Origin of the sequence: Klebsiella sp. SWET4 (genome assembly GCF_024296565.1) — a bacterium.
GTDB classification, from domain to species: Bacteria; Pseudomonadota; Gammaproteobacteria; order Enterobacterales; family Enterobacteriaceae; genus Klebsiella; species Klebsiella variicola.
Window position 1 is genome coordinate 1 of record NZ_JANCOB010000011.1, and the last position, 46720, is coordinate 46720.

The following is a 46720-nucleotide window of genomic DNA, read 5'->3' on the forward strand; positions in this document are numbered from 1 at the left end:
ATGCGGGCTGCCCCGGCCTTCCGGGAACGTCTCAGCGATGTTGAGGCCGCCAGCATCGGCAGTTTCAGCAACAATGGTGAATAAATTAACGACAGGTCGCACGAATCCCAGGTCGGGTAAGCGGAGCGCCACCCGACAAAACAACGGCGCATCGGGCTAAGGCGCCGGGCTGTGGGGACAGGGTGCGCTCTGTTGCCCTCACCCCGGCCCTCTCCCACAGGGAGAGGGGGAAAACCGAGCCTCACTCCGGCTCTTCATACACAGGGAGAGGGGGGAAACCGGCAGTTTCAGTCGCCGCAAGTGGGTAAATTAACGACAGGTCGCACGGACCCCAGGTCGGGTAAGCGAAGCGCCACCCGACAAAACAGCGGCGCATCCGCTGACCTCACCTCATCCGGTGTTCTCCGTTGACCAGCGCTTCGCGATCGAAAAAGCGCTGGATCACACCCTCCGCCATAAACGCCGCTCGATCGGACATATGGGCGATGACGTCGGCATCGTGGCTGACCAGCAGATAGGTCATGCCGTGCTCCTGTTTCAGGCGATTAAGCAAATTGAGAATTTCCGCCTGCACTGACATATCCAGCGCCGAGGTCGGCTCATCCAGCAGCAGGATCTGCGGGCGCAGCAGCAGGGCGCGGGCAATGGCCACGCGCTGCCGTTGCCCGCCGGAGAGCTGGTGTGGATAGCGGCGGACGGCGTCGGCGGCCAGACCCACCTGCTCAAGGGCGGTGGTCACCCGCGGGGAAACGTCGCGGATGCCGTGGATCTGCAGCGGCTCCGCCAGGGTGCGCCACAGAGTATGGTTGGGATGCAGCGAGGCGTACGGATCCTGAAACACCATCTGCACGTTGCGCCGCAGCTCGCCCTGAAAGCGGGCGCCCGGCGCGATGCCCTGGCCCAGCAGTTCCACGCTGCCGCGCCATTCGCGCTGTAATCCGGCGAGCACGCGCAAAATCGTCGATTTACCGCAGCCCGAGGCGCCGATCAGACTGAAGGTTTCCCCGGCGTCGACACAGAAACTGGCGGCAGAGACCGCCGTCTTCGCGCCGAATGTTACCTGCAAATCCTGAAGATTAACGATCGCCATCGGCCGTCTCCGTAAAGTCCTGGGTTCTGTCGAGGGTCGGCAGCATCTGGCCGTAGGTGTGCGCATTTGGCCGGCAGGTCCACAGGGTGCGGGTATAAGGGTGCGTCGCGCTCGGTAGCGCCCGCGCCGGCATCTCATCGACCTGTCTCCCCTGGTACATCACCAGTACGCGATCGCAATGCGCGGCCACCAGCGGCAGATCGTGGCTGATCAGTAACATGGCCATCTGCCGCTGCGTGCACTGCTCCACCAGCAGCTCGAGGATCTGGTTGCGCAGGCGGGCGTCGAGGGCCGAAGTTGGCTCGTCGGCTATCAGCACCTTCGGGTTATTAAGCAGCGCGAGGGCGATCATCACCCGCTGCCCCATCCCGCCGGAGAGCTCCCCGGGATAGCGGCTGAGGACCGGCAGATCCAGACCGACGGCGGCGATGGCGTCTTTAACCGCCTCGGCGCGCCCACGGCGGCTGAGACGCTGATGCAGGGTTAACGCCTCTTCCAGCTGCGTCTGAATGGACTGCACCGGATTCAGCGCATAGCGCGGATCCTGCAGCACCATAGCGATATCGTTGCCGCGCAGCGCGCGCCAGCCGCGGGCGCTGAGGGTTAGCACATCGCGCCCCAGCACCTCCAGCCGTTCGGCGCTCACCACCCCGGGCTTGCGCACCAGGCCCATCAACGCCCGGGCGGTCATCGATTTGCCGGAGCCAGATTCGCCCACCAGCGCCAGCCGCTCGTTGCCGAGGGTGAAGCAGACGTTGTCCACCACCCGGGCGGTGGGGTAGTCGACGGCGAGTCCCTGGACGGTCAGTCGGATGTCAGTCATGTTGCGGCTCCAGAATATCGCGCAGGCCATCGCCCAGCAGGTTAAACGCCAGGCTGGCGAGCAGGATCGCCGCGCCGGGGATGGCAGCGATCCACCACTGGTCGAAAATCACCTGCATCCCGTCGGCAATCATCGCTCCCCACTCCGCCATCGGCGGGCGGGCGCCCAGGCCGAGAAAGCCGAGACCGGCGGCGGCGAGGATAATGCCCGCCAGATCGAGCGCCAGCCGGACAATCGCCGACGGCAGACACAGCGGCAGAATATGCCCAATCAGTAGCCGCCAGCCGCGGATGCCCAGCATCTCCGCCGCGGCGAGGTAGTCGCTATGGCGCAGGCGCTGAATTTCGCTGCGCGCCTGACGGGCGTAGGCCGGCCAGGTGGTCAGGGCTAACGCCAGCGCGCCGTTGACCAGCCCCGGGCCGAGCATCGCCACGAAAGCGAAGGCGAGGATCAGGCGCGGCATCGACATCACCACGTCGGTAAACCGCATCAGTATCCGCTCCAGCCACCCGCCATAGTAGCCGGAGAGGATACCTACCAGCAGCCCGACGGGCAGGGTAATGGCGGTCACCAGCGCCACCAGACCCAGCGCCGGGCGGGCGCCGTAGAGCAGGCGCGACAGCAGGTCGCGGCCGTAGCTGTCGGTGCCGAGCCAGTGCCCCGCACCCGGCCCCTGCAGGCGGGCGGCGGCATCCTGCCAGTTGGGATCGTGCGGCGCCAGCCACGGGGCGAACAGTGCGGTCAGCACCAGCAGGATCACCAGGGTCAGGCCGCTGAAGGCGGCGGGGGAGCGGCGCAGACGGCGTAAAAACAGATAAGTCGGCATCAGCGCACCCTCGGATCGGTTAACCGCACCAGCAGGTCGGTCAGGTTATTGATCAGCACAAAACTCACGCCAATCAGCAGCGTGCCGCCCATGATCGCCGTGGTATCTCCGGCGAACAGCGCGGTGGTGAGGTAGCGGCCGATCCCCGGCCACGAGAAGACGGTTTCGGTGAGCACCGCCCCTTCGAGCATGGAGGTCCAGGCGAGAGCGGTCACCGTCAGCAGAGTGCCGCGGATATTGGGCAGGACGTGGCGCAGCAGAATCGTCATCTCTCCGGCCCCTTTGGCCCGCGCCAGCAGAATGTACTCTTTGTTCATCTCGCTCAGGCAGGCGGAGCGGGTCAGACGGGTGATGCTCGCCAGTGAGTAATAGGCCAGCACCAGCACCGGCAGCGCCAGATGGCCGATCGCATTTTTAAACGCCGCGGTATCGCCGGAGAGCCAGGTGTCGATTAGCGCAAAACCGCTGCGTGGCTCGACGGTATACTGATAAATATCGTCGAGTCGACCCGGGCCCGGCGCCCACTGCAGCCGGGCGTAAAACAGGGCCAGCATCAGCAGGCCGAGCCAGAAAATGGGCACCGAGTTGCCCAACAGGGTAAAGGTGCGCACCGCCAGATCCCACGGCGAACCGGCGTAACGGGCGCACAGCACCCCGGCGACGATGCCCAGTACCGCGCCGACGATCAGCGCCAGGGTCGCCAGCTCAAGGGTCGCCGGGAAGACCGCCAGCAGATCGTGGAGCACCGGCTGGCCGGTGGCGCTGGCGATGCCAAGATCGCCATGAGCCAGGTTGACCAGGTAGTGCCAGAACTGCACCGGCAGCGGCTGGTCGAGACCCAGCTGATGGCGAACCTGGTCATAGGTCGACTGGCTGGCATGGTCGCCGACGATCTGCAGTACGCGGTCGACGGGCGACAGCGCGGAGAGCGAGAAGGTGACCAGCAACAGCCCGAACAGCGTGAGCAGCAGCGTCAACAGCCCCTGCAGCAGGCGGGTAAGGTGAGTGGAAAACGATGGCATGGAAAATGGAAATTCCTGGTATATCAACATGATTCCCGGCGGCGCGACGCCCGCCGGGCCCGGGTGGCGAAACGGTCATCCGGGCCCGGCGAGGCCGCCGGACCCGGTGACCAAAACCCGCTTACTTGGTGACGTTATCGTACCAGACCATATCGGCGTTCAGCCCCTGCTGATAGCCCTTCACGTTATCGCGCACCACGATCTGGGTTTTCCCCTGGTCAATAAAGACGTATGGCGAATGCTGCAGCAGGGATTCCTGCATCGTTTTGTACAGGTCGAGGCGCTTCGCCGGGTCCGGCTCCGCCACCGCGGCGAGGGTGGCTTTATTCAGCTCAGGGATCTGCCAGCCGTTGAGCCCGGCCACGGTGCTGGACTTACCATCGTTCCAGGCAAAGGCGCTGGCGTTGGAATGCGCATCAAAGTAGTCCGGGATCCACAGGCGGATCGCCGCCTGATGCTGCTTCGCGCGTACCCGGGCATAAACCTGGCTGCCGGCGGCCGGCAGCAGATCCACTTTCACCCCGCCCTGGGCAAAGCTGGCCTGCAGCGACTGGGCGATGGTGATAAACGGCGGTTTGTTCTCCACGTCGAGGGTGAAGTGGGCATCCTTAATACCCGCTTTATCGAGGATAGCCTTAGCTTTTTGCGGGTCGAAGGTGAACGGATTGGTTTCCAGCGCCCCCGGCAGGCCGGCCGGCAGGAAGCTTTGGTGAATAAAGTACTGGCCTTTCAGCAGATTTTTGGTGATGCCCTCATAATCGACCAGCCAGCGCGCCGCCTCCCAGAAGGCCGGATTATTCAGCAGCGGGTTGGCGCTGTTGGCGGTATTAAACACCAGGTAGTTCTGCTCGGCGGACGGGATGCTCAGCACCTTCACGCCGGGTTTATCCTGCAGGGCGGCAATCTGGTCAGCGCCGAGATCGCGCGCCACGTCGGCATCGCCCTGCTGGATCAGCAGGCGGCGGGAAGCCGGGTCGGGGACGTTTTTAATAATGATGCTCTTGATCTTCGGCGCGCCGGTGGGGGAGCTGGCGTTGGCTTCCAGCACGATGGCCTGATGTGGCTGGTAGACGCGCATTTTATAGGCCCCGCTGCCCGCCGAGTGCATCTTCAGCCAGTCGTTGCCGAAGTCATTATTTTTCGCGTTCGGCGCTACCTGTTTTTCATCAACGATGGAGGCGATAGGGGTGGAGAGAATATTCAGCGCCACCGCCGGGCTGACGTCGGCGGTCCAGTGCAGCGTCAGGGTATGGTCATCAATCTTTTTCAGCTGGCTGGCGATGTTGTCCGGCTGCCAGCCGAGCACGTTGAGAATAAACGCCGGCGATTTATTCAGCGTCACCGCACGGGTGTAAGAGAAAATCACATCTTCCGGGCGCAGCGGATTACCGGAGGCGAATTTAGCATCCGGCTTCAGTTTGATGGTCAGGGTTTTCGCCGCCGGATCGGCCTGCCAGCTTTCGGCGAGGATCGGTACGATTTTTTCAGGGTTGTTGCGGTCCGGCTGCACCAGACGCTGATAGAGGCTGGGGACCGTCTGAATGCTGGAGAGTTCGTTCGCTTCCGCCGGGTCGAGGCTGACGATATCGTCGAGACCCTGGGCGACCACCAGCGTGTTGGGCGGTGTAGCGGCATGCGCGGCGGCGGTGAGCGCCGTCAGTACCAGTAAAGGCAACAGTTTTTTGGTCATGTGCAATCCCTGAAAAATGGTTGTTTTAATTTTTTATGCCTCGCTACGTTAGGCCGCTTGCCAAAAGGCGTAAAGTCAAAATAAGGATATCCTTATGCTAAAAACGCATATTCAAGAACGACAGGTTATTGCCGGCCGCGCAGAAGCGTCTTTCTCCGCTTCTGGCTTCTTGCTATAACAAATCGTCTATTGCAAGGAGGTGGGTGTGCCGGAAATCAATGAGTTTGGCCAGCAGGTGAACGACCTTGTTCCTGGCTGGCAGGGGGCGCAAGTCCTGCGGCGGACGGCGTTAAATGGCCGTTTTTGTCGACTGGAGCCGCTGGACGTTGACCGTCATGCGGCGGATCTGTTTGCCGCCTATGCGCTCGGCGACAACAGCGACTGGACGTGGCTGGCGTCTACGCGGCCGGAGAGCGTGGCGGCGACCGCCCACTGGATCGCGGGCAAGGTGAATGATGATGCTCTGGTGCCGTATGCGGTGGTTGACCTGCGTAGCGAGCAGGCGGTGGGCATCGTCAGCTATATGGCGATCGAGCGGGAAATGGGCACGGTTGAGATCGGCCATGTCACTTGGTCGCGACGGATGAAAAACACCCCGCTGGGTACCGAAGCGGTCTGGCTGTTACTGAAGAACGGCTTTGACCATGGCTACCGTCGGCTGGAGTGGAAATGCGATTCGATGAATGTCGCCTCGCGCCGGGCCGCCGAGCGGCTGGGCTTTAGCTGGGAAGGACGTCTGCGGCATAGGCTGGTGCGTAAAGGGCGGACGCGCGACAGCGATATGCTGTCCATCATCGACGGCGAGTGGCCTGCGCGCGATGCGGCGCTGCGGGCATGGCTGGCGGCGGAGAACTTTACTGCCGACGGGCAGCAGATCAAACGCCTTGAGGCATTTCGCTAACATCAACCTATGTGGTCAAACCCCGGAACGGCACCCCGGTCGCGCTGCGCTTACCGGGGCTACGTTACATTGCCTCAGGGTAGGCCGGGCAAGGCGTAGCCGCCGCCCGGCATTGACCCGTTAACGGCGAACCGGCGCGTCGCCAGCGACATAATACGCCGCGGTGCTGCGCGGCAGCGGCTGGCGGCCGCGAATGGCGTCGGCCATCTTCTCGCCGATCATAATGGTGGTGGCGTTGAGGTTGCCGGTGATGATCTGCGGCATAATCGAGGCATCGACCACCCGCACGCCTTCCAGACCGTGGACGCGGCCCTCGCCATCGACCACCGCCATCTCGTCGTAACCCATCTTACAGGTCCCGCACGGGTGGAACGCGGTCTCGGCGTGGTTGCGCACAAACTCATCCAGCTCGGCATCGCTCTGGCATTCTGTTCCCGGACTGATTTCGCGGCCGCGATACTTATCCAGCGCCGGCTGGTTCATGATTTCGCGGGTAATGCGGATGGCGTCGCGGAACTCCTGCCAGTCCTGCTCATGGGACATATAGTTAAACAGGATCGCCGGATGGGCGTGCGGGTCGCGCGACTTCAGGCGCACGTGGCCGCGGCTGGGCGAACGCATTGAACCGACGTGGCACTGGAAGCCGTGCTCTTTCACCGCGTTGGAGCCATTGTAGTTAATCGCCACCGGCAGGAAGTGGTACTGAATGTTCGGCCAGGCGAACTCTGCGCGGCTGCGGATAAAACCGCCCGCTTCGAACTGGTTGCTGGCGCCGATGCCGGTGCCGCCGAACAGCCACTCGGCGCCGATCTTCGGCTGGTTCCACCACTGTAGCGCCGGGTAGAGCGACACCGGCTCTTTGCATTCATATTGCAGATACATCTCCAGATGGTCCTGCAGGTTCTCACCCACGCCGGGGAGATCGTGCACCACCGGGATATCGAACTGCCTGAGCAGCTCCGGGTTACCCACGCCGGAGCGCTGCAGGATCTGCGGCGAGGCAATCGCCCCGGCGCACAGCAGCACCTCTTTGTTGGCCGTCGCTTTTGACGGGATCGTGCTTTCTCCCTCCAGCCACTCGACGCCCACCGCGCGCTTGCCGGCAAAAATAATGTGATCGGTCAGCGCATGGGTGCGGATGGTCAGGTTCGGGCGACCGCGCGCCTGGTCGAGATAGCCGCGGGCGGTGCTGGCGCGACGGCCCTGCGGCGTCACGGTGCGGTCCATCGGGCCAAAGCCTTCCTGCTGGTAGCCGTTGAGATCGTCGGTACGCGGATAACCCGCCTGCACCCCGGCGGTGACCATCGCCTCGAAGAGGGGATTATTACCCGGCTTCGGCGTCGTCACACTCACCGGGCCATCGCCGCCGTGATAGTCGTTAGGCCCGATATCGCGGGTTTCCGCTTTCCGGTAGTAGGGCAGGCAGTTGAGATAGCTCCAGTGCTCCAGACCCGGCTCTTTGGCCCAGTTGTCCAGATCCATCGCGTTGCCGCGGATGTAGCACATGCCGTTGATCAGCGACGAGCCGCCGAGTCCTTTGCCGCGTCCGCACTCCATGCGGCGATGGTTCATGTACGGCTCAGGTTCGGTTTCGTAGGCCCAGTTGTAGCGTTTGCCCTGCAGCGGGTAAGCCAGCGCGGCGGGCATCTGGGTGCGGAAGTCGAACCGGTAGTCCGGGCCGCCGGCTTCCAGCAGCAGGACGGAGGTGTTTGGATCTTCAGTCAGTCGTGTTGCCAGAACGTTGCCGGCGGAGCCGGCGCCAATAATGATGTAGTCAAATTGCAAAAAAACCTCCCGGTTAAAATATGGACTGGAATTTACCCATCTCAACCTGGATGGACTTCACCTGGGTGTAACTCTGCAGCGTCATGACGCCATTCTCGCGGCCAATGCCGGAGTGCTTATAGCCGCCAACCGGCATCTCCGCCGGGGATTCACCCCAGCTGTTGATCCAGCAGATGCCGGCTTCCAGCTGGTGGATAAGACGGTGGGCACGGTTGAGGTTGGGCGTCACCACGCCGGCGGCGAGGCCGTATTCGGTGGCGTTGGCGCGGCGAATGACCTCCGCTTCGTCGGCATAGCTGAGGATCGACATCACCGGGCCGAAGATCTCTTCGCGCACGATAGTCATCTCGTCGCTACAGTCGGTAAACACCGTCGGGGCGACCCACGCGCCGTTATCGAAACCGTCGCCTTTCAGCGCCTCGCCGCCGCACAGCAGGCGCGCGCCTTCGCGTTTGCCGCTCTCGATATAGCGCAGAACGTTGTCGCGATGGGGGAAGCTGACCAGCGGGCCGAAGTTGGTGTCATCGGCAAACAGATCGCCGGGGCGGATGCGGCCCACGCGTTCGAGGATCTTGTGCTCGAATTCCGCCTTCTGTTTCGCCGGGACAAACACCCGGGTGCCGTTGGTGCACACCTGACCGGAGCTGTAGAAGTTGGCCATCATGGCGATATCGGCGGCGAGGTCGAGGTCGGCATCGTCCGCGATAATCAGCGGCGATTTACCGCCCAGCTCCATGGTGACCTCTTTCAGCGACGATGCCGCGGAGTTGGCCATCACTTTTTTGCCGCTGGCGACGCCGCCGGTGAAGGAGATTTTGGCGATACCCGGATGTTCAGTCAGATACTGGCCGGTCTCCGCACCGATCCCTGGCAGGACGTTAAACACCCCGTCCGGCAGGCCCGCTTCGCTGTAAATTTCCGCCAGCTTGAGGGCGGTGAGCGGGGTGACCTCGCTCGGTTTGAAAATCATCGCATTGCCAGCGGCCAGCGCTGGCGCCGATTTCCACAGGGCGATCTGGATCGGGTAGTTCCACGCGCCGATCCCGGCTACCACCCCCAGCGGTTCGCGACGGGTATAGACGAAGGAACTGTCGCGCAGCGGGATCTGGCTACCTTCCAGCGCCGGGATCAAGCCAGCGTAATACTCCAGCACGTCGGCGCCGGTGACGATATCGACGGCGGCGGTTTCGCTGAGGGGTTTCCCGGTATCCAGCGTCTCCAGCCGCGCCAGCTCATCGTTGCGCTGGCGCAGAAGGTCGACGGCGCGACGCAGGATGCGCGAGCGTTCCATGGCGGTCATCGCCGCCCAGATTTTTTGCCCACGCTGCGCGCTTTCAACGGCGCGGTCGACATCCTCGCGTCCGGCAGCCTGAACGGTCGCCAGCACCTCGCCAGTGGCAGGGTTGATGGTCTCGAAGGTGCGACCGCTGGTGGCCGATGTATAACCACCATTAATATAAAGCTGCTGTTCTGCCATTCGGGACATAACGCCTCCTCGGTTATGGGTTCGGTAAATGCTGACGAATAAAGTGGCTGGTCAGCGACTGCGCCAGTGTCTTATCCAGCGGTTTGCCGCTGAGCGCCGCCCGCAGCCACAGGCCGTCTATCAGCGCCGCCAGCCCGTAGCCGGCCTCCTGCGCCTGCTCACGCGGCAGCTCGCGGCGGAATTCGTACACCAGGTTCGACAGCAGGCGACGGCTGCTGACCTGCTGTAACCGATAAAGCATCGGCTGGTGCATGCTGCTGGCCCAGAAGGCCAGCCAGGCCTTCATCGCCGCGCTGCTGATCTGCGTCTCATCAAAATTGCCGCCGACAATCGCCTGCAGGCGCTGGCTGGCGCTGCCGTCCGGCAGGGGGTGCAGACGGTTGAGCACCGCGTCGCGCAGCTGGCTGGTGATGTCGCGCATGGTCGCCTCCAGCAGACCATTTTTATCTTTGAAATAGTGACTGATGATCCCCGTCGATACGCCCGCCCGTCGGGCGATCTGCGCGATGGTCGCGTCATGCATTCCGACTTCATTTATTGCGTCCAGCGTGGCGTCGATCAGTTGCCTGCGCCGGATTGGCTGCATCCCCAGTTTGGGCATTTTTGCCACTCCATTCATCAGCGTTGGTTAACTATTAAAGCGGTTTTTGATTGGACGTTCAATATAAAATGTGTCTTAATTGTTACGTTATTGAATTTTAATAGTTACAAAAACAGTGGGGATACTGGATGACAGATCTTTCGCAAAACAGAGAAAAGGACAAAATCAATCCGGTGGTTTTTTATACCTCGGCCGGACTGATTTTGTTGTTTTCCCTGATGACGATCTTTTTTCGCGATTTTTCTGCCGAGTGGATTGGGCGCACCCTCAACTGGGTGTCGAAAACCTTCGGCTGGTACTATCTGCTGGCGGCGACGCTGTATATCGTCTTCGTCGTCTGCATTGCCTGCTCGCGCTTCGGCTCGGTGAAGCTCGGCCCGGAGCAGTCCAAGCCCGAGTTCAGCCTGCTGAGCTGGGCGGCGATGCTGTTTGCCGCCGGGATCGGTATCGACCTGATGTTCTTCTCGGTCGCCGAGCCGGTGACGCAATATATGCAGCCGCCGGAAGGGGCGGGGCAGACCATCGAGGCGGCGCGCCAGGCGATGGTATGGACGCTGTTTCACTATGGCTTAACCGGTTGGTCAATGTATGCCCTGATGGGCATGGCGCTGGGATACTTTAGCTATCGTTATAATTTGCCGCTCACCATCCGCTCGGCGCTGTACCCGATTTTTGGCAAACGGATCAATGGGCCCATCGGCCACAGCGTCGATATTGCGGCGGTGATCGGCACCATCTTCGGCATCGCCACCACCCTCGGTATCGGCGTCGTGCAGCTCAACTACGGTCTGAGCGTGCTGTTCGATATTCCGGACTCGCTGGCGGCAAAAGCGGCGCTGATTGCGCTGTCGGTGATCATCGCCACCATCTCCGTCACCTCCGGGGTGGACAAGGGCATCCGCGTGCTCTCCGAGCTGAACGTCGCCCTCGCGCTGGGGTTGATCCTGTTCGTGCTGTTCATGGGCGATACCTCCTTCCTGCTCAATGCGTTAGTGTTGAACGTCGGCGACTACGTCAACCGCTTTATGGGCATGACGCTGAACAGCTTCGCCTTCGACCGGCCGGTGGAATGGATGAATAACTGGACGCTCTTTTTCTGGGCGTGGTGGGTGGCCTGGTCGCCGTTTGTGGGCCTGTTCCTGGCGCGCATTTCGCGCGGACGCACCATCCGCCAGTTTGTGATGGGCACCCTGATTATTCCGTTCACCTTTACCCTGCTGTGGCTATCGGTGTTCGGCAACAGCGCGCTGTATGAGATTATTCACGGCGACGCGGCCTTTGCCGAGGAGGCGATGGTCCACCCGGAACGCGGATTCTACAGCCTGCTGGCGCAGTACCCGGCGTTTACCTTTAGCGCGTCGGTGGCGACCATTACCGGTCTGCTGTTCTACGTCACCTCCGCCGACTCCGGCGCGCTGGTGCTGGGGAACTTCACCTCGAAGCTGAAGGACATCAACAGCGACGCCCCGAACTGGCTGCGCATCTTCTGGTCGGTGGCCATCGGTCTGTTGACCCTCGGGATGCTGATGACCAACGGCATCTCGGCGCTGCAGAACACCACGGTGATCATGGGTCTGCCGTTCAGCTTTGTGATTTTCTTCGTGATGGCCGGACTGTATAAATCCCTGAAAGTGGAAGATTACCGCCGGGTCAGCGCCAGTCGCGACACCGCCCCGCGTCCGATGGGCCTCCAGGATCGTCTGAGCTGGAAGAAGCGCCTGTCGCGGCTGATGAATTACCCGGGCACGCGCTATACCAAACAGATGATGGAGACGGTGTGCTACCCGGCGATGGAAGAGGTAGCCCAGGAGCTGCGGCTGCGCGGCGCCGCAGTGGAACTGAAGAGCCTGCCGCCGGAAGAGGGCGAGAACCTGGGCCACCTCGATCTGCTGGTGCACATGGGCGACGAGCAGAACTTTATCTACAAGATCTGGCCGCAGCAGTACTCGGTGCCGGGCTTTACCTATCGGGCGCGCAGCGGGAAATCCACCTATTACCGGCTGGAGACCTTCCTGCTGGAGGGCAGTCAGGGTAACGACCTGATGGACTACAGCAAAGAGCAGGTGATCACCGATATTCTCGACCAGTACGAACGGCACCTGAACTTTATCCATCTGCATCGGGAAGCGCCGGGGAACAGCGTGATGTTCCCGGATGGCTAATCAGGGAAGCCCCCGTCGGGAAAAGGCTGACGGGGGCGACGGGCGGTTACGGGTAGTTAAAGGCGTCCGGATGGTTGTCGAGGCTACCGCTGAGGGCGGCAAACAGCACGGTTTTGCCATCGATGGACAGGGCATCGCTGACGTTAAGCCAGGTCAGCTTCTCCTGGTCGGTTTTTTCATCGACCACCGAGTACACGCCGGACATCTGTTGGCTTTTCTCGGACCAGATCACCGCGATACGCTCGTGGCCGCAGTCGTGGGGTTTGCAGGCGCTTAACACCTGCCAGGATTCGCTACCCAGTTTCACCGTCTGCGCGGGCGAACCGGTGCCGCCGGTGGTCACCCAGGCGGGCAGCTGATGGCCTTTGACCATCTGGTTAAACGACGCCCGGGTGGCGGCATCGTGGGCCAGACTGTTCAGCGTGACATCGCCTTGCGCCATGACGCTGGCGGAGGTGGCTAAGGTGATGATAGCGGTAAGCGCTTTAAACATGTTTCCTCCTGGACTTATTCCGTCCTCATAACAAGCCTCTTTATAGTGAGCGTAGGGAATGATTAATGCAAACTCTGACATATTTTCTGTGAATGATTAGAAGCGGTGCGCGCATGGACGTTACGCTAAGCGATATGCCATGATGCGGATTGATTTATTTTCCAAATATATGCCCTTGTGATAAAGCAGTCAGCGAAATGGCATAGTTATTCAGGCGATATAGCATGGCGTATGTGAATCATCTACTGACGTTTATTGAGAGTAATCCGGCGCTGGCGGTGGGGTTTAATCTTATTCTGCTGCTGGTCTCCGGCATATTTGCCCATCTTTTATGCAAGTTCTTGCTGATTAAAGTGGTGCGTAAGGTCTTCTTTAGTAGCCACAAACAGGATGTGCCGCTGGAGAAGGATCGACGCATCGCCGAAAAACTGTCCAATTTCATTCCGGTTATTATCGTCTATTACGTCCTGCAGTTTATGCCGGCGATGCCGGCATCGCTGGTGACGGCGATTAATACCATCTGCGGGATCTTGTTTTTTATTTTTATGTCGGTGTTTTTCAACGAGATGCTGGATATTGTCAACAGCTCTTATCTGCGAAAGACCAAACGTAAAAATCATTCCATTAAGGGCTATATCCAGATAGGCAAAATCTTAGTTCACATCCTGGCGGCGATTATGATCCTCGCCGTGATGTCGAACAAATCGCCGATCATTATTATCTCCAGTCTGGGGGCCGTGGCGGCGGTGCTGATGATCGTGTTCCAGCATACCCTGCTGTCGCTGGTGGCGAACGTTCAGTTGTCGTCCAACGACGTGCTCCAGCTGGGGGACTGGATTGAAATGCCTGACAAGAACCTCAGCGGTGAAGTGACGGACATCGCGCTGCACACCATTACCATCCGCAACTGGGACAATACGATCTCCCGCATCCCGACGAAGAATTTCCTCACCGAGACCTATACCAACTGGCAGGCGATGTTCTCCTCCGGGGCGCGGCGGATCATGCGCAGTATCGCCATCGATCAGCACTCGGTGCGTTTTCTCGACCAGGAGATGCTCTCCTCGATGCTGACCATCCGCGGGGTGAGTGAGCCTTTGAGCACGCTGCTTGATGGCCGGGATCCCGGCGGCGTGGCCGACCGCTGGTTTGTCGATAACGGGCTGACCAACCTGACCCTGTTTCGCCACTATCTGATGCACTATCTCGCCGAGCGACCGGATATTATTAAGGAGATGTACATTGTGGCGAGAACGCTGAAACCGTCGCCGTCGGGCATCCCGCTGGAGATTTACTGCTTCACCTCCTCGACGCTGTGGAAAGACTACGAAAACACCCAGTCGGCGATATTTGAGTACATTACCGCCGTGGCCGGGCAGTTCTCCCTGCGACTTTATCAGTATCCCGCCGGGCACGATTTCTGGCGTCTCTCCCAGGAGCACGCCGCCCGGACGGGCCTGCCGCCTTCGGCCGAAGGCTAAGCGCTGATTTGCTGGCGCCAGAGGGCGATCTCCTCCCCCAGCCAGGCGATGAACCGGGCGACTTCCGGCCGGTTCTCCGCCTGCGGGGAGACGGTTAGCCAGTAGTGCCAGGGGTAGGGGACGGTGACGGCGGTGAGCTGCACAAGCTCGCCGCGGGCTATCGCCCCCGCCACCAGCGAGCGCCGCTCCAGCGCTACGCCGGCCCCCAGGCGGACCGCCTCCAGCACCAGATTGGAGTCGTTCAGACGCAGGCCCGCGGGGACGATCGGCTTTTCCAGTCCCGCCTGGCTGCACCAGGCATGCCAGGACTCCATGGAAAAAATAATATCGCTGGCGGCGATCGCCTGCGGGGTGGTCGGCAGGTCGCCGCTGCGATAGTGCGGCGCGGCCACCACCAGTTGTTCATCGGCAAACAGATGCCGGCTTTCCATCCCCTCCCAGTCGCCTTGCCCCATGCGAATGGCCAGATCGATACCCTCCTGTTGCAGGTTAACCACCGCCAGGCTGGTCAGCAGGCGCACCGCGATCTGCGGATGCCGCGCCTGAAAGCGCGCCAGCCGCGGCAGCAGCCAGTGGCAGCCAAAGGAGGGGAGCGTCGCCAGGGTCACTTCCAGGGTGCGGGGTTTGATCTGCACCATGCGCGTGGCGTCGGCGATGTGCTGTAACGCCTCGCGGATTTGCAGGGCATAGAGCCGTCCTTCTTCCGTGATGCGCACCCCGCGGCCGTGGCGGATAAAGAGCGTGACGCCGACCAGGGCTTCCAGCTGTTTGATGTGCTGGCTGACCGCCGAATGGGTCACGCTCAACTCGTGGGCGGCCTGCGTCACGCTGCCGAGGCGCGCCACCGCCTCAAAGCTGCGCAGGCTGGCGACAGGGGGAAAATCTGCCATGGTGGTTTCTCTGTCAGTGAGTCGATACGTTAACGTTACTACCGGGTTAGCGGCTTTTAAAGCCGCTGCAAACAGGCTGAAAAGGAGCCAAATGCTGCCTCAGTCGTTATAGCACAAGGGGAACTGGAGGGCTACCGCGAATCGCCAATCTGTTAGTTTGACTAACCATTGCGGTAAGTATCCCGTGATATTCGCGGCCTCGGTTTTCCAGTAAGGTAAAGCCGCAACCCCTTTATCGCAGGCAGGAGTGACGATGAAACTCATTGGTATGATGGATTCACCTTATGTAAGACGCGTGGCGGTTTCTCTGGCGCTCTATGGCGTGGAATTCGAGAGTCTGCCGCTCTCGGTCTTTAGCGGCTTTGACGAATTTTCCCGTATTAATCCGGTGGTCAAGGCGCCGACGGTGGTGCTCGATAACGGGACGCAACTGATGGACTCCACCCTGATCCTCCACTATTTCGAAACGACCAATCCCACCGGGCGCCGGCTGTTTCCCGCGCAGCCTGACGCGCTGGCCCGCGATCTGCACCTGCTGGGGGTGATCCTCGCCGCCAGTGAAAAAGCGGTCCAGCATGTTTATGAGCACCGTCTGCGGCCGGAAGAGAAGCAGCATCAGCCGTGGATAGTCCGGGTGACCGGCCAACTGCTCGCCGCCTGTCGGGAATGGGACGCCCGGCTGGCAGACCGCGCCGCCGCCGCGCAGCCGGATCAGGTGCTGGTCACCAGCACGGTGGTTTGGTCCTTTATCCAGTTGATGATCCCGGCGGTGGTGTCGGCAGCGGCGTTTCCTCATATCCGCTCGCTGGCGGAGAAGGGAGAGGCGCTGCCGGTATTTCAACAGTATCCGCTGGTTTAACGGCAGGGATGGAGAGGGGCGCCGCAGCGTGGCGCCCTGAAGCAGGAGAGGATTACCAGCAGACAAACCCGCCGTCGACCACCAGGTCTACGCCGGTGCAGAACGAGGCGGCGTCGCTGGCGAGGAACAGCGCCGGGCCGGCGATCTCTTCCACCTTCGCCATTCGCTGCATCGGCGTCTGGCTTTCAAACTCGTGGGTCTGGTGCACCATCTCCGGACGGGTATTCATCGGCGTGGCGGTATATCCCGGGCTGATGGAATTGACGCGGATCCCTTTGCCCACCCACTCCATCGCCAGGCTTTTCGACAGATGGATCACGCCGGCTTTGGAGCAGTTGTAATGTGCCTGGTCGAGGCCGCGGTTAACGATAATCCCCGACATCGAGGCGATATTGATAATCGACCCGCCGCCGGACTCCAGCATCAGTTCCGCTTCCGCTTTGCAGGAGTTCCATACGCCGGTGAGATTGATATCGATCACCCGCTGCCATTGCTCGCTCTTCATCTCCAGCGCCGGATTGGCGTTGGCGATCCCGGCGGCGTTGACGGCGATGTCGAGGCGGCCAAAGCGGTTTTTGGCCAGCGCGACGGCGGCGCGCAGGTCGGCAATCTGGCGGACATCGCCGGTATAAGAACAAGCCTGACCGCCGATGGATTCAATATGGCTGACCGTTTCCGCCAGCCCGCCGTCGTCGCGAAGATCAAAACAGACTACCCGCGCACCCGCGCTGGCGAGGCTGCAGGCGATGGTCTGGCCGATACCGCTGCCGGCGCCGGTGACGAAGGCGACGCGCCCCTGCAGGTTAAACAGCTGCTGTGCAAAATCTTTACCGATCATAATGTTTACTCTCTTCAATATAGTGTCGAACGTCGGGAGCCCTGTTTCCCGAATGGCGGCGCGCCGCGCCTTATCCGGGCAACCTTTCGGCGGTGTTACGTAGCCCCGGTAAGCGAAGCGCCACCGGGGGGCCGTCCCGGCGTGGTGGCGCCAATGCGGGACGCCTTATTCGGGCGATGGGGCCCGCTAACCCGCGGGGGATTACGACATAATCAAACCGCCATCGATATTGATGGTCTGCCCGGTGAGATAGCGCGCGTCGTCGGAGGCGAGGAAGGCCACCAGCCCGGCCACGTCTTCCGGTTTACCGGCGCGTTTCATCGGAATGCCCTCGACCCACTCGGCCATCAGTTCGCCCTTGCCGTAGCGCTTCTGCTCGGTGCTGAGAATTTCGCCCCACACGCGATCGTTGTAATCCCACATTTCGCTTTCAATAATGCCCGGGCAGAAGGCGTTGACGGTGATATTCCACGGCGCCAGCTCGTGAGCCAGGCTTTGGGTAATGCCGATCACGCCCATTTTGCTGGCGGCATAATGCGGCGTGTAGATAAAGCCCTGTCGCCCCTGGCCGGAAGAGGTATTGATCAGGCTGCCGTGATTCTGTTTCACCATATATTTGGCCGCCTCGCGGCAGCACAGCCACACGCCGGTGGTGTTGACCGCCAGCACTTTTTCGAAATCGGCTTTTGGCATCCGGTCGTAGTAATCGATGGTGATCACCCCGGCGTTCTGAATGGAGACGTCAATGGTGCCGAAGCGCGCGGCGGCCTGCTCATACAGCGACTGCACCTGGGCTTCATCGGTGACATCGACCTGCAGCGATAAAATATCCGCCTGATAGCGCTGACGCAGGGTTTCGGCGGTCTCGTGAACGCGCTCGGCGTTGGAGACCATCACCAGATTCGCGCCGTCGCGGGCAAAGCGCTCCGCAATACCTGCGCCGATGCCGCGGCAGGCGCCGGTGATCACCACCGTTTTGTTCTGGAAATCTCGTTGCATATTTTTTCCCTTTCGCTGAGCCGGGCACCAGGCCCGGCGGAAGATGTGAATCGTTGCCGGTTAGCTGGAGGTGGCGCCGTTGGGGGGGATGGCGGCCAGTTTCTCCTCGTGGCGGCGCATCAGGATGACCTTGCTCTGCAACTTCTGCTGGAACTGGTCGACGACCACAGCGGTGACGATCACCACGCCTTTAATCACCATCTGCCAGAAGTCGCTAACGCCCATCATCACCATGCCGTCGGCAAGGAAGACGATGACGAAGGCGCCGATAATGGACCCGGTCACCCGACCACGGCCGCCGGCCAGCGCAGTGCCGCCGAGCACGGTGGCGCCGATGGCGTCCATCTCAAACATGTTGCCGGTCATCGGGTGCGCGGTTTGCAGCTGTGATGCGACGATCAGGCCGACAAACGCCGCGCACAGGCCGGAGAAGGCATAGACGAATATTTTCGCTTTCACGATCGGCACGCCGGCGAGGCGGGCGGCAGACTCATTGCCGCCGATGGCGTAGATGTAGCGGCCAAGCGGCGTTTTGGTGGTCAGCCAGTAGCCCAGCACGAGGAAGCCGATCATCAGCCAGATCGGCAGATAGACGCCGAGCAGGGTTCCGGAGCCGAGGGTGGCGAAACCGGTGTTGCCCAGCGCTTCCATGCCATTGAGATTCGGGTAGGTGCTCCCGTCGTTAAACAGCAGCGCGGAGCCGCGGGCGACGTACATCATGCCTAAGGTGCAGATAAACGGCGCCACGCCGAAGCGGGTGATCACCGCGCCGTTGACCAGACCGACCAGCACGCCGAAGATCGCCACGCAGAGGATCACCTCCGGGACATTAAAGAAGAGGATATCGCCGTTACACAACGGCAGGCCGTTGGTCAGCAGCGCGCCCGCCACCATGCCGCAGATCCCCGCCACCGCGCCGACGGACAGGTCAATGCCGCCGGTGAGAATGACCAGCGTCATGCCGATGGCCAGCAGGCCGGTGATCGCCACGTGCTGGGTCATGATCAGCAGGTTAGAGGCGGTCAGGAAGTTGGGTACCATCACGCTGAAGAACGCGATCACCAGCAGGAGGGCGATAAAGGTGCGGGCCTTCAGCAGGTACATATAAATCATATATTTCTGGTTCATGATGGATTCCAGCCTGATTAATCTTGAGGTGTTGAAGCCGCGATTAACTGTTCGCGGGTCACCGCGTGACGCGGTAGATCGGCGGTAATGCGGCCATCGGCCATCACCAGGATGCGGTCGGCAAGGGCCATCACCTCATCCAGTTCCGAAGATGAGAACATCACCGCCAGCCCCTGCTGGGCCATTTTGCCGATCAGGTGATAGACGTCGGTTTTCGCGCCGACGTCGATGCCGCGCGTCGGTTCGTCGAGGAACACCACCTGCGGCTGGGTCATCAGCGCTTTACCCAGCACCACTTTTTGTTGATTGCCGCCGCTCAGCGAGGTGATGGGCAATGTGGCGTCGCTGACCTTGATCGCCAGCTGCTGGATCATCTCTTTCACGCAGGACTCTTCTTTCTGCGGATTCAACCAGCGCCAGGCGCGGCGGAACCCCTGCAGGCTGAAATCAGAGAGCGTCATGTTGGCCTGAATCGACATCATCTGCACCACGCCTTCGCCCTGACGGTCCTCCGGCACCAGCGCCAGCCCCTTTTTCAGGCGCTGTTGAAAGCGAGATTTGCCGATGCTTTCGCCGTTAAGATGCACCTCGCCGCGCTGGCAGGGCATCAAGCCGACCAGACCTTTAAACAGCTCGGTGCGCCCGGCGCCCAGCAGGCCGTAAATACCGATCACTTCGCCTTTGCTGAGGGTGAAGGTGACGTCATTAAGTTTGTAGCCGCCGCTCGGATGCAGCGCGGTCAGCCCTTTGACGTCAAGCACTGCGTCGCCTTTCGGCGCCGGTTGATAATCAAAGTGTTTTTTCTTATCACCGACCATCTGCTCGATGATCCACGGAACGCTGGCGTCGCTGACGTGACGCTCGCTGATAAAACGACCGTCGCGGAAAATGGTGATGTTGTCGCCAATCTCCATCAGCTCTTCGAGGCGATGCGAGATATAGATGATGGTCACGCCGCGGCGTTTAAGCTGCGCGATCACCTTGAACAGCACTTTGACCTCAGACTGGCTCAGCGCCGAGGTGGGTTCGTCCATGATCAGCACCCGGGTGTCTTTCGACAGGGCGCGGGCAATCTCGACTAACTGCTGGTGGCCGATACCGAGTTCACCCAGCGGAGCATAAGGATCGACATCCAGCTCCAGCCGTTCCAGCAGCGATTTGGCCAGCGCGTACTGGTATTTTTCGTTAATGCGTCCTTTCTGAAAGAATTCATTCGCCATGAAGATGTTGTCCATCACATTCATATTGGGGAATAAATTCAGTTCCTGAAAAATAATACTGATGCCCAGTTTTTCTGCCTGATGCGTCGACTGTAATGAAACCGCTTCGCCATCAAGAATAATTTGCCCGGAAGAGGGCGTTTCCACACCGGCAAGCATTTTCATCATGGTGGATTTACCCGCACCATTTTCTCCGATCAGCACGTTGACCTTATTTCGATAGACCCGGTAATTGACATTATCCAGGGCGGTCACGCCGGGATAGACGCGCGACAGGCCGCGGGTTTCGATAATCACTTCGGACTCAACGGGCTGGGGAGCGACGAGATCGTGCGGCGCCATATTATTGTCCCCCCGCATGAATGATTTTCGCCGGGGTAATTTCCGGGAGAGTTTGCGGAATATCCCAGGCCGAGAAGACGCCGTACACCTCCACGCTGTCGCCGGTTTTGACGTTGGCTGTCTGAATCATTTTGACCGCCTGACTGTTGATATTCTTGCTGTACTCGCCGAACAGCACCTGGTCATTAAAGTCCTGATAGCTGGCGCCGCTGTAGCCGTCGCGCAGCTGGGTGCCGCGCAGGGTAGGGCCAATCTGCACCGTCACCTTGCCGACGCTGGCGTCGGACAGGGTCATTTTGCCGCTGCGCGAGGCGGTATCGAGTTTGCTGACGGTGCCTGAAACCTTGACGTAGAAGATGCAGGGGTTTTCATCCTGCGCACGGTAGCCGAGGGTTTTACAGGCGCTATCAATGTCTTTTGCCGCCTTGAGCGCGCTCATCAGTTCCGCCGCCGGACGCGCTTTCGTCACCACCTGCGGTACGATGCTCTGCTGCCAGGTTTTATCCATATTCGCCATATGCGGGTTGGGCGGGGATTTCAGGTCTGCCAGCTCCTGCTGCGAGACGATGCGACAGCCCCCTAGCGCCAGTACGGCCAGCGTCAGACAGGTTTTCTTAAACATAATGCTCTCCTCTGCGCCCCCGCAGGGGCGCAACCACCCGAACTCAGGACTTAATGTTGAAATCCTGGACTTTATCGGCGTTATCCTGGGTAATCAGAATGCCGCGGAACATCACGCGCTGCTTCGCCGGCTTCTCGCCTTTTTGCAGGTAGTTATCCAGATCGGTGACGCCCTGAGCGGCGATGGCCTGCGCCTGCAGCATCACGGTTGCCTGCAGGGTGCCGGCTTTCACGGCGTCGCGCTCATCGTTGCTGCCGTCGATGCCGACGACGATCACATCGCTACGGTTGGCTGCTTTCAGCGCCGCAATCGCGCCGAGGGCTACCGGCCCGTTGCCACAGATGACGCCTTTCACGTCGGGGTGAGCCTGCAGGATGCTGTCCATGATGCGTTTGCCGTCGATCAGGGTGCCTTTGGCATCCTGTTTCGCCACGCTGACCATATCCGGATACTGGTCAATGACCTGATGGAAAGATTTAGAACGGGTGACGCAGTTATTATCGGCGAGGTTGCAGGTCAGCTCGGCGTATTTGCCTTTCTCCGCCATTTTTTCCACGAAGACGTTGGCGACCTCAGAGCCGGCCTGGAAGTTATTGTGGGTAATTTGTTCCAGCGCCACATCATCAACCGGAATTTCGCGGTTAATTAAGACCACCGGAATGCCGGCTTTTTTGGCTTTTTCAATGGCGGCGACGCTGGCGGTGGAATCAGCGTTATCGAGAATAATGCCCTGCACTTTTTTACCAATCGCGGTGTCGATAAGCTCATTCTGCTTTTTGACATCTTCGCCATGGGACAGCACGGTAGTTTTATAGCCGAGCGCCTGGGCTTTTTCGCTGGCGCCTTTGGCTTCCGAGGCGTAATACGGGTTATCCAGCGAGTTGACCATGATCATAATGGTGCCTTTCTCCGCGGCGTGCGCGGCAAAGGAGAAGGCGGTCAGGGTAGCAGCGGTTAAAAGGGTTATACGTAATTTCATGACTCTGTTCCTGTATTTTTATATTCGAACAAATGAGCCCCTGAGCGGGCAGGCTTTTACGGTCTGAAATTTCCCCTGATGTATTCGGGGATAGCGATATCGTTATGGGCCGGGTTTCTCCTGTGATAAGTGAATGCGTGTCGTCGCGCAGTCTGGCGGTCAGGCTGGCGAGTCCGGTTTCCATAATGTTCGGTCGACCGCATGGCGCCACTCCTGCCAGCGCGTTTGTAAACGCTGGTGGCGGGCCATGTTGGGCTGAAAGGTGCTGTGTTCGGTTAAGAAGGCCTGCAGATCGGCGGTCGACCCCGGATGGATCGCTTTGCGCGCCAGCAACGCCGCGCCGATGGCGGACAGCTCCGGCACGTCGCTGCGCATCACCGGGCAGCCGAGCAGATCGGCCTGGTATTGCATCAGCCAGTCATTGTTGGTCGGCCCGCCGTCCACCATCAACGCCGTCAGGGTGAACTCCTCATGCTGACGCATCGCCACCACCACGTCGGCTATCTGATAGGTGATGGACTCCAGCGCCGCACGGATCAGATGCGCGCGTTTCACCCCGCGACTCAGGCCGCAAATCACGCCGCGGGCGCTGTCGTCCCACCAGGGGGCGCCAAGACCGGTCAGCGCCGGCACGAAGTAGACCCCGAGGGTTGAGTCGACGGAGGCGGGGAGGGTATTCAGCTCATGGGCCAGCTCGGCGGCAGAGAGTTCGCTCAGGCCGGTGCTGTCCGCCATCCAGGCGACGGCATCGCCGGTGTGAGGAATATTCCCTTCCAGGCCCCACACCAGCTGGTCGCCATCGTGCCAGGCGACTGTGGTCGCCAGCGCGTCGATATCGCACTTCGCCGATTTGACCGGGGCCATGACCGAAGAGCCGGTGCCGTAGGTGGCTTTGACGCAGCCTGCCTCGCCGAGCGCGTGGCCGAACAGTGCCGCGTGGGAGTCGCCGATCATCGCCATGATCGGAATACCGTCCGGAATGGCGGCCAGTCCTCTGGTATGGCCGAAGAGGCCGCTCGACGGTTTAATGTCCGGCAACGCCGCGCGCGGAATGCCGAACAGCGCCAGCATCTCGTCGTCCCACTCGCCGCGGTGCAGGTTCAGCAGCTGGGTGCGGGCGGCATTGGAGTAGTCGCAGCAGAAGGCTTCTCCAGCGGTCAGATTCCACAGCAGCCAGCTGTCGATGGTGCCGAGGCAAATCTCACCGCGTTCGGCGCGCAGGTGGCCATCGACAGTCGCATCCAGCAGCCAGCGCATTTTGGAGGCCGAGAACAGCGGGGCGATTGGCAGGCCGGTGGCACGCTTAATGTGCTGTTCCTGGCGATCGTGACGCAGTGTGTCGCAGAACGCGGCGCTGCGGGTGCATTGCCAGGTGATCGCCGCGTTAATCGGTTCACCGCTGTCGCGATACCAGCCGATGGCGGTTTCCCGCTGGTTGCTGATGGCCAGCGCGGCGACGTTTTCCGCGCCAACGTGGGCCACCGCGCTGGCGATCACCGCCAGCGAGGCGGTAACCAGCACTTCGCCCGATTGCTCCACCCAGCCGTCGCGCGGCGTTTGGATCGCCAGCGGCTGCGAGAATTTGACGATAACTTTGCCCCGGCTATCCAGCACCACCGCTTTGGCGTTGGTGGTGCCTTCATCCAGGGCAATGATGAACTCTTTTGCTGTCGCCTGCATCGTGCTCTCCTCGGTCACTCGGTGTCCTGGAACCGCGAAGACGAGGAATATCTCCCACCGTCTCCTGCGTCTGTGTAGGCCATGTTGTGACATTTCGTTATCATCTTTTTAATCACTGAATATATATTCGATAGTGATTATTTATTTGATACCTTAAGCCACAAACCCGGTGACGGGCTACCGGAAAAATCATCAATTGTGCTGGCAATCACATTTCGCCGATCGGCGAAAGCGGCAGTTGGCGGCTGGAGTGGTTGATTAACTGATTGAATTTAAATGCATTAACAGAGCCAGCCCTGAAGCTAAAAAAGCACGTCAGGGCGGCAGTGAGGAAAAGCAGCGCGGCAGGTTAGTCGCTAACCAGCATGCGAGCGGTAGGATAATCGGTGATTAAAACATCAATGTAGCCGCCGGTGAGGGCGCCTTTGATGGCCGCGACTTTATCGGTACCGCCGGCCAGCGCGACCACGTTCGGGCATTTTTTGACCTTCTCCAGCGCCATACCGATCACCGGATCTTCATCATCGCGTAACACCGGATGGCCGTTTTTGTCGTAGTAGTGCAGGCAGATATCACCCACCGCGCCGCGCGCCGCCAGCACCTGCAGCATATCTTCGTGATAGTAGTTACCGGAGGTTTTCAGCAGTTGGGAGGGTTCGAGAATGCCGATGCCGACGATGGCGATATCCACTTCATCAAAGCGCGACACCACGTCAGCGACATCTTTGCTGGCCAGCAGCCGGTTGCGCTCCTCCATGGATCCCTCGATGCTCTGTGAAGGCAGCAGCCAGGCGTCGCAATTCAGGCGCTGGGCGAGGGTCTGGGTAAGAATCGTCGCCTGCACGTTACCGTTTGGCCCGACGCCGCCCAGCAGCTGGATCACGCCGCTGGCTTTCAGGTTTTGCGCATGAACTTCATCGACCATCGCGCGAATGGTTGAGCTCCACGAGGAGACGCCAATCAGATCTTTTGGCCGCAGCCGGGTTTCCAGATAGTGGGCGGCAGCGGAGCCAATCGCCCGCTTGATGGTATGATCGCTGGCCTCTTCCTCGGTATCCACCACCACCGCCTGCTTAAGGCCGTAGCGATCCTCAAGCCCTTTTTCGAGCTTCAGAAAGATGTTGGACGGCTGAACGACGCTGATCTTGACGACGCCTTCTTTCTGGCAGCGGGTAATGGCGCGGGAGACAAATGACTGAGACAGCGAGAGAAGTTGGGCGATATCAGACTGCTTTCGTCCTTCCAGATAGTAAAGCGTGGCAATCTTAACCAATAGCCGTTGTTCATCCTGCTTAGCCATATTAATCCTCGAAAATCATTTATCGCCTTTCTTCAGGCGGTTAGCTGCAGCCATTATCGTAGTGACTTTTATCATACGCGAAAAAAAATCAGACTTAAGTGTGACAGGCGTCTAACTTTTGCCAATCCTCAAAATCGACTATGGACAAAAACAAAACAGCCAGGCCATAATCGAATAAAGAATCATTATTGAATATATATTCAAGGCGATTTCGAGTCAATGTGTTTATCCGGGCTTCGCCTGGAGCGGGAGGCAGAATGTTCCTGAGTAGGGCGCTGTGGCAGAAGGCTTACCACCCGGCATGGGGATATCTGGTTTTTTTAGTCCTTGCTGGAATAAATATTCCATGCTGAAAATAAATTCAGAGGTGTGAAATGAATCCCTACAGATATGATATTCAGACGCTGGAGCGTAAAGCCCGCGCGGTGCGGCGCCATATTGTGCGCTTAAACGCCAATAGTCCGGCCGGCGGCCACACCGGGGCTGACCTTTCGCAGGTCGAACTGTTAACCGCGCTCTATTTCCGCGTCCTTAACGTCGCGCCGGACCGGCTCGACGACCCGCAGCGCGATATCTACATCCAGTCGAAAGGCCATGCGGTGGGCTGCTACTACTGCGTCCTGGCGGAAGCGGGATTCTTCCCGGTCGAGTGGCTGGAGACCTACCAGCATGCCAACTCCCATCTCCCCGGCCACCCGGTGCGGCAGAAAACGCCGGGCATCGAGCTGAACACCGGCGCGCTGGGTCACGGTTTGCCTGTTGCGGTGGGGCTGGCGCTGGCCGCGAAGAAAAGCAACAGCACCCGCCGCATTTTTTTGATCACCGGCGACGGCGAACTGGCGGAAGGCAGTAACTGGGAAGCCGCCCTGGCGGCGGCGCACTACGGTCTGGATAACCTGGTCATTATTAATGATAAGAACAACCTCCAGCTGGCCGGGCCGACGCGCGAAATCATGAATACCGATCCGCTGGCCGATAAATGGCGCGCCTTCGGTATGGAAGTCAGCGAGTGCCAGGGTAACGACATGGCCTCGGTGGTCGCGGCCATCGAGGGGCTACAGCAGAACGGTAAACCGAACGTTATTATTGCCAACACCACGAAAGGCGCGGGGATCTCCTTTATTCAGGGGCGCCCGGAGTGGCACCACCGGGTGCCGAAAGGCGAAGAGATCGCTCTGGCGCTGGAGGAACTGAAAGATGAGTAATACAGAACACCTGGCTAACGTCATGGTCGAGGCCTTTATCGCCGCCGTGGAAAGTGGTGTCGATCTGGTGCCGGTGGTGGCCGACTCCACGTCGACGGCTAAAATCGCCCCCTTTATTAAGCAGTTTCCCGGCCGGCTGGTGAACGTCGGCATCGCTGAGCAGAGCATGGTCGGCACCGCCGCCGGTCTGGCGCTGGGCGGCAAAGTGGCGGTGACCTGTAACGCCGCGCCGTTTCTTATCTCGCGGGCCAATGAGCAAATCAAAGTGGATGTCTGCTACAACAACACCAACGTCAAGCTGTTCGGCCTTAACGCCGGAGCCAGCTACGGCCCGCTGGCCAGCACCCACCATGCCATTGACGATCTGGCGGTGATGCGCGGCTTTGGCAATATCCAGATCTTCGCCCCCTCCACGCCGCGCGAATGTCGGCAGATCATCGACTATGCTCTTGCTTATCAGGGCCCGGTCTATATTCGTCTCGATGGCAAGGCGCTGCCGGAGCTGCTTGACGAGTCGTATCGCTTTGTTCCCGGCGCCGTGTTGACCCTGCGCGAAGGCGAGGACGTCGCGCTGGTGGCCACCGGTTCGACGGTGCATGAAGTGGTGGAGGCGGCGCAGCAGCTTGCCGACCTCGGTATCCAGGCGAAAGTGGTCAGCGTGCCGTCGATCCGCCCCTGCGATACCGCGGCGCTGCTGGCGGCGCTCCGGCCGTGTGGCTCAGTGATCACCGTCGAAGAGCATAACGTCAACGGTGGGTTGGGTAGCCTGGTGGCGGAGGTGCTGGCGGAAGCGGGGGTGGGCATTGCCCTGCAGCGGTTGGGGATCCGGGACGGGGAGTACGCCGCCGCCGCCGATCGCGGCTGGATGCGCCAGTACCACGGGTTTGATGCCGCCGCCATCGTTGCCCTGGTGCAAAAACGGGGCTGATGGACTGAACGCCCGTCGCGTGAAGCGCGGGCGTTTACTGCTGCAATGCGCAAAGCGTGATGACCTGCTCCTCCGACGCTATCCAGTGCAAGGGATAGCGTTGCTCCGCAAACTCAAGCGCTAAGGTGCTTGCCGTTATGTCCACGATCTGAAAATCGGCGAACCCCAGCGCGCGCTGATTTGCCGCAGGCGTCGCCTTAAACCCACTCTCTTTTGCCGAAAACGCCAGCGTCAGCGCCAGCGGGAAGGGCATGCCGCTGCGCAGCAGCGCTGTTTTTTCCGTCGGACTGATAATGCTGTCCTCCAGCTCCGCCGCCATCTGGGGGGTAAACCGGCGCTCAATATCGACGCCCACCGGCCGATCGGCGATCACCGCCAGCGCGCGCTGGGCGCAGTGGCTGATGCTACCGAACCAGGGCGTGGGCCACAGCGGCTGGCGCTGGTCGCTGATGGCGGGAGGCTGTTTCTCCCCCACCTCGCGCAGGGCGTATACCGCGGCGATGCGTCCTGCCAGGTGCTCCGCCTGCCGCTTGCGGCCCCAGCCGGTCAGGCTGGCGTGATAGGGCAGCCAGAACAGATCTTCAGGCTGGAAAGTCGCCGGGTCGAATTCGACCTGCTGGATGGTATAGCCGGCCAGCGGCAAAGCGGTGTGATGGTGGCGCATAGGGTAAGGTTACCGCGGTTGGCCCCGCCCTTTGTCCAGCAAGGGCGGGGGAGGGAGAAGCCGCTATCAGAAGTGGGTGTTGACGCTCATATACCAGGTGCGGCCCGATTCGTTATAGGTCTCGGCGCCGGCACCGTACATCGTACCGGTGGCGCCCCCGGTGGTCTGGGCGTTGCCCGCGCGCCAGTGGCGCTTGTCGAAGACGTTATCCACGCCGCCGGTCAGACTGACATATTTGGTGACGTCCCAGGTCGCGCTCAGGCCGAGGATGCTGTAAGGGCTGACCTCGTTCTTCTCGCTGCCGGTAACCGGTTGACCCTTGTAGTTGTACTTCTTCGGCTCCTGCTTGCCGTACCAGGTGAAGGTCGACTGCAGCGAAACGTCATCGCGAACCTGCCAGCTCAGGGTGGAGTTCAGCGTGTATTCCGGGATAATCGACAGACGATCGCCGGTCTCTTTGTTCTTACTCTGCAGCATATAGGTGATGTTGTTGGTCCAGTTCACGGTCTCGCTCACCGGCACGTTCAATGTCCCCTCCAGGCCTTCCACCACCGCTTTCGGCACGTTTTCCCACTGGTAGAGATCGGTACCTTTATTGTTTTGATAGACCGGGGCATAGCCCGCTTCAATTTTGTTGCGGTAGTCGTTGCGGAACCAGGTGACGCCCGCCAGCCAGCCGTCGCGTTTAAACTCGAGGCCAATCTCTTTGTTGATGCTGGTCTCGGCTTTTAAATCTTCATTCCCCTGCAGATAGCAGCCGTCTTTACTGGCGTAGCAGCCCTGGCCTTTACTGTAGAGAATGTAGTTCGGGTTGGTCTGATACAGGCTCGGCGCTTTATAGGCGCGGGCGATGCCCATCTTCAGTGTGAAGTCGTCCCACAGGCCCTGCGACAGGTTGAGGGACGGGCTCCAGTTATTGCCGACGATGCTGTGGTGATCGAAACGCAGCGCCGGGGTCAGCATGGTGGTGTCGGTCAGCTCCATGTTGTTCTCAGCGAACAGCGAGAAGATTTCCGCCTGCGAGTACGGGCTGCGGCCAGTGCTGTCGTAGCCCGGGATGGTGCCGCCCGACAGCGCCTGGGTGTTGGAGGCGTTATCCTTCATCCGCTGCTGGTTCCACTCGCTGCCCAGCGTCAGGTTCTGATTAACCAGATAGTCGAACGGGATGCTGACTTCGCTGTGCAGCATCACATCCGCCAGATCGATATCCGTGAACTGGTTGCTGTTAAAGATCCCCTCGGTGCCCCCGGCCAGGCCTTCGCCTTTGCGCGAGTTGCGGGTGCGCTCGTACTGCGCCCAGTTGCTGGTGGTCACCCCGTTGTCCCAGGCGCCGTTCCAGGTGACCGAGTAGGTGTTACGGTACAGACGGTTGGTCTCTTTACCGTAGTTCTCTTTCACCAGGTCGTTGGAGTTGGTGTTCTGGGTGTCGCCGGCGTAGAGGTTGCCCTGGCGGCTGTAGCCCGCCTCAAACTCCAGCGACTGCATCGGGGCGAATTCCCAGCGCACCAGACCATCGATGTTTTTATTTTGTACCCCTTCGCGCCCGGCAGGCAGGGTGTCGGCATAGATCCCGGTACGTTCGGACTGATGGCCCTGGTTGATATCCCAGGCGTCGGCCTGCGTTTTGTCGAGGTTACCGAACAGACGGAAGCTGAAATCGCCGCCCAGCGGGCCGCTGAGGCTGAAGTTAGTGCGTTTGGTGGAGCCTTCATCCTTGTGCTCCGGGGCGTTCATATAGGTGTTCCATGAGCCGTGCCACTCATCGCCGGTTTTTTTGGTGATGATATTCACCACCCCGCCGGCGGCGCCGTTGCCGTAGCGGGCGGCGGCCGGGCCGCGGATCACTTCGATGCGTTCGATCATCTCCGGCGGCACCCAGCTGGTGTCGCCGCGGGTGTCGCGCTCGCCGCGCCAGCCAAGGCGCACGGAATTGCGGCTGGTGACCGGCTTGCCATCGATCAGGATCAGGGTGTTTTCCGGACCCATGCCGCGGATATCAATCTGGCGGTTATTGCCGCGCTGGCCGCTGGTGGAGTTGCCGGTCAGGTTGACCCCCGGCATGGTGCGAATGATCTCCGAGACGTCGCGCGCTGGCGGGCGTTTGCGGATCTCATCGGCGGTGATGGTGGAGACGCCCGGCGCCTGCAGATTCTGCTCGGCGGCGGTGACCACCATGGTCTCTTCAGCAGCGCTGTTTTTATCGTCGGTGGCGGTTTCCGCTGCGCTTAACGGAAAAGCAACCCCGTAAATTCCCAGATTGACCAGCAAGGCCAGGGATTTGATCCTGTTATTCATTGTTATTCCTGCTCTTTAGTCGCCACGTTCCCCAAACGCCCCTTCCCACCGGGAGGGGAGGCGGCATAAATGTTGCCGGAAGAGGGCAAAGGCACTCCGTCGCTAGCTGAATAAGCTCTCTTCGACATGTTTTGTGAAAGACGCGCTTCCCACGGCGCGCTAATACGCTATTGCAAATGCAAATAGTTATCAATAATATTATCAATAAAGAATTACAATTAATTAAAAAAGTCACGATATACATAGGGTTAATGACAGAATGTTAAGGACAGGAAGCGAGGAGTGGTGGCAAACCCTGCAGGGGCCGCAGTGCCGCGCAGTGGATGACGCCATCGAGGTGACGTTCTGGTGGCGGGATCCGGCGGGGGATGAAACGCACTCTCCGCGCCGTCGGGTATGGCTCTATATCACCGGGGTGACCGACCACCATCAGAATGCGCGGCCGCAATCGCTGACGCGTCTGCCCGGGACCGACGCCTGGTCCTGGCGAACCACCCTGTCGCCGACCTGGCGCGGTAGCTACTGTTTTATTCCCTCCGACCGTGACGATGATTTTTCCCCTGAGGTGTTCAGCGCTGACGCGCCCGACCGCGCGCTGCTGCGCGAAGGCTGGCGCAAACTGCTGCCGCGGGCGATAGCCGATCCGCTGAACCCGCACAGCTGGCAGGGCGGACGCGGCCATGGCGTGTCGGCCCTGGAGATGCCGCAGGCGCCCGCGCAGCCCGGCTGGGACCAGTTTAATGAGGCGCATCCTCCCGCCCGATGCCTTGAGTGGCGCAGCGCGCGTCTGGGCAACCATCGCCGGGTCTGGATCTACACCACCGGCGAGGCCGTCGACCCGCAAACGCGGCCCCTGGCGATCCTGCTCGACGGCCAGTTCTGGGCCGAGAGCATGCCGGTGTGGTCGCCGCTGGCCGCACTGACCCGCGAAGAGAGACTGCCGCCGGCGGTCTACCTGCTGATCGACGCGATCGACAACCAGCGCCGCGGGGTTGAGCTGCCCTGTCACCGCGATTTCTGGCTGGCGGTGCAGGAGGAGCTCCTGCCGCTGATCCGCGGCCATGCCCCGTTCAGCGACCGCCCGGAGCGGACAGTGGTGGCCGGGCAAAGCTTCGGCGGCCTGGCGGCGATGTTCGCCGCCCTCAACTGGCCGCAGCGCTTTGGCTGCGTACTCAGCCAGTCAGGCTCCTACTGGTGGCCGCATCGCGATGGCCGCGGGACGGGCTTTATCGGCGAACAGCTTCGCCAGGGTGAGGTGTCCGCGGCCGGGCTGCGCATCTGGCTGGAAGCGGGCCAGCGTGAACCGATTATTTTTCGCGCCAACCAGGCGCTGTTGGCGCAACTCACTACGACACAGCAGACGATTTTCTGGCGTCAGGTTGACGGCGGGCATGATGCGCTTTGCTGGCGCGGCGGGCTGACGGCAGGGCTTATCCAGCTCTGGCAGCCTCTGCTGTCGCACCCTTAGCACCGCGCTTTACGACAGGAGTTTGATATGCAATTCAGTAACCCCTTCGACAATCCGCAAGGGCAGTTTTACATTCTGCGCAATGATCAGCAGCAGTACAGCCTGTGGCCGGCGCACTGCGACCTGCCTGCCGGCTGGGCGGTGGTGTGCCCCCCGCAGTCGGCCGAGGCCTGCAACGCCTGGCTGGCGGCCAACTGGTCAACCCTGACCCCCGCCCATCATGCGTCATAAGGAGCTGACAATGACCACTCGTTTACCGCTGGTTGCCGCGCAGCCGGGGATCTGGATGGCCGAGCGCCTCTCCACTCTGCCAGGCGCCTGGAGCGTGGCCCACTATGTTGAACTGCGCGGCGCGCTCGACCCGACGCTGCTGGGAAAAGCGATTGTCGCCGGTCTGCAGCAGGCGGACACCCTCAGCCTGCGCTTTGAGGAAGAGGAGGGGGAAGTCTGGCAGTGGGTGGCGGCCGACCGCACCTTTGGCAAACCGTCGATCATTGACCTGCGTACGGCGCCGGATCCGCATCGCGCCGCCACGGAGCGGATGCAGGCGGACCTGGCGCAGGATCTGCGTGTCGACGGCGGCAACCCGCTGGTGTGCCATCAGCTGCTGCGCGTCGGCGACGACCGCTGGTACTGGTATCAGCGTTATCACCACTTGCTGGTGGATGGCTTCAGCTTCCCGGCGATAACCCGGCAGATCGCCGCCATTTACCGCGCCTGGCAGCGGGGGGAAGCCACTCCTGAGTCGCCTTTCACCCCCTTCGCCGAGGTGGTGGACGAGTACCAGCGCTACGCCGGCAGCGAGGCCTGGCAGCGGGATAAAGCCTTCTGGCAGGCTCAGCGCCAGGCGTTACCGTCGCCTGCCTCACTCTCTGCCGCGCCGCTGGGCGGACGCGCCGCCGGGAGCGATATCTGGCGGATGAAGCTGGAGATGAACGCCGACGCCTTCCGCCGTCTGGCTGGCCATGCGCCGCAGTGTCAGCCCGCTGACCTGGCGCTGGCGCTCACCACGCTGTGGCTGGGCCGCCTGTGCAACCGGATGGACTACGCGGCGGGCTTTATCTTTATGCGCCGGATGGGTTCAGCCGCGCTGACCTCGACGGGGCCGGTGCTCAATGTCCTGCCTCTGGCGGTGCATATTGACGCCCAGGAGACGCTGGCAGACCTGGCGATGCGCCTCGCCGCTCAGTTGAAAAAGATGCGCCGCCATCAGCGCTATGACGCCGAACAGATCGTTCGCGACAGCGGCAAAGCGGCAGGGGACGAACCGCTGTTCGGCCCGGTGCTGAACGTCAAAGTCTTTGATTACCAGCTGGATATCGATGGTGTGCAGGCAGTGACCCACACCCTCGCCACCGGCCCGGTCAACGATCTCGAGCTGGCGCTGTTCCCGGATGAGACCGGCGGGCTGTCGCTGGAGATCCTCGCCAACAAGGCCCGGTACGGCGAAGCCGAGCTCCGTCGCCATGTGGCGAGACTGACCGCGCTGCTGGCGCAGTTCGCCGCCGATCCGGCGCTGCGCTGCGGCGAAGCAGAGATGCTCTCCGCCAACGAGCTGGCCCGGCTGGCGGCGGTCAACGATACCGTTGTGCCGCTGCCTGCCACCACCCTCAGCGCGCTGGTGGCCGACCAGGCGCGGAAGACCCCGGATGCCCCGGCGCTGGCGGACGCCCGCTGGCAGTTCAGCTATCGCGAGATGCGTCAGCAGGTGGTGGCGCTCGCGCAACTGCTGCGTCAGCGCGGCGTGAAGCCGGGCGACAGCGTGGCGGTGGCCCTGCCGCGCTCGGTGTTCCTGACCCTGGCGCTGCACGGTATTGTCGAAGCGGGGGCCGCCTGGCTGCCGCTGGACACCGGCTACCCGGACGACCGCCTGCGGATGATGCTGGAAGACGCCCGGCCGTCGCTGCTGATCACCTCGGAGGATCAACTGGCCCGCTTCAGCGATATTCCGGGGCTGGAAAGCCTCTGCTATCAGCAGCCGCTGGCCGCCGGGGATGACGCGCCGCTGGCGCTGTCAAAACCGGACCATACCGCCTACATCATCTTTACCTCCGGCTCCACCGGGCGGCCTAAAGGGGTGATGGTCGGCCAGACCGCCATCGTCAACCGCCTGCTGTGGATGCAGGATCGCTATCCGTTATCTGCCCAGGACGTGGTGGCGCAGAAAACGCCGTGCAGTTTCGACGTGTCGGTGTGGGAGTTCTGGTGGCCGTTTATCGCCGGCGCGCAGCTGGTGATGGCCGAGCCGGAGGCGCACCGCGACCCGCAGGCGATGCAGCAGTTCTTCGCCCGCTACGGCGTGACCACCACCCACTTTGTGCCGTCGATGCTGGCGGCGTTTGTCGCCTCGCTGGATGCCGACAGCGTCGCTGCCTGCCGCACGCTGCGGCGGGTATTCTGCAGCGGCGAAGCGCTGCCGACGGAATTGTGCCGCGAGTGGGAGCGCTTAACCGGCGCGCCGCTGCATAACCTGTACGGCCCGACGGAAGCGGCGGTGGACGTCAGCTGGTACCCGGCCTGCGGATCTGAGCTGGCGGCGGTGACCGGCAGCAGCGTGCCGATTGGCTGGCCGGTGTGGAACACCGGGCTGCGCATTCTCGATGCCGCGATGCGCCCGGTGCCGCCGGGGGTGGCGGGAGATCTTTATCTCACCGGCATCCAGCTGGCGCAGGGCTATCTGGGACGTCCGGACCTCACCGCCAGCCGCTTTATCGCCGACCCGTTTGCCCCCGGTGAGCGGATGTATCGCACCGGCGACGTGGCGCGCTGGCTGACGAACGGCGCGGTGGAGTATCTTGGCCGCAGCGACGACCAGCTGAAGATCCGCGGGCAGCGCATCGAGCTTGGCGAGATTGACCGGGTGATGTCGGCCCTGCCGGACGTGGCGCAGGCGGTGAGCCACGCCTGCGTCTTCAATCAGGCGGCGGCGACCGGCGGCGATGCCCGACAGCTGGTGGGCTATCTGGTCTCTGACTCCGGCCTGCCGCTGGATACCGCGGCGCTGAAAGCGCGGCTGGCGGAACAGCTGCCGCCGCATATGGTGCCGGTGGTGCTGATGCAGCTCGCCGACCTGCCGCTCAGCGCCAACGGCAAACTGGACCGCAAAGCGCTGCCGTTGCCGACCCTCGGCGGGGAGCGCAGCGGCCGGCCGCCGGAGCCCGGGATGGAAACCCTTGTCGCCACGGCCTTCAGCCAGCTGCTGGGCTGCGAGGTGAACGATATCGACGCCGATTTCTTCGCCCTCGGCGGTCATTCTCTGCTGGCGATGCGTCTGGCGGCACAGCTCAGCCGCCAGCTGGCGCGGCAGGTGACCCCGGGGCAGGTGATGGTGGCCTCGACGGTGGGCAAACTGAGCGCGCTGCTGGCTGCCGATCTCAGCGATGAGCAGGCCCGGCGCCTGGGGCTGGATACGCTTCTGCCGCTGCGCGAGAGCGACGGCCCGACGCTGTTCTGCTTCCATCCGGCCTCCGGCTTCGCCTGGCAGTTCAGCGTGCTGGCGCGCTATCTCAGCCCGCGCTGGTCAATAACCGGTATTCAGTCGCCGCGCCCGCAGGGGCCGATGGCCAGCGCCGCCAGCCTCGACGAGGTGTGCGAGCACCATCTGCGCACGCTGCTGGCGCAGCAACCGCACGGCCCTTATTACCTGTTTGGGTATTCGCTGGGCGGCACCTTAGCCCAGGGGATTGCCGCCCGCTTGCGCCAGCGCGGCGAAGCGGTGGCCTTCCTCGGCCTGCTGGATACCTGGCCGCCGGAGACGCAAAACTGGGCGGAGAAAGAGGCCAACGGGCTGGATCCCGAGGTACTGGCGGAGATCGACCGCGAGCGCGAAGCGTTCCTCGCTGCCCAGCAGGGGCAAGCCTCCGGCGAGCTGTTCAGCGCTATCGAAGGTAACTATGCCGATGCGGTGCGGCTGTTAACCACCGCCCACAGCGCGAAGTTTGACGGCAAGGCGACGCTTTTCGTGGCGGAGAAGACGCGGCAGGCGGGGATGGATCCGCAGGTCGTATGGGGCCCGTGGGTGGCGGAACTGGAGGTGTTCAGCCAGAACTGCGCCCACGTCGACATTATCTCCCCGCAGGCCTTTGAAGCCATCGGCCCGGTGGTCAGGGAGATTCTGGGGTAACGGTTGAGTTCGGGCTACAGCAGGTAGCCCGGCTCAGCGTAGCGCAAGCCGGCGAAAGAGGAGATTACCGGCGGCCCAGCGGGACCACCAGCGGCGTATGCGCCACCGGATCCTCAATGATCGTGCAGCGCAGGCCGTAAATCCGTTCAATCAGATCGGCGGTGACGATCTCCTTCGGCGCCCCCTCGGCGACGATCTTGCCGTCGCGCAGGGCGATCAGGTGGGTGGCGTAGCGGCAGGCCTGATTAAGATCGTGCAGCACCGCCGCCAGGGTATAGCCCTTCTCGCGATTCAGCTCACTCAATAGCTCCAGCAGGTCGATCTGATGGCTGATGTCCAGCCAGGTGGTTGGCTCATCCAGCAGCATAATCGCCGTCTCCTGGGCCAGCACCATCGCAATCCACGCCCGCTGCCGCTGGCCGCCGGAAAGCGTGTCGACGCTCTGCAGCGCCAGATCGCTGATCCCGGTCGCCCGCATCGCCTTGTTCACCGCCTCTTCATCTTCTTTGCGCCAGCGGGTAAACAGCGGCTGGTGCGGATAGCGCCCGCGGGCCACCAGCTCCTGCACCGTGATATCGCCAGGAGTGGTGGCATTCTGCGCCAGCAGCCCGATGCGGCGGGCAACCTCTTTACTGGCGTACTGCTGGATCTGCGCGCCGTCGAGCCAGACGTGGCCGCTGGCCGGCGTCATCAGGCGACTGAGGGTGCGCAACAGCGTCGACTTGCCGCAGCCGTTGGGGCCGATAATGGCGGTGAAGTGGCCGTCAGGGATGGTCACGTTCAGCGACTCGGCGATGGTCTTGTTACCGTAGGCCAGGGTTAACTGCTCGCCGCGCAAACGGGAGGGGACAGCACTCATTTTTTGCGGGACTCCTGAATCAACAATGCAATAAGGTAAATACCGCCGAGGCTGACGGTTAACACGCCAACCGGCAGCTGCCACGGCATAAACAGCCGCTGGGCGCCGTAATCGGCCAGCGCCAGCAGCAGCGCGCCGCACAGGGCCGATTGGGTCAGTCCCCAGCGGGCCGTGCCGCTCAGGCGGCGGGCGATATGCGGTGCCACCAGCGCAATAAATGAGATCGGCCCGGCCAGCGCCGTTGAGGCGGCGGTGAGCACCACCGCCACCAGCATCAGCAGCAGGCGCGAACGCTCGACCTGCACACCCAGCGCGCAGGCGGTATCGTCGCCCATCTCCAGCAGTCGCATCCGGCGAACCAGCAGGGCGCTGCCCACCAGCATCAACAGGATCAGCGGCGCCGACGGCCAGGTTTTACCCCAGGTCAGGCCGTTAAGCGATCCGGCGTTCCACAGGCCCGCAGAAAGGGCGGTCTCCAGCGAGGCGCGCAGCAGCAGCCAGGTGTTGAATGCCACCAGCATGGCGCGCACGCCGATGCCGATAATGATCAGGCGGAAGGTCTCGATCCCGTTGCGCCAGGCCAGCAGCCAGACCACCAGCGAGGTCAGCACCCCGCCGGCCATCGCCGCCAGGGCAATCGCCGTCAGGTTCTGGCCGAAGAGGACCATCGCCACCAGCACGCCGCTCCAGGCGCCGGTGTTAAAGCCCATCACGTCCGGGCTGCCGAGCGGGTTGCGGGTCAGCGACTGGAAAATGGCGCCGCTGACGCCGAGCGCGGCGCCGATGAGCAGCGCCATTAACACCCGCGGCAGCCGCCATTCGTTCACCACCATCGCGACGTTGCGCGGCGCATCGCCGAACAGCGCCGAGAACACCTGGTCAATCGTCAGGGGCACCGGGCCTTGCGTCAGCCCGAGCAGGGAAATCAGCAGGCTGGCGGCCATCAGCACCAGGCAACTGGCTATCAGGCGGCGGGACGGGGCAATCACAGGCCACCTCCCCGCGGCTGACGGCGCACCAGCCAGATCAGCACCGGCGCGCCGAGAAAGGCGCTCACCACCGATACCCGCAGTTCGCCGGGCACCAGCAGGCGGCCAATCACGTCGGCAAACAGCAGCAGGGCCGGGGTGGCGAGCAGGGTGACCGGCAGCGACCAGCGATGATCGGCCCCCACCAGCCAGCGCGCCATATGCGGCATCATCAGGCCGATAAAGGCGATGGGGCCGACGACGGCGGTGGCGCTGCCGCACAGGACGGTGATGACGATCAGGCCGATCAGCTGGGTGCGGGCGACGCGGCTGCCGAGGGCGGTGGCGGTATCGTTGCCGAGGCTCAGGCTGTTAAGCGCCCGGCTCAGCAGCAGGGCGGCGATCCCCGCTATCACCACCGGCAGCAGGACAATTTTCAGCGTCTGCAGGGTGCGGATATCCAGCGAACCGGCCTGCCAGAAGCGCAGCTGATCGTAGACGTCCGGGTTGAGCAGGGCGATGCCGTTGGACAGCCCCTCCAGCACCGCCGCAAGGGCGACCCCGGCGAGGGTGAGGCGCACCGGGCTCAGCTGGCCGCCGCCCTGACTGCCGGTAAAGGCCACCAGCAGCGAGGCGCAGAGCGCGCCGCAAAACGCCAGCAGCAGTTGCTCCTGCGGGGAGGTGATCCCGAACAGCGCCGCGCCGAGGACGATGGCGAAGCTGGCGCCGGAGTTGACCCCCAGCAGGCCGGGGTCGGCCAGCGGGTTGCGGGTGAGCGTCTGCATCAGCGCGCCGGCGAGACCGAGGGCGACGCCGGCCAGCAGACCGGCCAGGGTACGCGGCAGGCGCGCGTCCAGCACGATGGTGCAGTCGGCGCTTTGACAGGTTCCGCTGAAGGCGGTGAATACCGTGCCGATCGGCAACGATTTGGCGCCGATGGTCAGGCTAAGCGCGGCGGCTAAGGCGAGTAATAGCAACAATCCGGGCACGGCGACAGAGCGTACCGCGGTCGTAGAAAACGACATAACTGACATCCCTGATATGATAATGATAGTAATTATCGTTATCGATTTTATTCAGCTATGGTAGCATGACCCACAGTAAAAAGGGTATTAAAAATAACGACAAGGCGCTGTAATGAACCGACAATCCTGGCTGCTCAATCTCAGCCTGCTGAAAACTCACCCGGCGTTTCGCGCCGTTTTTATCGCTCGCTTTATCTCTATTCTGTCGCTTGGCCTGCTGGGCGTGGCCATTCCGGTCCAGATCCAGATGATGACCCATTCGACCTGGCAGGTCGGGCTGTCGGTGACGCTGACCGGTGCGTCGATGTTTGTTGGTCTGATGGTGGGGGGCGTGCTGGCTGACCGCTATGAACGTAAACGCCTGATCCTGCTGGCGCGCGGCACCTGCGGCGTGGGCTTTGTCGGTCTGTGTCTGAACGCCCTGCTGCCGGAGCCGTCGCTGGCGGCGATCTACCTGCTGGGGATCTGGGACGGGTTCTTCGCCTCGTTGGGGGTGACCGCGCTGCTGGCGGCGACCCCGGCGCTGGTGGGGCGGGAAAACCTGATGCAGGCCGGGGCCATCACCATGTTGACGGTGCGCCTTGGCTCGGTGATTTCGCCGATGATCGGTGGCCTGCTGCTGGCCACCGGCGGCGTGGCCTGGAATTTCGGCCTGGCGGCGGCGGGGACCTTTATCACCACCTTAACCCTGCTGCGTCTGCCGCAGCTGCCGCCGCCTCCGCAGCCGCGCGAGCATCCGCTGCGATCTCTGCTGGCGGGGCTGACCTTCCTCTGTCAGAGCCCGCTTATCGGCGGGATTGCGCTGCTTGGCGGTCTGCTGACCATGGCCAGCGCGGTGCGGGTGCTCTATCCGGCGCTGGCCGGGAGCTGGCAGATGTCGGCCGGACAGATTGGCCTGCTGTACGCCGCTATTCCGCTCGGTGCGGCGCTGGGGGCGTTGACCAGCGGCCAACTGGCCCAGACGGTGCGGCCGGGTGCGCTGATGCTGGCGACCACGGTGGGATCGTTTGTCGCCATTGCGCTGTTCAGCCTGATGCCGCACTGGGCGTTGGGCGCGCTGTGCCTGGCGCTGTTTGGCTGGCTGAGCGCTATTAGCTCGCTGCTGCAGTACACCCTGATCCAGACCCAGACGCCGGAAAATATGCTCGGGCGGATTAATGGTCTGTGGACCGCGCAAAACGTCACCGGCGACGCCATCGGCGCGGCGCTGCTCGGCGGATTAGGGGCGGTGATGACCCCGGCGGCATCCGCCAGCGCCAGCGGCTGGGCGCTGGCGCTCGTCGGCGTGCTGTTGGTGGGGCTGCTACGCGAGCTGCGCCGTTTCCAGCGCCCGGAAATCGTCAACGAAAGTTAAGTAGGGTGCACTTGCCCGGTGGCGGCTACGCCTTACCGGGCCTACAGTCTCGGGCATTGTAGGCCGGTGCAAGCGCCGCGCCGCCCGGCAAAGAGTTCAGGTTGCGTACCCGTCCTGATGCCCGGTGGCGGCTACGCCTTACCGGGCCTACGGTCTGGCCTGGGGGACTCTGGCATTGTAGGCCGGGCAAGCGCAGCGCCGCCCGGCAAAGAGTTCAGGTTACGTTCCCGTCCTGATGCCCGGTGGCGGCTACGCCTTACCGGGCCTACGGTCTCGGGCATTGTAGGCCGGGCAAGCGCAGCGCCGCCCGGCAAAAGAGTTCAGGCCGCGTACTCGTCCTGATGGCACGGCCCGCGTTAGCCGAACAGGCTGGAGAGACGCTGGAGCACCAGCAGGGCGCTGTAGTAGTCAAGACGGAAGGTCTCGGTGCCCAGCGGGTAGACGCGTTTGCCTGCGACCGCCGGGAGATGCGCCAGCAGCGGGTTGGCGTAGATGGCATCCGCATCTTTCTGGTCGCCGGCGAACAGGAACAGGCTCTGGCCGTTCAGACCGGCCGCGAGGTTCTCCCCGCCCAGCTGCACGATATCGTGGCGTTTACCCTGGCTATGGCTGGCGGGCAGGCCGCCCGGCAGCGTCGCCAGGCTAAAGCCCAGCTGTTCGAGCATCTGCCCCTGGGCCGATGCCGGCGTCCAGATATTGGCGCTGTGCGCGGCGGCGGTATAGACCAGGGCGGTCACCGGCTGCGGCGGCAGTTTCATTTTTTCTTTTAACGAAACGAGCTGTTTATTGAAGTCGGCAATGCGCGCGCTGGCCTGCTGCTCATGGCCGGTGATCTGCCCCAGTTGGGTGAGCAAGGTTTGCCAGCTTTTATCGTCATAGTTGATGACCAGCGTCGGGGCGATCGTTTTGAGCTGATCGTACAGCGGCAGGGCAGAGTCGCCGCCGGTGGCGCTCACCAGGATCAGATCCGGCATCTGGGCGGCCACCGCTTCCGCGCTTGGTTCGCCGATGTACAGCCGCGCCAGCTTGCGGGCTTTGGCGACCTCGCTCCACTGACGCAGAAAGCCCTGACTATCGGCGACGCGGTTGTTCGGCGTGGTCGCGCCGCTGGCGACCACCGGGGCGTCAATCGCCAGCAGCGAGCCGGTGAGGGTCACGCTGGTGGAGACAATGCGCAGCGGCTGGCTCGGCAGGGTGTGTGTCCCGTAGCTGTCGGTGACCTGGCGCGGCCAGTCCGCCGCCTGGGCTGAGGTAATTCCTAAAAGCAACAGCATGCCGGTCAGCGCACCGCGGCGGCAGAAAGAAAAGAAGTTCACGTCATCGCATCCTGATTCGAAAGGTAATAAATGCGTCTCATTTTCAACTTTGCGTCAGCAGGATGCAAGCCAAAGTGGCGCGCAATGACGTAACGCGGTTGACATGGCGGGCAATACCTTTTAGGTTAGCCAACCAAAATACAAATGATAATTATTCGTAATATATTTATCGTTTTTGGAGGATGATATGGAAACGTCACTGGCTGAGGATGTACAGAAACACACCCAGACCCTGTCTCCGGACAGCTTCTTCTTTATGTCGCCGTACCGCAGTTTTAGCACCTCCGGCTGCTTCCGCCGCTTCTCACAGCCCGCTGTCGGCGGCGATGCGCTGAACGGTGAGTTCCAGCAGCAGCTGGCCGCCGCTTTTGCCGACGCCCGCGCGGCGGGGATCCGCAAGCCGGTGATGGTGGGGGCTATCCCGTTCGACACCTGTCAGCCTTCCGAGCTCTATATCCCCGAGCGCTGGGAAGCGTTCTCCCGCCCGGAAAAACAGCGTTCCGCCCGCTACGCCGCGCCGCTGGAGACAATGGAAGTGGTGGAGCGCCGGGAGATCCCGGAGCAGGACGCGTTTTTAGCCATGGTGGAACGCGCTGCCGCGCTGACCGCCACCCCGGAAGTGGACAAGGTGGTGCTCTCAAGGCTTATCGATATTACCACCCGCGACCGCGTCGATAGCGGCGCGCTGATGGAGCGACTGATCGCCCAGAACCCGGCGAGCTTTAACTTCCACGTGCCGCTCTCCGACGGCGGCGTGCTGCTGGGCGCCAGCCCGGAGCTGCTGCTGCGTAAAGACGGGCCGCGCTTTAGCTCATTGCCGCTGGCTGGCTCCGCCCGTCGTCAACCGGACGATGTGCTGGACCGGGAAGCGGGCAACAGGCTGCTGGCATCCGGCAAAGATCGCCACGAGCACGAGCTGGTGACCCAGGCGATGAAGAGCGTGCTGGGCCCGCGCAGCAGCCAGCTGTCGCTGCCGGCATCGCCGCAGTTGATTACCACCCCAACGCTCTGGCACCTGGCAACGCCAATCGAAGGCACCGCGCTGGCGCAAGAAAACGCCATGTCGCTGGCCTGTCTGCTGCACCCGACCCCGGCGCTGAGCGGCTTCCCACACCAGGTGGCGAAGCGCCTGATTGCCGAACTGGAACCCTTCGACCGTCAGCTGTTCGGCGGCATCGTCGGCTGGTGTGACGATGAAGGCAACGGCGAATGGGTGGTGACCATCCGCTGCGCGCGTCTGCAGCAGCGTACGCTGCGCCTGTTTGCCGGCGCGGGAATCGTTCCGGCCTCCTCGCCGCTGGGCGAATGGCGCGAAACCGGCGTCAAACTGACCACCATGCTTAACGTATTTGGCTTGAATTAAGAGGCAAGGATGATTGCATTTACCCGTTGGCCGGAAGAGTTTGCGGCCCGCTATCGTCAAAAAGGCTACTGGCAGGATCTGCCGTTAACCAATCTGATCACCCGTCACGCGGAAAGCGACGCCGTGGCGATTATCGATGGCGAACGGCAGATTAGCTACCGCCAGTTTAATCAGCTGGTGGACAACCTTGCCTGCTCGCTGCAGTGCCAGGGACTGAAGCGCGGGGAAACCGCGCTGGTGCAGTTGGGCAACGTCGCCGAGTTTTACATCACCTTCTTTGCGCTGCTGCGCATCGGCGTCGCGCCAGTGAACGCGCTGTTCAGCCATCAGCGCAGCGAGCTTAACGCCTACGCCGCGCAGATTAAACCGGCGCTGCTGATTGCCGATCGCGAGCACGCGCTGTTTGCTGACGATAGCTTCCTCCATGCGTTTATCGCTGAGCATCCTTCCCTGCGCGTCGCACTGTTGCGTAACGACGGCGGCGAGCGCGATCTGGCGACGGAGATTAACCGCCCGGCGGATAACTTTGTCGCCAATCCAACCCCTGCCGACGAAGTGGCCTTTTTCCAGCTCTCCGGCGGCAGCACCGGGACGCCGAAGCTGATCCCGCGCACCCATAACGATTACGACTACAGCATCCGCCGCAGCAACGAGATCTGCGGGATCAACGCTGAGACGCGCTACCTCAACGCGCTGCCGGCGGCGCATAACTATGCGATGAGTTCCCCGGGTTCGCTCGGCGTCTTCCTCGCCGGCGGGCGGGTGATCCTCGCTGCCGACCCGAGCGCCACCCTCTGTTTCCCGCTGATTGAACAACATCAGATTAACGTTGCCTCGCTGGTGCCGCCGGCGGTCAGCCTGTGGCTGCAGGCGATCCATGAATGGGGCAGCAATGCGCAACTGCAATCGCTGGAGCTGCTGCAGGTCGGCGGCGCGCGCCTGTCGGCGACCCTCGCCGCGCGCATTCCGGCGGAAATCGGCTGCCAGCTGCAGCAGGTGTTCGGCATGGCGGAGGGGCTGGTGAATTACACCCGCCTTAACGACAGCCCGGAGCGGCTCATCCATACCCAGGGCTGCCCGATGTGCCCGGACGATGAAGTGTGGGTAGCGGATGCCGACGGCAACCCGCTGCCGCGCGGCGAAGTGGGCCGCCTGATGACCCGCGGGCCGTACACCTTCCGCGGCTACTACAACAGCCCGCAGCATAACGCAGAAGCCTTTGACGCTGACGGGTTTTACTGCTCCGGCGATCTGATTTCGATCGACGAAGACGGGTATATCACCGTCCAGGGCCGGGAAAAAGATCAGATCAACCGCGGCGGCGAGAAGATCGCCGCCGAAGAGATCGAAAACCTGCTGCTGCGCCATGAGGCGGTGATCCACGCCGCGCTGGTCAGCATCGAAGACAACCTGCTGGGCGAGAAAAGCTGCGCTTATCTGGTGGTGACCTCGCCGCTGCGCGCCGTCGCGGTGCGCCGCTTCCTGCGCGAGCAGGGGGTGGCTGAATTTAAACTGCCGGATCGCGTGGAGTGCGTTGCCGCGCTGCCGCTGACGCCGGTGGGCAAAGTCGATAAAAAACAATTACGTCAGTGGCTGGCCGAAGGCAAGCTGGGCTGAAGGAGAACAGAGAATGGCAATCCCTAAATTACAGGCATATGCGCTGCCGGAAGCCAGCGATATCCCGGCGAACAAAGTCAACTGGGCCTTTGAGCCGTCGCGCGCCGCGCTGCTGATCCACGATATGCAGGAGTATTTCCTCAACTTCTGGGGCGAAAACAGCGCGATGATGGAGAAAGTGGTGGCCAATATCGCCGCCCTGCGCGACTTCTGCAAACAGAACGGCATTCCGGTGTACTACACCGCCCAGCCGAAAGAGCAGAGTGATGAAGATCGGGCGTTGCTGAATGATATGTGGGGGCCGGGCCTGACCCGCTCGCCGGAGCAGCAGCAGGTGATTGCCGCGCTGGCGCCGGATGAAGACGATACCGTGCTGGTGAAATGGCGTTACAGCGCATTTCATCGCTCGCCGCTGGAGGAGATGTTGAAAGAGGCCGGCCGCGACCAGCTGATCATCACCGGCGTTTATGCTCATATCGGCTGCATGACCACCGCCACCGATGCTTTCATGCGCGATATCAAACCGTTCTTTGTCGCCGACGCCCTGGCGGACTTCAGCCGTGAAGAGCACCTGATGGCGCTGAAATACGTCGCCGGCCGCTCCGGCCGCGTGGTGATGACCGAAGAGCTGCTGCCGCTGCCGGCCTCCAAAGCGGCGCTGCGCGCGCTGATCCTGCCGCTGCTCGACGAATCCGACGAACCGCTGGATGATGAAAATCTGATCGACTACGGTCTGGATTCGGTGCGGATGATGGCCCTGGCCGCCCGCTGGCGCAAAGTGCACGGCGATATCGACTTCGTGATGCTGGCGAAGAACCCGACCATCGACGCCTGGTGGGCGCTGCTCTCCCGTGAGGTGAAATAATGGCGGCGCTGGATTTCCACGGCCAGACCGTGTGGGTGACCGGCGCAGGTAAAGGGATTGGCTATGCCACCGCGCTGGCTTTCGTCGAGGCCGGGGCTAACGTCACCGGTTTCGACCTTGCCTTTGACGGCGAAGGTTATCCGTTTGCCACCGAAACGCTGGACGTCGCCGATGCCGGTCAGGTACGCGACGTGTGCGCGCGGCTGCTCAACAACATCGAACGACTGGACGTGCTGGTGAACGCCGCCGGGATCCTGCGCATGGGCGCCACCGACCAGCTGAGCGCGGAAGACTGGCAGCAAACCTTCGCGGTCAACGTTGGCGGCGCGTTTAATCTGTTTCAGCAGACGATGGCCCAGTTCCGCCGTCAGCGGGGCGGGGCGATCGTCACCGTCGCCTCCGATGCCGCGCATACGCCGCGTATCGGCATGAGCGCCTATGGCGCCTCGAAAGCGGCGCTGAAAAGCCTGGCGTTAACCGTTGGCCTTGAGCTGGCAGGCAGCGGCGTGCGCTGCAACCTCGTGTCGCCGGGCTCCACCGACACCGATATGCAGCGCACCCTGTGGGTCAGCGACGATGCCGAGCAGCAGCGGATCCGCGGCTTCGGCGAGCAGTTTAAGCTCGGCATCCCGCTGGGCAAAATCGCCCGCCCGCAGGAGATCGCCAATACCATTCTGTTCCTCGCCTCTTCTCACGCCAGCCATATTACGCTGCAGGATATTGTGGTCGATGGCGGCTCGACGCTGGGGGCGTAAATGGCCTGGAAGCGAGAGCTCACGCTGGCGGCGCTGAACGCCAGCAGCGAAAACACCATGGTGGCGCATCTTGGCATCATCTACACCCGACTGGAAGCGGGGCTGCTGGAGGCGGAGATGCCGGTGGATGCGCGCACCCATCAGCCGTTTGGTCTGCTGCACGGCGGCGCCTCCGCGGCGCTGGCGGAGACGCTGGGCTCGATGGCCGGTTGGCTGATGACCGAAGAAGGGCAGTGCGTGGTGGGCACCGAGCTTAACGCTACCCACCATCGTCCGGTCTCCAGCGGAAAAGTGCGCGGCGAATGCCGACCGCTGCATCTTGGCCGCCAGAGCCAGAGCTGGGAGATAGTGGTGTATGACGAGAAGGGGCGGCGCTGCTGCACCTGTCGTCTGGGCACCGCGGTGCTGGGCTAAGAAGTCGCTGTTTCCCCGGCTTGCGCTACGCTTAGCAGGGCTACGGTTTCTGGACCAGGAAGCCGCTGTTTCCCCGGCTTGCGCGACGCTTAGCCGGGCTACGTATCGGCGCAATGGGTAGCCCGGATAAGGCGCAGCGCGCCGCCATCCGGGAATTTCCCTGCTCGAGCTGCGCTTAGCAGGGCTACGGTTTCTGGGCCAGGAAGCTGCTGTTTCCCCGGCTTGCGCTACGCTTAGCCGGGCTACGTATCGGCGCAATGGGTAGCCCGGATAAGGCGCAGCGC

General features: G+C 62.0%; 39 protein-coding genes and 1 pseudogene. 16 read left to right on the forward strand and 24 right to left on the reverse strand.

Going from position 1 to position 46720, the window contains the following annotated elements:
- Positions 1-385: 385 nt before the first annotated feature.
- The 5 genes from NKJ21_RS21360 to NKJ21_RS21380 form a co-directional block, all read right to left on the reverse strand.
- Positions 386-1090 carry an ABC transporter ATP-binding protein gene (locus NKJ21_RS21360; protein WP_232672816.1) on the reverse strand — a complete coding sequence of 235 codons (705 nt, stop codon included), beginning with the start codon at positions 1088-1090 and terminating at the stop codon, positions 386-388.
- Positions 1077-1913 (reverse strand): ABC transporter ATP-binding protein, encoded by an 837-nt coding sequence (locus NKJ21_RS21365; RefSeq protein ID WP_232672815.1) that lies wholly within the window; start codon positions 1911-1913, stop codon positions 1077-1079. Before NKJ21_RS21365 ends, NKJ21_RS21360 begins: the two co-directional genes overlap by 14 nt.
- Positions 1906-2739, reverse strand: coding sequence for an ABC transporter permease (locus tag NKJ21_RS21370; protein ID WP_023282269.1), 834 nt, complete (start codon positions 2737-2739; stop codon positions 1906-1908). Before NKJ21_RS21370 ends, NKJ21_RS21365 begins: the two co-directional genes overlap by 8 nt.
- Positions 2739-3761, reverse strand: coding sequence for an ABC transporter permease (locus NKJ21_RS21375; protein WP_008805559.1), 1023 nt, complete (start codon positions 3759-3761; stop codon positions 2739-2741). Before NKJ21_RS21375 ends, NKJ21_RS21370 begins: the two co-directional genes overlap by 1 nt.
- Before the next feature lie 121 nt (positions 3762-3882).
- Complete coding sequence (locus tag NKJ21_RS21380) at positions 3883-5451, reverse strand: ABC transporter substrate-binding protein (protein ID WP_008805560.1); 1569 nt, start codon at positions 5449-5451, stop codon at positions 3883-3885.
- A 205-nt stretch (positions 5452-5656) separates the two neighbouring features.
- Between NKJ21_RS21380 and NKJ21_RS21385 the strand changes: the two genes are divergently transcribed.
- Positions 5657-6352: a GNAT family N-acetyltransferase gene (locus tag NKJ21_RS21385; protein WP_239270576.1), complete on the forward strand. Its 696-nt coding sequence runs from the start codon at positions 5657-5659 to the stop codon at positions 6350-6352.
- 120 nt (positions 6353-6472) lie between these two features.
- Here NKJ21_RS21385 and betA read toward each other — a convergent pair whose 3' ends face one another.
- The 3 genes from betA to betI are packed head-to-tail and all read right to left on the reverse strand — an operon-like array spanning position 6473 to position 10224.
- On the reverse strand, positions 6473-8137 hold the full coding sequence (gene betA / locus NKJ21_RS21390; protein WP_032753849.1) for a choline dehydrogenase: 1665 nt from the start codon (positions 8135-8137) through the stop codon (positions 6473-6475).
- A 13-nt stretch (positions 8138-8150) separates the two neighbouring features.
- Complete coding sequence (gene betB / locus NKJ21_RS21395) at positions 8151-9623, reverse strand: betaine-aldehyde dehydrogenase (RefSeq protein ID WP_023297195.1); 1473 nt, start codon at positions 9621-9623, stop codon at positions 8151-8153.
- 13 nt (positions 9624-9636) lie between these two features.
- A complete protein-coding gene (betI, locus tag NKJ21_RS21400; RefSeq protein WP_117115379.1) occupies positions 9637-10224 on the reverse strand; it encodes a transcriptional regulator BetI in 588 nt (195 codons plus the stop codon).
- Between the two features lie 128 nt (positions 10225-10352).
- Between betI and betT the strand changes: the two genes are divergently transcribed.
- A complete protein-coding gene (gene betT / locus NKJ21_RS21405) occupies positions 10353-12386 on the forward strand; it encodes a choline BCCT transporter BetT (RefSeq protein WP_008805564.1) in 2034 nt (677 codons plus the stop codon).
- Positions 12387-12432: 46 nt separating this feature from the next.
- Here the strand turns inward: betT and ivy are convergent, their stop codons facing one another.
- Positions 12433-12879, reverse strand: coding sequence for an Ivy family C-type lysozyme inhibitor (gene ivy / locus NKJ21_RS21410; protein ID WP_239270577.1), 447 nt, complete (start codon positions 12877-12879; stop codon positions 12433-12435).
- A gap of 224 nt (positions 12880-13103) precedes the next feature.
- Here ivy and NKJ21_RS21415 point away from each other — a divergent pair.
- Positions 13104-13524 (forward strand): annotated as a pseudogene (locus NKJ21_RS21415) (hypothetical protein).
- 107 nt (positions 13525-13631) lie between these two features.
- Positions 13632-14360, forward strand: coding sequence for a mechanosensitive ion channel domain-containing protein (locus NKJ21_RS21420; RefSeq protein WP_323807589.1), 729 nt, complete (start codon positions 13632-13634; stop codon positions 14358-14360).
- Here the strand turns inward: NKJ21_RS21420 and NKJ21_RS21425 are convergent.
- Positions 14357-15250, reverse strand: coding sequence for a LysR substrate-binding domain-containing protein (locus NKJ21_RS21425; RefSeq protein ID WP_023322206.1), 894 nt, complete (start codon positions 15248-15250; stop codon positions 14357-14359). The two genes, NKJ21_RS21420 and NKJ21_RS21425, sit on opposite strands and share 4 nt — an antisense overlap.
- Positions 15251-15503: 253 nt before the next feature.
- On the opposite strand from NKJ21_RS21425, the gene NKJ21_RS21430 reads away from it, so the two are divergent.
- Positions 15504-16109, forward strand: coding sequence for a glutathione S-transferase (locus NKJ21_RS21430; RefSeq protein ID WP_239270578.1), 606 nt, complete (start codon positions 15504-15506; stop codon positions 16107-16109).
- A 52-nt stretch (positions 16110-16161) separates the two neighbouring features.
- On the opposite strand, the gene NKJ21_RS21435 is transcribed toward NKJ21_RS21430, so the two are convergent.
- From NKJ21_RS21435 to NKJ21_RS21470, 8 genes are all read right to left on the reverse strand, one after another.
- Positions 16162-16947 (reverse strand): SDR family oxidoreductase, encoded by a 786-nt coding sequence (locus NKJ21_RS21435; RefSeq protein ID WP_239270579.1) that lies wholly within the window; start codon positions 16945-16947, stop codon positions 16162-16164.
- A gap of 201 nt (positions 16948-17148) precedes the next feature.
- On the reverse strand, positions 17149-17946 hold the full coding sequence (locus NKJ21_RS21440; RefSeq protein WP_004191416.1) for an SDR family oxidoreductase: 798 nt from the start codon (positions 17944-17946) through the stop codon (positions 17149-17151).
- 60 nt (positions 17947-18006) lie between these two features.
- Positions 18007-19074: an ABC transporter permease gene (locus NKJ21_RS21445; RefSeq protein WP_254733210.1), complete on the reverse strand. Its 1068-nt coding sequence runs from the start codon at positions 19072-19074 to the stop codon at positions 18007-18009.
- Between the two features lie 17 nt (positions 19075-19091).
- Positions 19092-20636, reverse strand: a complete 1545-nt coding sequence (locus tag NKJ21_RS21450) for a sugar ABC transporter ATP-binding protein (RefSeq protein ID WP_002893593.1) — start codon at positions 20634-20636, stop codon at positions 19092-19094.
- A 1-nt stretch (position 20637) separates the two neighbouring features.
- Complete coding sequence (locus NKJ21_RS21455) at positions 20638-21258, reverse strand: DUF2291 family protein (RefSeq protein WP_004176927.1); 621 nt, start codon at positions 21256-21258, stop codon at positions 20638-20640.
- A gap of 43 nt (positions 21259-21301) precedes the next feature.
- Entirely contained in the window at positions 21302-22237 is a 936-nt protein-coding gene (locus NKJ21_RS21460) for a D-ribose ABC transporter substrate-binding protein (RefSeq protein ID WP_004176926.1), read from the reverse strand.
- Positions 22238-22396: 159 nt separating this feature from the next.
- Entirely contained in the window at positions 22397-23917 is a 1521-nt protein-coding gene (locus NKJ21_RS21465) for an FGGY family carbohydrate kinase (RefSeq protein ID WP_239270580.1), read from the reverse strand.
- Between the two features lie 349 nt (positions 23918-24266).
- Positions 24267-25217 carry a sugar-binding transcriptional regulator gene (locus NKJ21_RS21470; protein ID WP_002893602.1) on the reverse strand — a complete coding sequence of 317 codons (951 nt, stop codon included), beginning with the start codon at positions 25215-25217 and terminating at the stop codon, positions 24267-24269.
- A 374-nt stretch (positions 25218-25591) separates the two neighbouring features.
- On the opposite strand from NKJ21_RS21470, the gene NKJ21_RS21475 reads away from it, so the two are divergent.
- Both NKJ21_RS21475 and NKJ21_RS21480 read left to right on the forward strand, forming a co-directional pair.
- Entirely contained in the window at positions 25592-26422 is an 831-nt protein-coding gene (locus NKJ21_RS21475; RefSeq protein ID WP_008805574.1) for a transketolase, read from the forward strand.
- Positions 26415-27350: a transketolase family protein gene (locus NKJ21_RS21480; protein WP_060876219.1), complete on the forward strand. Its 936-nt coding sequence runs from the start codon at positions 26415-26417 to the stop codon at positions 27348-27350. The genes NKJ21_RS21475 and NKJ21_RS21480 overlap by 8 nt, the downstream gene beginning before the upstream one ends.
- 34 nt (positions 27351-27384) lie before the next feature.
- Here NKJ21_RS21480 and entD read toward each other — a convergent pair whose 3' ends face one another.
- Positions 27385-28014, reverse strand: a complete 630-nt coding sequence (gene entD / locus NKJ21_RS21485; RefSeq protein WP_239270581.1) for an enterobactin synthase subunit EntD — start codon at positions 28012-28014, stop codon at positions 27385-27387.
- 66 nt (positions 28015-28080) lie between these two features.
- Positions 28081-30309, reverse strand: coding sequence for a siderophore enterobactin receptor FepA (fepA, locus tag NKJ21_RS21490; RefSeq protein ID WP_022065110.1), 2229 nt, complete (start codon positions 30307-30309; stop codon positions 28081-28083).
- A gap of 259 nt (positions 30310-30568) precedes the next feature.
- Between fepA and fes the strand changes: the two genes are divergently transcribed.
- Genes fes through entF form a run of 3 tightly spaced genes read left to right on the forward strand, consistent with a single transcriptional unit; the run spans position 30569 to position 35900 of the window.
- Positions 30569-31777 carry an enterochelin esterase gene (gene fes / locus NKJ21_RS21495; protein ID WP_023322211.1) on the forward strand — a complete coding sequence of 403 codons (1209 nt, stop codon included), beginning with the start codon at positions 30569-30571 and terminating at the stop codon, positions 31775-31777.
- Positions 31778-31804: 27 nt separating this feature from the next.
- A complete protein-coding gene (locus NKJ21_RS21500; RefSeq protein ID WP_004178967.1) occupies positions 31805-32008 on the forward strand; it encodes an MbtH family NRPS accessory protein in 204 nt (67 codons plus the stop codon).
- Positions 32009-32018: 10 nt separating this feature from the next.
- On the forward strand, positions 32019-35900 hold the full coding sequence (gene entF, locus NKJ21_RS21505) for an enterobactin non-ribosomal peptide synthetase EntF (RefSeq protein WP_254733212.1): 3882 nt from the start codon (positions 32019-32021) through the stop codon (positions 35898-35900).
- A 64-nt stretch (positions 35901-35964) separates the two neighbouring features.
- On the opposite strand, the gene fepC is transcribed toward entF, so the two are convergent.
- Genes fepC through fepD form a run of 3 tightly spaced genes read right to left on the reverse strand, consistent with a single transcriptional unit; the run spans position 35965 to position 38752 of the window.
- Entirely contained in the window at positions 35965-36759 is a 795-nt protein-coding gene (fepC, locus tag NKJ21_RS21510; protein WP_012542491.1) for an iron-enterobactin ABC transporter ATP-binding protein, read from the reverse strand.
- A complete protein-coding gene (fepG, locus tag NKJ21_RS21515) occupies positions 36756-37748 on the reverse strand; it encodes an iron-enterobactin ABC transporter permease (RefSeq protein ID WP_167806880.1) in 993 nt (330 codons plus the stop codon). Before fepG ends, fepC begins: the two co-directional genes overlap by 4 nt.
- Positions 37745-38752, reverse strand: a complete 1008-nt coding sequence (fepD, locus tag NKJ21_RS21520; RefSeq protein ID WP_023297205.1) for a Fe(3+)-siderophore ABC transporter permease — start codon at positions 38750-38752, stop codon at positions 37745-37747. The genes fepG and fepD overlap by 4 nt, the downstream gene beginning before the upstream one ends.
- 112 nt (positions 38753-38864) lie before the next feature.
- Between fepD and entS the strand changes: the two genes are divergently transcribed.
- Positions 38865-40106 (forward strand): enterobactin transporter EntS, encoded by a 1242-nt coding sequence (entS, locus tag NKJ21_RS21525; protein WP_008805583.1) that lies wholly within the window; start codon positions 38865-38867, stop codon positions 40104-40106.
- Between the two features lie 356 nt (positions 40107-40462).
- Here entS and fepB read toward each other — a convergent pair whose 3' ends face one another.
- Positions 40463-41422 (reverse strand): Fe2+-enterobactin ABC transporter substrate-binding protein, encoded by a 960-nt coding sequence (gene fepB, locus NKJ21_RS21530; RefSeq protein ID WP_012542488.1) that lies wholly within the window; start codon positions 41420-41422, stop codon positions 40463-40465.
- A gap of 187 nt (positions 41423-41609) precedes the next feature.
- Here fepB and entC point away from each other — a divergent pair, with 187 nt between their 5' ends.
- The 5 genes from entC to entH are packed head-to-tail and all read left to right on the forward strand — an operon-like array spanning position 41610 to position 46436.
- Positions 41610-42785 carry an isochorismate synthase EntC gene (gene entC, locus NKJ21_RS21535; protein WP_008805585.1) on the forward strand — a complete coding sequence of 392 codons (1176 nt, stop codon included), beginning with the start codon at positions 41610-41612 and terminating at the stop codon, positions 42783-42785.
- Positions 42786-42794: 9 nt separating this feature from the next.
- Positions 42795-44402: a (2,3-dihydroxybenzoyl)adenylate synthase EntE gene (gene entE, locus NKJ21_RS21540; protein WP_131008660.1), complete on the forward strand. Its 1608-nt coding sequence runs from the start codon at positions 42795-42797 to the stop codon at positions 44400-44402.
- A gap of 13 nt (positions 44403-44415) precedes the next feature.
- Complete coding sequence (gene entB, locus NKJ21_RS21545) at positions 44416-45267, forward strand: enterobactin biosynthesis bifunctional isochorismatase/aryl carrier protein EntB (protein WP_012968725.1); 852 nt, start codon at positions 44416-44418, stop codon at positions 45265-45267.
- A complete protein-coding gene (entA, locus tag NKJ21_RS21550; RefSeq protein WP_012068428.1) occupies positions 45267-46022 on the forward strand; it encodes a 2,3-dihydro-2,3-dihydroxybenzoate dehydrogenase EntA in 756 nt (251 codons plus the stop codon). The genes entB and entA overlap by 1 nt, the downstream gene beginning before the upstream one ends.
- Positions 46023-46436: a proofreading thioesterase EntH gene (gene entH / locus NKJ21_RS21555; RefSeq protein ID WP_008805589.1), complete on the forward strand. Its 414-nt coding sequence runs from the start codon at positions 46023-46025 to the stop codon at positions 46434-46436.
- The last annotated feature ends 284 nt before the right edge of the window (positions 46437-46720 follow it).

Excerpts from the sequence above, each read along its gene's own strand:
- NKJ21_RS21420 (WP_323807589.1), top strand. The coding sequence starts at position 13,632 with ATGATCGTGTTCCAGCATACCCTGCTGTCGCTGGTGGCGAACGTTCAG.
- entF (WP_254733212.1), top strand. The coding sequence starts at position 32,019 with ATGACCACTCGTTTACCGCTGGTTGCCGCGCAGCCGGGGATCTGGATG.
- NKJ21_RS21370 (WP_023282269.1), bottom strand. The coding sequence starts at position 2,739 with ATGCCGACTTATCTGTTTTTACGCCGTCTGCGCCGCTCCCCCGCCGCC.
- NKJ21_RS21365 (WP_232672815.1), bottom strand. The coding sequence starts at position 1,913 with ATGACTGACATCCGACTGACCGTCCAGGGACTCGCCGTCGACTACCCC.
- NKJ21_RS21475 (WP_008805574.1), top strand. The coding sequence starts at position 25,592 with ATGAATCCCTACAGATATGATATTCAGACGCTGGAGCGTAAAGCCCGC.
- NKJ21_RS21440 (WP_004191416.1), bottom strand. The coding sequence starts at position 17,946 with ATGCAACGAGATTTCCAGAACAAAACGGTGGTGATCACCGGCGCCTGC.
- entD (WP_239270581.1), bottom strand. The coding sequence starts at position 28,014 with ATGCGCCACCATCACACCGCTTTGCCGCTGGCCGGCTATACCATCCAG.
- fes (WP_023322211.1), top strand. The coding sequence starts at position 30,569 with ATGTTAAGGACAGGAAGCGAGGAGTGGTGGCAAACCCTGCAGGGGCCG.
- NKJ21_RS21450 (WP_002893593.1), bottom strand. The coding sequence starts at position 20,636 with ATGGCGCCGCACGATCTCGTCGCTCCCCAGCCCGTTGAGTCCGAAGTG.
- ivy (WP_239270577.1), bottom strand. The coding sequence starts at position 12,879 with ATGTTTAAAGCGCTTACCGCTATCATCACCTTAGCCACCTCCGCCAGC.
- fepA (WP_022065110.1), bottom strand. The coding sequence starts at position 30,309 with ATGAATAACAGGATCAAATCCCTGGCCTTGCTGGTCAATCTGGGAATT.
- NKJ21_RS21460 (WP_004176926.1), bottom strand. The coding sequence starts at position 22,237 with ATGAAATTACGTATAACCCTTTTAACCGCTGCTACCCTGACCGCCTTC.
- NKJ21_RS21445 (WP_254733210.1), bottom strand. The coding sequence starts at position 19,074 with ATGAACCAGAAATATATGATTTATATGTACCTGCTGAAGGCCCGCACC.
- entH (WP_008805589.1), top strand. The coding sequence starts at position 46,023 with ATGGCCTGGAAGCGAGAGCTCACGCTGGCGGCGCTGAACGCCAGCAGC.
- NKJ21_RS21425 (WP_023322206.1), bottom strand. The coding sequence starts at position 15,250 with ATGGCAGATTTTCCCCCTGTCGCCAGCCTGCGCAGCTTTGAGGCGGTG.
- fepD (WP_023297205.1), bottom strand. The coding sequence starts at position 38,752 with ATGTCGTTTTCTACGACCGCGGTACGCTCTGTCGCCGTGCCCGGATTG.
- NKJ21_RS21430 (WP_239270578.1), top strand. The coding sequence starts at position 15,504 with ATGAAACTCATTGGTATGATGGATTCACCTTATGTAAGACGCGTGGCG.
- fepC (WP_012542491.1), bottom strand. The coding sequence starts at position 36,759 with ATGAGTGCTGTCCCCTCCCGTTTGCGCGGCGAGCAGTTAACCCTGGCC.
- entB (WP_012968725.1), top strand. The coding sequence starts at position 44,416 with ATGGCAATCCCTAAATTACAGGCATATGCGCTGCCGGAAGCCAGCGAT.
- NKJ21_RS21375 (WP_008805559.1), bottom strand. The coding sequence starts at position 3,761 with ATGCCATCGTTTTCCACTCACCTTACCCGCCTGCTGCAGGGGCTGTTG.
- betB (WP_023297195.1), bottom strand. The coding sequence starts at position 9,623 with ATGTCCCGAATGGCAGAACAGCAGCTTTATATTAATGGTGGTTATACA.
- entE (WP_131008660.1), top strand. The coding sequence starts at position 42,795 with ATGATTGCATTTACCCGTTGGCCGGAAGAGTTTGCGGCCCGCTATCGT.
- NKJ21_RS21470 (WP_002893602.1), bottom strand. The coding sequence starts at position 25,217 with ATGGCTAAGCAGGATGAACAACGGCTATTGGTTAAGATTGCCACGCTT.
- NKJ21_RS21480 (WP_060876219.1), top strand. The coding sequence starts at position 26,415 with ATGAGTAATACAGAACACCTGGCTAACGTCATGGTCGAGGCCTTTATC.
- NKJ21_RS21455 (WP_004176927.1), bottom strand. The coding sequence starts at position 21,258 with ATGTTTAAGAAAACCTGTCTGACGCTGGCCGTACTGGCGCTAGGGGGC.
- betI (WP_117115379.1), bottom strand. The coding sequence starts at position 10,224 with ATGCCCAAACTGGGGATGCAGCCAATCCGGCGCAGGCAACTGATCGAC.
- NKJ21_RS21435 (WP_239270579.1), bottom strand. The coding sequence starts at position 16,947 with ATGATCGGTAAAGATTTTGCACAGCAGCTGTTTAACCTGCAGGGGCGC.
- NKJ21_RS21500 (WP_004178967.1), top strand. The coding sequence starts at position 31,805 with ATGCAATTCAGTAACCCCTTCGACAATCCGCAAGGGCAGTTTTACATT.
- NKJ21_RS21380 (WP_008805560.1), bottom strand. The coding sequence starts at position 5,451 with ATGACCAAAAAACTGTTGCCTTTACTGGTACTGACGGCGCTCACCGCC.
- NKJ21_RS21465 (WP_239270580.1), bottom strand. The coding sequence starts at position 23,917 with ATGCAGGCGACAGCAAAAGAGTTCATCATTGCCCTGGATGAAGGCACC.
- entS (WP_008805583.1), top strand. The coding sequence starts at position 38,865 with ATGAACCGACAATCCTGGCTGCTCAATCTCAGCCTGCTGAAAACTCAC.
- entC (WP_008805585.1), top strand. The coding sequence starts at position 41,610 with ATGGAAACGTCACTGGCTGAGGATGTACAGAAACACACCCAGACCCTG.
- betT (WP_008805564.1), top strand. The coding sequence starts at position 10,353 with ATGACAGATCTTTCGCAAAACAGAGAAAAGGACAAAATCAATCCGGTG.
- NKJ21_RS21360 (WP_232672816.1), bottom strand. The coding sequence starts at position 1,090 with ATGGCGATCGTTAATCTTCAGGATTTGCAGGTAACATTCGGCGCGAAG.
- entA (WP_012068428.1), top strand. The coding sequence starts at position 45,267 with ATGGCGGCGCTGGATTTCCACGGCCAGACCGTGTGGGTGACCGGCGCA.